48 protein-coding genes and 1 tRNA gene (1 of these 49 running past the window's edge) are annotated in these 57,671 nt (G+C 72.3%); 36 read left to right on the forward strand and 13 right to left on the reverse strand.

Translation table 11 applies throughout. From position 1 onward, the window contains the following. The first annotated feature begins 68 nt into the window (after positions 1-68). Positions 69-644 carry a dCTP deaminase gene (dcd, locus tag ACFV9T_RS24570; protein WP_385443925.1) on the forward strand — a complete coding sequence of 192 codons (576 nt, stop codon included), beginning with the start codon at positions 69-71 and terminating at the stop codon, positions 642-644. A gap of 6 nt (positions 645-650) precedes the next feature. Continuing rightward, entirely contained in the window at positions 651-1,148 is a 498-nt protein-coding gene (locus ACFV9T_RS24575; RefSeq protein ID WP_385443927.1) for a phosphoribosyltransferase, read from the forward strand. Between the two features lie 32 nt (positions 1,149-1,180). Here the strand turns inward: ACFV9T_RS24575 and ACFV9T_RS24580 are convergent, their stop codons facing one another. Both ACFV9T_RS24580 and ACFV9T_RS24585 read right to left on the reverse strand, forming a co-directional pair. Continuing rightward, complete coding sequence (locus tag ACFV9T_RS24580; protein ID WP_385443929.1) at positions 1,181-2,170, reverse strand: Yip1 family protein; 990 nt, start codon at positions 2,168-2,170, stop codon at positions 1,181-1,183. 127 nt (positions 2,171-2,297) lie between these two features. Next, positions 2,298-3,839, reverse strand: a complete 1,542-nt coding sequence (locus tag ACFV9T_RS24585; RefSeq protein WP_385443931.1) for an FG-GAP repeat domain-containing protein — start codon at positions 3,837-3,839, stop codon at positions 2,298-2,300. Between the two features lie 585 nt (positions 3,840-4,424). On the opposite strand from ACFV9T_RS24585, the gene ACFV9T_RS24590 reads away from it, so the two are divergent. Beyond that, positions 4,425-7,322 carry a SpoIIE family protein phosphatase gene (locus ACFV9T_RS24590; RefSeq protein ID WP_385443933.1) on the forward strand — a complete coding sequence of 966 codons (2,898 nt, stop codon included), beginning with the start codon at positions 4,425-4,427 and terminating at the stop codon, positions 7,320-7,322. Between the two features lie 71 nt (positions 7,323-7,393). On the opposite strand, the gene ACFV9T_RS24595 is transcribed toward ACFV9T_RS24590, so the two are convergent. After that, a complete protein-coding gene (locus tag ACFV9T_RS24595) occupies positions 7,394-9,658 on the reverse strand; it encodes a heterodisulfide reductase-related iron-sulfur binding cluster (protein ID WP_385443935.1) in 2,265 nt (754 codons plus the stop codon). Positions 9,659-9,931: 273 nt separating this feature from the next. Between ACFV9T_RS24595 and dnaK the strand changes: the two genes are divergently transcribed. From dnaK to ACFV9T_RS24620, 5 genes are all read left to right on the forward strand, one after another. After that, positions 9,932-11,800, forward strand: a complete 1,869-nt coding sequence (dnaK, locus tag ACFV9T_RS24600; protein WP_385443936.1) for a molecular chaperone DnaK — start codon at positions 9,932-9,934, stop codon at positions 11,798-11,800. Continuing rightward, positions 11,797-12,456, forward strand: coding sequence for a nucleotide exchange factor GrpE (gene grpE / locus ACFV9T_RS24605; protein ID WP_385443938.1), 660 nt, complete (start codon positions 11,797-11,799; stop codon positions 12,454-12,456). Before dnaK ends, grpE begins: the two co-directional genes overlap by 4 nt. A 45-nt stretch (positions 12,457-12,501) precedes the next feature. Further along, positions 12,502-13,689, forward strand: a complete 1,188-nt coding sequence (gene dnaJ / locus ACFV9T_RS24610) for a molecular chaperone DnaJ (protein ID WP_385443940.1) — start codon at positions 12,502-12,504, stop codon at positions 13,687-13,689. A gap of 4 nt (positions 13,690-13,693) precedes the next feature. Continuing rightward, positions 13,694-14,179 carry a heat shock protein transcriptional repressor HspR gene (locus ACFV9T_RS24615; protein WP_385443942.1) on the forward strand — a complete coding sequence of 162 codons (486 nt, stop codon included), beginning with the start codon at positions 13,694-13,696 and terminating at the stop codon, positions 14,177-14,179. A gap of 112 nt (positions 14,180-14,291) precedes the next feature. Further along, entirely contained in the window at positions 14,292-14,663 is a 372-nt protein-coding gene (locus tag ACFV9T_RS24620; RefSeq protein ID WP_385443944.1) for a cupin domain-containing protein, read from the forward strand. A gap of 40 nt (positions 14,664-14,703) precedes the next feature. On the opposite strand, the gene ACFV9T_RS24625 is transcribed toward ACFV9T_RS24620, so the two are convergent. Continuing rightward, positions 14,704-15,114: a pyridoxamine 5'-phosphate oxidase family protein gene (locus tag ACFV9T_RS24625; protein WP_385443946.1), complete on the reverse strand. Its 411-nt coding sequence runs from the start codon at positions 15,112-15,114 to the stop codon at positions 14,704-14,706. A gap of 141 nt (positions 15,115-15,255) precedes the next feature. Between ACFV9T_RS24625 and clpB the strand changes: the two genes are divergently transcribed. The 19 genes from clpB to ACFV9T_RS24720 all read left to right on the forward strand — a co-directional run bounded on the left by clpB (position 15,256) and on the right by ACFV9T_RS24720 (position 37,238). Next, the gene (gene clpB / locus ACFV9T_RS24630) at positions 15,256-17,850 is read left to right on the forward strand and encodes an ATP-dependent chaperone ClpB (protein WP_385443948.1); all 2,595 of its coding nucleotides are present in this window, start codon (positions 15,256-15,258) and stop codon (positions 17,848-17,850) included. A gap of 114 nt (positions 17,851-17,964) precedes the next feature. Next, entirely contained in the window at positions 17,965-18,501 is a 537-nt protein-coding gene (locus tag ACFV9T_RS24635; RefSeq protein ID WP_385443950.1) for a YbjN domain-containing protein, read from the forward strand. A gap of 164 nt (positions 18,502-18,665) precedes the next feature. Next, complete coding sequence (locus ACFV9T_RS24640) at positions 18,666-20,597, forward strand: FtsX-like permease family protein (RefSeq protein WP_385443951.1); 1,932 nt, start codon at positions 18,666-18,668, stop codon at positions 20,595-20,597. Between the two features lie 96 nt (positions 20,598-20,693). Next, entirely contained in the window at positions 20,694-21,854 is a 1,161-nt protein-coding gene (locus tag ACFV9T_RS24645) for a pyridoxal phosphate-dependent aminotransferase (protein ID WP_385443953.1), read from the forward strand. 145 nt (positions 21,855-21,999) lie between these two features. Continuing rightward, complete coding sequence (locus ACFV9T_RS24650; protein WP_385443955.1) at positions 22,000-22,287, forward strand: hypothetical protein; 288 nt, start codon at positions 22,000-22,002, stop codon at positions 22,285-22,287. Positions 22,288-22,576: 289 nt separating this feature from the next. After that, on the forward strand, positions 22,577-23,131 hold the full coding sequence (locus ACFV9T_RS24655) for a DUF2617 family protein (RefSeq protein ID WP_385443956.1): 555 nt from the start codon (positions 22,577-22,579) through the stop codon (positions 23,129-23,131). 122 nt (positions 23,132-23,253) lie between these two features. After that, the gene (locus tag ACFV9T_RS24660) at positions 23,254-24,834 is read left to right on the forward strand and encodes a polyamine aminopropyltransferase (protein WP_385444063.1); all 1,581 of its coding nucleotides are present in this window, start codon (positions 23,254-23,256) and stop codon (positions 24,832-24,834) included. 68 nt (positions 24,835-24,902) lie between these two features. Then, positions 24,903-25,745: an SRPBCC domain-containing protein gene (locus ACFV9T_RS24665; RefSeq protein ID WP_385443958.1), complete on the forward strand. Its 843-nt coding sequence runs from the start codon at positions 24,903-24,905 to the stop codon at positions 25,743-25,745. 74 nt (positions 25,746-25,819) lie between these two features. Continuing rightward, a complete protein-coding gene (locus ACFV9T_RS24670) occupies positions 25,820-26,632 on the forward strand; it encodes an aldose 1-epimerase (RefSeq protein WP_385443960.1) in 813 nt (270 codons plus the stop codon). 33 nt (positions 26,633-26,665) lie between these two features. Then, on the forward strand, positions 26,666-27,205 hold the full coding sequence (pyrE, locus tag ACFV9T_RS24675) for an orotate phosphoribosyltransferase (RefSeq protein ID WP_385443962.1): 540 nt from the start codon (positions 26,666-26,668) through the stop codon (positions 27,203-27,205). A 166-nt stretch (positions 27,206-27,371) separates the two neighbouring features. Beyond that, positions 27,372-28,412: a class II fructose-bisphosphate aldolase gene (gene fbaA / locus ACFV9T_RS24680; RefSeq protein WP_385444064.1), complete on the forward strand. Its 1,041-nt coding sequence runs from the start codon at positions 27,372-27,374 to the stop codon at positions 28,410-28,412. Between the two features lie 108 nt (positions 28,413-28,520). Continuing rightward, the gene (locus tag ACFV9T_RS24685) at positions 28,521-30,068 is read left to right on the forward strand and encodes an MFS transporter (protein ID WP_385443964.1); all 1,548 of its coding nucleotides are present in this window, start codon (positions 28,521-28,523) and stop codon (positions 30,066-30,068) included. Positions 30,069-30,190: 122 nt separating this feature from the next. Then, entirely contained in the window at positions 30,191-30,604 is a 414-nt protein-coding gene (locus ACFV9T_RS24690) for a DUF3151 domain-containing protein (protein WP_385443965.1), read from the forward strand. A 214-nt stretch (positions 30,605-30,818) separates the two neighbouring features. Then, positions 30,819-31,700 (forward strand): tryptophan 2,3-dioxygenase family protein, encoded by an 882-nt coding sequence (locus tag ACFV9T_RS24695; protein ID WP_385443966.1) that lies wholly within the window; start codon positions 30,819-30,821, stop codon positions 31,698-31,700. Continuing rightward, positions 31,693-32,925: a kynureninase gene (kynU, locus tag ACFV9T_RS24700; RefSeq protein ID WP_385443967.1), complete on the forward strand. Its 1,233-nt coding sequence runs from the start codon at positions 31,693-31,695 to the stop codon at positions 32,923-32,925. The genes ACFV9T_RS24695 and kynU overlap by 8 nt, the downstream gene beginning before the upstream one ends. 3 nt (positions 32,926-32,928) lie before the next feature. Then, positions 32,929-33,807: an alpha/beta hydrolase gene (locus ACFV9T_RS24705; RefSeq protein ID WP_385443969.1), complete on the forward strand. Its 879-nt coding sequence runs from the start codon at positions 32,929-32,931 to the stop codon at positions 33,805-33,807. Positions 33,808-33,881: 74 nt separating this feature from the next. Then, complete coding sequence (locus ACFV9T_RS24710) at positions 33,882-35,267, forward strand: sensor histidine kinase (RefSeq protein WP_385443970.1); 1,386 nt, start codon at positions 33,882-33,884, stop codon at positions 35,265-35,267. Then, positions 35,264-35,944 carry a response regulator gene (locus ACFV9T_RS24715; protein WP_385443971.1) on the forward strand — a complete coding sequence of 227 codons (681 nt, stop codon included), beginning with the start codon at positions 35,264-35,266 and terminating at the stop codon, positions 35,942-35,944. Before ACFV9T_RS24710 ends, ACFV9T_RS24715 begins: the two co-directional genes overlap by 4 nt. Before the next feature lie 76 nt (positions 35,945-36,020). Continuing rightward, a complete protein-coding gene (locus ACFV9T_RS24720) occupies positions 36,021-37,238 on the forward strand; it encodes a cytochrome P450 (protein WP_385443972.1) in 1,218 nt (405 codons plus the stop codon). 89 nt (positions 37,239-37,327) lie between these two features. Here ACFV9T_RS24720 and ACFV9T_RS24725 read toward each other — a convergent pair whose 3' ends face one another. Both ACFV9T_RS24725 and ACFV9T_RS24730 read right to left on the reverse strand, forming a co-directional pair. Next, positions 37,328-38,977, reverse strand: coding sequence for an ABC transporter permease (locus ACFV9T_RS24725; RefSeq protein WP_385443974.1), 1,650 nt, complete (start codon positions 38,975-38,977; stop codon positions 37,328-37,330). Next, complete coding sequence (locus ACFV9T_RS24730) at positions 38,974-39,930, reverse strand: ATP-binding cassette domain-containing protein (RefSeq protein WP_385443976.1); 957 nt, start codon at positions 39,928-39,930, stop codon at positions 38,974-38,976. The genes ACFV9T_RS24725 and ACFV9T_RS24730 overlap by 4 nt, the downstream gene beginning before the upstream one ends. 101 nt (positions 39,931-40,031) lie before the next feature. On the opposite strand from ACFV9T_RS24730, the gene ACFV9T_RS24735 reads away from it, so the two are divergent. After that, positions 40,032-40,550, forward strand: a complete 519-nt coding sequence (locus ACFV9T_RS24735; protein WP_385444066.1) for a GbsR/MarR family transcriptional regulator — start codon at positions 40,032-40,034, stop codon at positions 40,548-40,550. Positions 40,551-40,579: 29 nt separating this feature from the next. On the opposite strand, the gene ACFV9T_RS24740 is transcribed toward ACFV9T_RS24735, so the two are convergent. After that, positions 40,580-41,620: a hypothetical protein gene (locus ACFV9T_RS24740; RefSeq protein ID WP_385444068.1), complete on the reverse strand. Its 1,041-nt coding sequence runs from the start codon at positions 41,618-41,620 to the stop codon at positions 40,580-40,582. Positions 41,621-41,834: 214 nt separating this feature from the next. On the opposite strand from ACFV9T_RS24740, the gene ACFV9T_RS24745 reads away from it, so the two are divergent. Further along, the gene (locus ACFV9T_RS24745) at positions 41,835-43,118 is read left to right on the forward strand and encodes an adenylosuccinate synthase (RefSeq protein ID WP_385443978.1); all 1,284 of its coding nucleotides are present in this window, start codon (positions 41,835-41,837) and stop codon (positions 43,116-43,118) included. Between the two features lie 83 nt (positions 43,119-43,201). On the opposite strand, the gene ACFV9T_RS24750 is transcribed toward ACFV9T_RS24745, so the two are convergent. After that, positions 43,202-45,037, reverse strand: a complete 1,836-nt coding sequence (locus tag ACFV9T_RS24750) for a DUF4328 domain-containing protein (RefSeq protein WP_385443979.1) — start codon at positions 45,035-45,037, stop codon at positions 43,202-43,204. A 310-nt stretch (positions 45,038-45,347) separates the two neighbouring features. On the opposite strand from ACFV9T_RS24750, the gene ACFV9T_RS24755 reads away from it, so the two are divergent. The 3 genes from ACFV9T_RS24755 to ACFV9T_RS24765 all read left to right on the forward strand — a co-directional run bounded on the left by ACFV9T_RS24755 (position 45,348) and on the right by ACFV9T_RS24765 (position 48,371). Next, on the forward strand, positions 45,348-46,718 hold the full coding sequence (locus tag ACFV9T_RS24755; protein WP_385443981.1) for an aspartate aminotransferase family protein: 1,371 nt from the start codon (positions 45,348-45,350) through the stop codon (positions 46,716-46,718). 177 nt (positions 46,719-46,895) lie between these two features. Further along, positions 46,896-47,582 (forward strand): GntR family transcriptional regulator, encoded by a 687-nt coding sequence (locus tag ACFV9T_RS24760; protein ID WP_385443983.1) that lies wholly within the window; start codon positions 46,896-46,898, stop codon positions 47,580-47,582. Positions 47,583-47,720: 138 nt separating this feature from the next. Next, positions 47,721-48,371 carry a hypothetical protein gene (locus ACFV9T_RS24765; protein WP_385443985.1) on the forward strand — a complete coding sequence of 217 codons (651 nt, stop codon included), beginning with the start codon at positions 47,721-47,723 and terminating at the stop codon, positions 48,369-48,371. A gap of 33 nt (positions 48,372-48,404) precedes the next feature. Here the strand turns inward: ACFV9T_RS24765 and ACFV9T_RS24770 are convergent, their stop codons facing one another. Continuing rightward, positions 48,405-49,154, reverse strand: a complete 750-nt coding sequence (locus ACFV9T_RS24770) for an SLATT domain-containing protein (protein ID WP_385443987.1) — start codon at positions 49,152-49,154, stop codon at positions 48,405-48,407. 232 nt (positions 49,155-49,386) lie between these two features. On the opposite strand from ACFV9T_RS24770, the gene purD reads away from it, so the two are divergent. The 4 genes from purD to ACFV9T_RS24790 all read left to right on the forward strand — a co-directional run bounded on the left by purD (position 49,387) and on the right by ACFV9T_RS24790 (position 55,490). Further along, a complete protein-coding gene (purD, locus tag ACFV9T_RS24775) occupies positions 49,387-50,676 on the forward strand; it encodes a phosphoribosylamine--glycine ligase (RefSeq protein ID WP_385444070.1) in 1,290 nt (429 codons plus the stop codon). Positions 50,677-50,901: 225 nt separating this feature from the next. Then, complete coding sequence (locus tag ACFV9T_RS24780) at positions 50,902-52,752, forward strand: hypothetical protein (RefSeq protein ID WP_385443989.1); 1,851 nt, start codon at positions 50,902-50,904, stop codon at positions 52,750-52,752. Between the two features lie 282 nt (positions 52,753-53,034). Then, positions 53,035-54,498, forward strand: a complete 1,464-nt coding sequence (locus tag ACFV9T_RS24785; RefSeq protein WP_385443991.1) for a N,N-dimethylformamidase beta subunit family domain-containing protein — start codon at positions 53,035-53,037, stop codon at positions 54,496-54,498. Between the two features lie 71 nt (positions 54,499-54,569). Then, a complete protein-coding gene (locus tag ACFV9T_RS24790) occupies positions 54,570-55,490 on the forward strand; it encodes a phosphoribosylaminoimidazolesuccinocarboxamide synthase (RefSeq protein ID WP_385443993.1) in 921 nt (306 codons plus the stop codon). A 55-nt stretch (positions 55,491-55,545) separates the two neighbouring features. On the opposite strand, the gene ACFV9T_RS24795 is transcribed toward ACFV9T_RS24790, so the two are convergent. From ACFV9T_RS24795 to ACFV9T_RS24810, 4 genes are all read right to left on the reverse strand, one after another. Then, positions 55,546-55,621: transfer RNA gene (locus ACFV9T_RS24795), tRNA-Gly, on the reverse strand. A gap of 90 nt (positions 55,622-55,711) precedes the next feature. Next, entirely contained in the window at positions 55,712-56,332 is a 621-nt protein-coding gene (locus ACFV9T_RS24800; RefSeq protein WP_385443995.1) for a response regulator transcription factor, read from the reverse strand. Next, positions 56,329-57,558 (reverse strand): sensor histidine kinase, encoded by a 1,230-nt coding sequence (locus ACFV9T_RS24805; protein WP_385443997.1) that lies wholly within the window; start codon positions 57,556-57,558, stop codon positions 56,329-56,331. The genes ACFV9T_RS24800 and ACFV9T_RS24805 overlap by 4 nt, the downstream gene beginning before the upstream one ends. A 61-nt stretch (positions 57,559-57,619) precedes the next feature. Then, positions 57,620-57,671 carry the end of an ABC transporter permease gene (locus ACFV9T_RS24810; protein ID WP_385443998.1) on the reverse strand. Its footprint extends 767 nt past the window's final position, so 52 of the gene's 819 nt are visible here — the last part of the coding sequence; the start codon falls outside the window, past its right edge; its stop codon occupies positions 57,620-57,622.

The following is a 57,671-nucleotide window of genomic DNA, read 5'->3' on the forward strand; positions in this document are numbered from 1 at the left end:
TCGGGGGGGGGGGGGGGGGGGCGGGGGGGGGGGGGCCCCCCCCCCCCGCCACTGCGTATCCTCGTTCCGTGCTTCTCTCAGACAAGGACATCCGGACGGAGATCGACGCCGGACGGGTGCGAATCGATCCGTATGACCCGGCGATGGTGCAGCCGTCGAGCATCGACGTCAGGTTGGACCGGTATTTCCGGGTCTTCGAGAACCATCGCTATCCGCATATCGATCCGGCGGTGGAGCAGCCGGATCTGACGCGGCTGGTGGAGCCGGAGGGGGATGAGGCGTTCATCCTGCACCCGGGGGAGTTCGTGCTCGCCTCCACGTACGAGGTCGTCACGCTTCCGGTGGACCTTGCCTCGCGGCTCGAGGGGAAGTCGAGCCTCGGGCGACTGGGGCTGCTGACGCACTCGACGGCCGGTTTCATCGACCCCGGGTTCTCGGGGCACGTGACCCTTGAGCTGTCGAACGTGGCGACGCTGCCGATAAAGCTGTGGCCGGGGATGAAGATCGGGCAGCTGTGCATGTTCCGGCTGACCTCGCCCGCCGAGCATCCGTACGGCTCGGCGCGGTACGGCTCCCGTTACCAGGGGCAGCGCGGGCCGACGCCGTCGCGGTCGTTCCAGAACTTCCACCAGACGAAGGTGTGACCGGCCGTGGCTGAGGAGCGCGAGAACCTTACGTACGAGCGGTTCGGCACGGCCGTCCGCGAGCTGGCGCAGACCATCGCGGACGACGGGTACGAGCCGGACATCGTGCTGTCCATAGCCCGTGGCGGGGTCTTCGTCGCGGGCGGGCTGGCGTACGCGCTGGACTGCAAGAACATCCACCTGGTGAACGTGGAGTTCTACACGGGCGTGGGGACCACCCTCGACATGCCCGTGATGCTCGCGCCCGTGCCCAACGCGATCGACTTCTCCGACAAGAAGGTGCTGATCGCCGACGACGTCGCGGACACCGGCAAGACGCTGAAGCTGGTCCGCGACTTCTGCCTCGGGAGCGTCGCCGAGGTGCGCAGCGCGGTGATCTACGAGAAGTCGCAGTCGCTGGTGAAGTGCGAGTACGTGTGGAAGCGCACCGAGCAGTGGATCAACTTCCCCTGGAGCGTCGAGCCGCCCGTCGTGCGGCGCGACGGGCAGGTTCTTGACGCGTAGACGGTAGAGGGGCCCGGAGGCGGGCCCCTCGCCTACAGGGTTCCCAGCTTGACCAGCGACAGCAGCGCGATCAGCTGGATCGCCGACGCGCCCAGCGCCTTCTGCCACGGCAGGTCGTGCGACTTGCTCACCATGGACGTGAAGAGCGCGCCCGCCGCCAGCCAGGTCGCCCAGCCCAGCACCTGGACCAGGGGGCTGTCGCCGCCCAGGAAGACCGCGAACAGCAGCCGCGGCGCGTCCGTGATCGACATGATCAGCATCGAGAGGCCGATCGTCGGTCCCCAGGTGCCGTCGCCGCCCAGCTGGCGGGCGAGGGTGTGGGTGACCGCGCCGAGCACCAGGGCGCTGATCACGACCGCGACGCCCGCGCTGAGGATCCACGGGATGCTGTTGCCCAGCGGGGCCTTGAGGACGTCCGCACGGGCGTCGTCGAAGCCGAAGACCGCCAGCAGGCCGTAGACGAACGTCACGATGAGGGCCGGGATCCACACCGTGTAGTCGCGCATCTGCCAGAAGGTGGCCGCCGGGCGCAGCACGATGCCGCTCAGCAGCTGCTTCCAGTGCAGCCGGGGACCGGCGGGCGGGGCGGTGGAGGACCCGGCGCGGTAGGTGCTGCCGTCGTCGTACGAACCGGGGCCGGGGCCGTACGGGTCGTACGCGTCGGGCGCCTCGCCCACGCTGAACGCCTGCGTATGACCGGCGTTGTTGTCCGCGAAGGCGCCGGGGCCACCCGGGCCGGGGCCGCCGGGGCCCGGTCCACCGGGGGGCGGGCCGCCCGGTCCCGGTCTGTACGCGCCGCCCTGGCCGCCCTGGCCCGGTGCGCCGCCTCCCGGCCCGTAGTACGGGTCCTGGCTGCCGAAGTACTCCGGCTCTCCCTGTGAGGCGGGCTGCTGCCACTGCGGCTGCGTGCGGCCGTACGGGTCCTGCGACCCGTGCGGCTGCTGCTGCGGTCGCTGCTGCTGCTGCCCTTGTTGCGCGGAGTGGGAGTCCCGTCCGCGTCCGATCCTGAATCCAGCCACCATTCGAACGTACCCGGTCGTGGGGGGTGGGGTGCCGGAGCGGAGGGACAGGCCCGGCATTGCTGCCGAGCTGTGACATCCCTTAGGGGGACCCTGGGGGGTTTACCCCCCACCAGGGCCTGCCGGAGTGCTAACGGGCCCCCGTGAAGGGCCTGCTGGAGAAGGTGATCTTGTCGGAGGAGCCGTTCGTGATCCACCAGCGCTCGGGCCCCTCGCCGTAGAGGGAGAAGGCGATGCCGGGGCCCCAGGCGAGCACGACCTCGTCCTTGCCGTCGTGATCGAAGTCCGCCGCGCCGTAGAGCCGGGCGGCGCGCTCGTCGGGGCGTACGGCCTTGCCGTCCACCCGGGCCGGGGCGGTGCGGGTGAGGGTGTGGCGAACCACGGCGGCAGGGCCGGTACGGCCGGTACGGCCGGTACGGCCGGGGCGCGGGGCCAGCAGCCGGGCGCCGCCGGAGCCGAGCGGGACGGCCAGCTCGTCGGAGCCGTCGCCGTCCGTGTCGGCGGCGACCATCGTCCCCGACATGCCCGGTACCGGGAGGGAGGGGGAGGAGCGGACGAAGCGGCCCGTGGCGGCGCCGTAGTAGACGCTCACCGTGCGGCCGATGTCCGGCTTCTCCGTCGCGTCGCCGCCTTCGTCGGCGCGGGTGCCGCTGGCGCCGACGGCGACGTCCCGGCGGCGGTCGCCGTTGAAGTCGCCGAAGGTGATCGAGTTGCCCTTGCGCAGCGTCCGCCCGGTGTGCCGCAGCCCCCGTGGGCCCGCGGTCAGGAGGGTGGAGCCGGACTGGGTGGCGGCGCTGATGCCGTGCACGACCAGGTCGGTGGGGCGGTCGCCGCGGATCCGGTCGGCGACGAGGTCGCCGATCTCGGCGTGGCCGCCGCGGAACGGGCTGCGGTACGGCACGGTCCTGGCGGGCTGGCCCGCGCGGCTGAACGGCCCGTACAGGACGAGGAACGAGCGACGGTCCGCGCGGACCACGGCCAGGTCGTGGTGGCCGTCGCCGTTGAAGTCGCCGACGGTCGGCCGCTGCGGATCGACGGAGTCGGCGGGGCCGGTGAGCTGGACGCGGGCGGCTGCGCGGGCGTGCGGCGGGCCGCCCGCGCTGCCCCACGCGATGTACGGAGCGGTCCGCACCGTGGCGTGGGTGCGCTTGGCCTCGGCGGCGCTCAGCCGCTCGCCGCCGGTGGTGGTGACGTCGGCGTAGCCGTCGCCGTCGAGGTCGGCGGTGGCCACCTCGGTCGCGCCCGCGACGGCGACATCGCCGTCGGGCAGGCCCAGGTCGGCCCGCCGGAGGACGGTGCGGGTGGTGGGGTGGAGGCCGTCGTCCGAGCCGTGGACGAAGGCGATCCGGCTGGGCAGGCCGCGCTTGCGGGGCGGGACCGGAAGCTGGAGGTCCGGGTAGCGGTCGCCGTTGACGTCGTCGGGCAGCTCGCTGCCCTTGCCGCGCGGGACGGGGGCGGTCGCGGGCTGGGCCCCTCCGGATGTCGCGGCCGACGACGGACGCCGGTCCTGTGGTGGCCCGTCGCCGGAATCACCCACTCCGCATCCGGTGAGCAGCGCGAGCACACCGGCCCACACCGCGCAGGTGGCGAGGGCGGTGCGGCCTGTGCGGCCTGTGCGGCCGGTGTGGCCGGTGTGGCCGGAGTGTCGCGTGGGGGGAGGCGCGGGCGTCATCGGTCACCCCTAACCCATGCGGCGGGGTCACGGCAACCTGGACGGCCACCTGAACGGCACCTGGACGGCAACTGGACGGCAACCTCCAGGCAACCCGGGAGCCCTCCTGGAGGCAACCGGGCGGTAACCCGGAGGGCGATCCGCGCGGCGCTCGCGGCGCGGTCGAGGGGCGCTCGCGGCGCGCACGGGTGGTGCGTAAAGGAGGTTCCGGGAGTGATCAGTCCGCTTGACTGTAAAGATGACCTTTGGAGCACAAGGGCCGTCCAGGACATTTACCTACCCCCGGGTGGGGCATGATCCTGTAGGGATCCACAACCTTGTTGTGAGAAGGGATACTTCACGGCCAGGATCGGTACATGTTCGAAGCGGGCGAGCGGGGGCAGCCATGTGCGATTCGCACGAAGCGTCAGTGACGGGTGAGGCACCGAGACCCATGGAGGGTGCGAGCGGGGTGTAGGCGCGATGTCGGACGGGAGTGGCCGGCCGGCAGCGGCGGATGCCGCTCGCCCGCCACAGTACGAGGGTGCTAAAAATAACGACATGGCCGGACTTTTCGGTCGATCACGGGTCCCCTTGGCCCGGACCATGACCGACTGGCGGAATCAGCGCGGCCATCAAGGCCCCCGCCGTCAACGGAGTGCCCGCGAGCGGAACGGGCACGACGCCGCGGTGCACGAAACCGAGGTGCCCCAGGCACGTCAGTCGCGGCAGGCGCGTGAGCGCTACGAGGGGCAGGGCCTCCGGGGCCGTCGGCGCGACCGGAAGCGCCGCCGCCCGGGCCGTGGTGTGCGTACGGTCGCGGGCCAGGTCTTCGTCCTGCAGGTGGGCGTCGTGCTGCTGCTCGTCGTCGCCGCCGTGGTGGCGCTCGTCCTGCAGTCCCGGTACGACAGCGAGCGCGAGGCCCGTAACCGCTCGATGGCCGTCGCCGAGAGCTTCGCGAACGCCCCGGGCATGGCCGCCGCGATGCGCGGCGCCGATCCGACCGCCGCGCTGCAGCCGCTCGCCGAGCGGGCCCGCAAGGGCTCCGGCGTCGACTTCGTCGTGGCCATGTCCACCCACGGGATCCGCTACACCCACCCCAATCCGAACCGGATCGGGAAGCACTTCATGGGCAGCATCGAGGGCGCGGTGAAGGGCCGTACGGTCACGGAGACCTTCACCGGCACGCTCGGCCTCTCCGTGCGCTCCGTGGTGCCCGTCCTCGACCAGCGCGGGAAGGTCGTGGGCCTGGTCTCGGCCGGGATCACGATCAAGAAGGTGAGCGGCGCGGCCAATCACCAGCTGCCGCTCCTGTTCGGCGCCGCCGCGGCCGCGCTCGCCCTGGCCACGGTGGGCACGGCGCTGGTCTACGGGCGGCTGCGGCGCCAGACCCACGGTCTGGACCCGGCCGAGATGACGCGGATGTACGAGCACCACGACGCGGTGCTGCACGCCGTCCGCGAGGGGGTGCTGATCGTCAGCGGCGACGGCCGCCTGGTGCTCGCCAACGACGAGGCGCGCCGCCTCTTCGACCTGCCGCACGACGCCGAGGGCCGTCTCGTCGCCGAGCTGGGCTTCGATCCGGGCACGGCCGAGCTGCTGGTCTCGGGGCGCCCGGCCACCGACGAGGTGCATACGGCGGGCGAGCGGCTGCTGTCCGTCAGCCACCGCCCCACCGACCGCAACGGCGGCCCGCCCGGCAGCGTCGCGACCCTGCGCGACACCACCGAGCTGCGCGCGCTGTCCGGCAAGGTCGACCTGGCCCGCAACCGCCTGAAGCTGCTGTACGACGCGGGCGTGTCCATCGGCACCACGCTGGACGTGGTGCGCACCGCGCAGGAGCTGGCGGAGTACGCGGTGGCCCGGTTCGCCGACTACGTCTCCGTCGACCTCGCGGACTCCGTCCTGCGCGGCGAGGAGCCGCAGGACGGCGCCGCCGGTACGACGGGCGGCGGCGGCAGCGCGGACGGCCGCCCCACGCCCCTGCGGCGTACGGCGCTCAGCGGCATCCGCGACGACGTGCCGCTCTACCCGCTCGGCCAGCTGATCCGGTTCACCCCGAACGCGCCCCAGGCCCAGGGCTTCCGCACCGGCGTCGTCACGGTCGTACCCGTGCTGAGCGACCACGGGGGCTGGCAGGAGCAGGACCCCGACCAGGCCCGGAAGATCGTCGACTGCGGCATCCACTCGATGATCACGGTCCCGCTGCGGGCCCGGGGCGTGGTGCTGGGCGTGGCCAGTTTCATGCGCGCGGAGAAGCCCGAACCGTTCGAGGAGGACGACGTCTCGCTCGCCGAGGAGCTGGTCACCCGGGCCGCCGTCAGCATCGACAACGCCCGGCGCTACACCCGCGAGCACACCATGGCCGTCACCCTCCAGCGCAGCCTGCTGCCGAGGGTGCTGCCCGAGCAGAACGCCCTCGACGTCGCGTACCGCTATCTGCCCGCCGAGTCGGGCGTCGGCGGCGACTGGTTCGACGTCATCCCGCTGCCGGGCGCGCGGGTCGCGCTGGTGGTGGGCGACGTCGTCGGCCATGGGCTGCACGCGGCGGCCACGATGGGGCGGCTGCGCACCGCCGTGCACAACTTCTCCACCCTCGACCTGCCCCCGGACGAGATCCTGTCCCATCTGGACGACCTGATCGCCCGCATCGACCAGGACGAGAGCCACAGTGCCCTGGCGGACGGCGACGGCGGCGGTGAGGTGATCATCGGGGCCACCTGTCTGTACGCGATCTACGACCCGGTCACGCGGCGCTGCACCATGGCCCGGGCCGGACATCCGCCGCCCGCGGTGGTGAGCCCGGACGGCTCGGTGGAGTTCCTGAACGATCTGCCCGTGGGCCCGCCGCTGGGCCTGGGCGGGCTGCCGTTCGAGACGGCCGAGCTGGAGCTGCCCGAGGGCAGCCATCTGGTGCTCTACACGGACGGGCTGATCGAGAAGCGCGACCGGGACATCGAGACGGGCATGGAGATGCTGGGCGACGCCCTGTCCCACCCCGGACGCTCCCCGGAGCAGACCTGTTCCGCGGTGCTGGACGCGCTGCTGCCCGAGCGCCCCAGCGATGACATCGCGCTGATCGTCGCCCGTACGAGGATCCTGGAGCCGGGGCGGATCGCCGACTGGGAGGTGCCGTCCGAACCGGCCCAGGTCGCTGAGATGCGGGCGGCGGTGGCCGGGAAGCTCGCGGAGTGGGAGCTGGGGGACGTGGCGTTCACGACCGAGCTGATCCTCAGCGAGCTGATCACCAACGCGATCCGCTACGCCACCGGCCCGATCCGGGTGCGGCTGCTGTGCGACCGCAGCCTGATCTGCGAGGTGTCCGACACGAGCAGCACCTCGCCGCATCTGCGGTACGCGGCGACGACGGACGAGGGCGGCCGCGGGCTGTTCCTGGTCTCGCAGTTCGCCGACCGGTGGGGGACGCGGTACACGGCGGAGGGCAAGGTCATCTGGACGGAGCAGACGCTGCCGCCGTCCAAGAACGGCAAGCCGAGGGGGTAAGGCCGTACGTACGGCACGAGGCCCGCCTGCTCATCGCGCAGGCGGGCCTCGGTGCGTCGTAGCTCAGCGGGTCACTTCACCGGCGCGGGCTCCGGGGCCTTCGCCGACTCGCCGTCACCCTCCGGCTCGGCGGGCGTCTTCACCGAGTCGAGCAGCAGCTGCGCCACGTCCACGACCTGGAGCGACTCGCTCACCTTGCCGTCGTTCTTCTTGCCGTTGACCGAGTCCGTCAGCATGACCAGGCAGAACGGGCAGGCGGTGGAGACGATGTCCGGGTTGAGCGACAGGGCCTCGTCGACGCGCTCGTTGTTGATGCGCTTGCCGATCCGCTCCTCCATCCACATCCGGGCGCCGCCCGCGCCACAGCAGAAGCCGCGCTCCTTGTGGCGGTGCATCTCCTCGTTCCGCAGGCCCGGCACCTTGGCGATGATCTCGCGCGGCGGGGTGTAGACCTTGTTGTGGCGGCCCAGGTAGCAGGGGTCGTGATAGGTGATCAGACCCTCGACCGGGGTGACCGGGATCAGCTTGCCCTCGTCGATGAGGTGCTGGAGCAGCTGGGTGTGGTGGATGACCTCGAAGTGGCCGCCCAGCTGCGGGTATTCGTTCGCGATGGTGTTGAAGCAGTGGGGGCAGGTCGCGACGATCTTCTTCTTCGCCTGCTCGACCACGACGCCCTCGTCAGCGTCCTCGCCGAAGGCCATGTTCAGCATCTCGACGTTCTGCTGGCCGAGCTGCTGGAACAGGAACTCGTTGCCGAGGCGGCGGGCCGAGTCACCGGTGCACGCCTCGTCGCCGCCCATGATCGCGAACTTGACGCCCGCGATGTGCAGCAGCTCCGCGAAGGCCTTGGTGGTCTTCTTGGCGCGGTCCTCCAGGGCGCCCGCGCAGCCGACCCAGTACAGGTAGTCGACCTCGGACAGGTCCTCGATGTCCTTGCCGACGACCGGGATCTCGAAGTCGACTTCCTTCGTCCAGGCCAGCCGCTGCTTCTTGGCCAGCCCCCAGGGGTTGCCCTTCTTCTCCAGGTTCTTGAGCATCGTCCCGGCCTCGCTCGGGAAGGACGACTCGATCATGACCTGGTAGCGGCGCATGTCGACGATGTGGTCGATGTGCTCGATGTCGACCGGGCACTGCTCGACGCAGGCGCCGCAGGTGGTGCAGGACCACAGGACGTCCGGGTCGATGACGCCATTCTCTTCCAGCGTGCCGATCAGCGGGCGCTCGGCCTCCGCGAGGGCGCTCGCGGGCACGTCCTTGAGCTGCTCCGCGGTGGCCTTCTCCTCGCCCTCGGCGTCCTTGCCGCCGCCCGCGAGCAGGTACGGGGCCTTGGCGTGCGCGTGGTCGCGCAGCGACATGATCAGCAGCTTGGGGGAGAGCGGCTTGCCGGTGTTCCAGGCGGGGCACTGCGACTGGCAGCGGCCGCATTCGGTGCAGGTGGAGAAGTCGAGGATGCCCTTCCAGGAGAAGTGCTCGATCTGCGAGACGCCGAACTGGGCGTCCTCGTCCGGGTCCTCGAAGTCGATCGGCTCGCCGTCGCTCACCATCGGCGGCAGCGCGCCGAGCGCCACATCGCCGTCGGCCTCACGCTTGAACCAGATGTTCGGGAAGGCCAGGAAGCGGTGCCAGGCCACGCCCATGTCGGTCTTGAGAGAGACCGTGATCATCCAGATGAAGGACGTCGCGATCTTGATCATGGCGACGAGGTAGGTGAGGTTCTGGATGGTGGTGAGGCTCAGCCCCTTGAAGGCGGCGATCAGCGGGTACGAGGCGAAGAAGCCGATCTCGTAGTGGTCGACGCCGTGCTGGACGCCCTCCAGGGCCCGCAGCGTCATGATCGACAGGCCGACGATGAGGATGACGGCCTCGACGAAGTAGGCCTGGCCGATGTTGGAGCCGCTGAAGCGGGACTTGCGGCCCGCGTCGTCGGGCCGGTTCAGCTGCCGGATGACGATCAGGGTGAGGATGCCGAGCGTCGTCATCAGGCCGATGGCCTCGGTGAAGATCTCCCACGGCAGCCAGTCGCCGATCACCGGCAGCAGCCAGTCGGACTGGAAGAGCTGGCCGACGGCGTTGACGATCGTCAGCAGCAGGGAGAAGAAGCCCACGGCCACGAACCAGTGCGCCACCCCGACGATGCCCCAGCGGTTCATCCGGGTGTGCCCGAGGAACTCCTTGACCACCGTGACCGTACGCCCGGTGGGGTCATCCGTCCGGGTGCCCGCGGGGACGGGCTGGCCGAGCGTCACGAAGCGGTAGATCTGCAGGATGGCACGGCCGAACAGGGCGACGCCGACCGCGATGAGGACCAGCGACACGATGATCGCGGCGAGTTGCATAAGGGCTCCTCGAACCTGCGAGAGCGGGAATTACTAAGCAGTAACTTATTTTGTCTTACCGAGATTACCCGGCCGGGCGCACGGCCATGTAGTCGACCGGCCGGTGATCTGCGTCGCTCGCCCGGCCCGCCCCGCTGACCTCCTCAAATGCTCTCTTGATCATAAGACTCATATAAAAGTTGAGCCGTGACGACTCATGTCTGTTGACAGCGAAAAGCGGATCATGCACGCTTGAGCCTGTTCCACTCAATGCTGTAGCTGGAGGATCCCGAAATGGCACGTGCGGTCGGCATCGACCTGGGTACGACGAACTCCGTCGTCAGTGTTCTCGAAGGCGGTGAGCCCACCGTCATCACCAACGCCGAGGGCGCCAGGACCACGCCTTCCGTCGTCGCCTTCGCGAAGAACGGCGAGGTACTGGTCGGCGAGGTGGCCAAGCGCCAGGCGGTGACCAACGTGGACCGGACCATCCGGTCGGTCAAGCGCCACATGGGCACCGACTGGAAGGTCAACCTCGACAACAAGGACTTCAACCCGCAGCAGATGAGCGCCTTCATCCTGCAGAAGCTGAAGCGGGATGCCGAGGCGTACCTGGGCGAGAAGGTCGCGGACGCGGTCATCACTGTCCCGGCGTACTTCAACGACGCCGAGCGCCAGGCGACCAAGGAAGCCGGTGAGATCGCGGGCCTCAACGTCCTGCGTATCGTCAACGAGCCTACCGCCGCCGCGCTCGCCTACGGGCTGGAGAAGGACGACCAGACCATCCTGGTCTTCGACCTCGGCGGCGGCACCTTCGACGTCTCGCTGCTGGAGATCGGCGACGGCGTGGTGGAGGTCAAGGCCACCAACGGTGACAACCACCTCGGTGGTGACGACTGGGACCAGCGCGTCGTCGACTACCTGGTGAAGCAGTTCAACAACGCCAACGGCGTGGACCTGTCCAAGGACAAGATGGCTCTCCAGCGCCTCCGCGAGGCCGCTGAGAAGGCGAAGATCGAGCTGTCCAGCTCGACCGAGACCACCATCAACCTGCCCTACATCACGGCCTCCGCCGAGGGCCCGCTGCACCTGGACGAGAAGCTCAGCCGCTCGCAGTTCCAGCAGCTGACCTCGGACCTGCTGGAGCGCTGCAAGACCCCGTTCCAGAACGTCATCAAGGACGCGGGCATCTCGCTGTCCGAGATCGACCACGTGGTCCTGGTCGGCGGCTCGACCCGGATGCCCGCCGTCGCCGAGCTGGTCAAGGAGCTGACCGGCGGCAAGGACGCCAACAAGGGCGTCAACCCGGACGAGGTCGTCGCCATCGGCGCGTCCCTCCAGGCCGGTGTCCTCAAGGGTGAGGTCAAGGACGTCCTCCTGCTGGACGTCACCCCGCTGTCCCTCGGTATCGAGACCAAGGGCGGCATCATGACCAAGCTGATCGAGCGCAACACGACCATTCCGACCAAGCGCTCGGAGATCTTCACGACGGCCGAGGACAACCAGCCGTCCGTGCAGATCCAGGTCTACCAGGGCGAGCGCGAGATCGCCGCGTACAACAAGAAGCTCGGGATGTTCGAGCTGACCGGCCTGCCGCCGGCCCCGCGCGGGGTGCCGCAGATCGAGGTCACCTTCGACATCGACGCGAACGGCATCATGCACGTCGCGGCGAAGGACCTGGGTACGGGCAAGGAGCAGAAGATGACCGTCACCGGCGGCTCCGCGCTGCCGAAGGACGACATCGACCGCATGATGCGCGAGGCCGATCAGTACGCGGAGGAGGACCACAAGCGCCGCGAGGCCGCCGAGACCCGCAACCAGGCCGAGCAGCTGGTCTACCAGACCGAGAAGTTCCTCAAGGACAACGAGGACAAGGTCCCGGGCGAGGTCAAGACCGAGGTCGAGGAATCGCTCACCGACCTCAAGGAGAAGCTCGAGGGCGAGGACACCGCCGAGATCCGCACCGCGACCGAGAAGGTCGCCGCGGTCAGCCAGAAGCTGGGCCAGGCGATGTACGCCAACACCGACGCCGCCGCCGGTGAGGCCGGTGCCGCCGGTGCGGACGGTGCCGAGGGCGCTCAGGCCAAGGCCGATGACGACGTGGTGGACGCCGAGATCGTCGACGACGAGAAGGCCGACAAGGGCCAGGGTGGTGCCGCGTGACGGAGGAGACCCCGGGCTTCGAGGAGCAGCCCGACGTCCCCTCCGAAGCCGCGCAGACCCCCGACGACGCGGCGAAGGGCGCCGGGTCCGCCGACAAGGCGGGCCCGGGGGCCCCGGCCGGGGACATCGAACAGGTAGCCATTCAGGCGCAGCTGGACCAGGTGCGTACCGCCCTCAACGAGCGGACCGCCGACCTCCAGCGCATCCAGGCCGAGTACCAGAACTACCGGCGCCGGGTCGAGCGGGACCGGGTGCAGGTCAAGGAGGTCGCGGTCGCGAACCTCCTGACCGAGCTGCTTCCGGTGCTCGACGACATCGGCCGGGCGCGGGAGCACGGCGAACTCGTCGGCGGCTTCAAGTCCGTCGCCGAATCGCTGGAGACGGTGGCGGCGAAGCTGGGACTGCAGCAGTTCGGCAAGGAGGGCGAGCCCTTCGACCCGCTGGTTCACGAGGCGCTCATGCACTCGTACGCGCCGGACGTCACCGAGACGACGTGCGTGCAGATTCTCCAGCCGGGGTATCGAATCGGCGAACGAACGATTCGCCCGGCGCGGGTCGCGGTCGCCGAGCCCCAGCCGGGTGCCTCGCCCAAGGGCCCGGGCGAAGGCGACGGCACGGCGCCGGACGAGGAGAGCGGTGGCCCGGAAGAGGGCTGACGCGACGGTGACGGCAGGAATACCAGGAGAGGAGGGACGTCGGGGATGAGCACCAAGGACTTCGTCGAGAAGGACTATTACAAGGTTCTCGGCGTCCCCAAGGACGCGACCGAGGCGGAGATCAAGAAGGCGTACCGGAAGCTCGCCCGCGAGTACCACCCGGACGCCAACAAGGGCGACGCCAAGGCCGAGGAGCGCTTCAAGGAGATCTCCGAGGCGAACGACATCCTCGGCGACCCCAAGCGGCGCAAGGAGTACGACGAGGCCCGCTCCCTGTTCGGCAACGGGGGCTTCCGCCCCGGGCCGGGCGGGGCGGGCTCCACCGGAAGCTTCAACTTCGACCTGGGCGACCTCTTCGGGGGCGCCCAGGGCGGCCCCGGTGGCGCGGGCGGTGCGGGCGGCTTCGGCGGCGGGCTCGGCGACGTGTTCGGCGGTCTCTTCAACCGCGGCGGGCCCACCCGGACCCAGCCGCGGCGCGGCCAGGATGTCGAGTCCGAGGTGACGCTCAGCTTCACCGAGGCCGTCGAAGGGGCCACCGTCCCGCTGCGGATGTCCAGCCAGGCCCCGTGCAAGTCGTGCTCCGGCACCGGCGACAAGAACGGCACCCCGCGGGTCTGCCCGACCTGCGTCGGCACCGGGCAGGTCAGCCGGGGCGGCGGGGGTGGCTTCTCGCTCACCGACCCGTGCGTGGAGTGCCGGGGCCGAGGCCTGATCGCGCAGGACCCGTGCGAGACCTGCAAGGGCAGCGGACGGGCCCGTTCCGCCCGCACCATGCAGGTCCGTATCCCCGCGGGCGTCAGCGACGGCCAGCGGATCCGGCTGCGTGGCAAGGGCGCCCCGGGCGAGACCGGCGGTCCGGCCGGTGACCTCTACGTCATCGTCCATGTGGACCCGCATCCGGTCTTCGGCCGGCGCGGCGACAACCTGACCGTCACCGTCCCCGTCACCCTTCCGGAGGCGGCGCTCGGCGGCGAGATCAGGGTCCCGACGCTGGGCGGCCCGCCGGTCACCCTGAAGCTGCCGGCCGGAACGCCGGGCGGCCGGACGATGCGCGCCCGTGGCAAGGGCGCGGTGCGCAAGGACGGCACCCGCGGCGACCTGCTGGTCACCGTCGAGGTGACGGTGCCGAAGGACCTCAGCGACGACGCTCGTGAGGCGCTGGAGTCCTACCGGGAGGCGACCGCGGGCGATGACCCGCGGGCGGAGCTGTTCCAGGCCGCGAAGGGAGCATGACCCGATGGAGACGCACGGCCGAGGGGGCCTCGGAGGCAGGGGACCCGGCCGGTCACGTAATCCGTACGAGCTGACCGACGAATCGCCGGTGTACGTCATCTCGGTCGCCGCTCAGCTCTCCGGCCTGCATCCGCAGACCCTGCGTCAGTACGACCGCCTCGGGCTGGTCTCCCCGGACCGCACCGCCGGCCGCGGCCGGCGGTATTCCGCGCGCGACATCGAGCAGCTGCGCCAGGTGCAGCAGCTGTCCCAGGACGAGGGGATCAACCTCGCCGGGATCAAGCGCATCATCGAGCTGGAGAACCAGGTCGCCGCGCTGCAGTCGCGCGTGGCCGAGCTGCAGTCGGCCGTCGAGGGCGCGGCCGCCGCGATGCAGCAGCGCGAGGCCCAGGTCCACGCCTCGTACCGCCGTGACCTGGTCCCCTACCAGGACGTCCACCAGGGCAGTGCCCTGGTCGTCTGGCGTCCCAAGCCCAAGCGCAGGGACTAGCGTCTCTCCTCGGCAGCGACAGGCCCGGTGACCCATGCGGTCGCCGGGCCTCGCTCATGTGGCCGGGGCCCGCCGCGGGCGCACCATGGAGGTGTGGGAGGAGGTACCGCACATGTTGGAGATCAAGACGCTGGACAAGCCGGATGAGCGGCGGGACTTCCCCGGAGGTCATCTGGAAACCCTGCATCTGACCGGGCTCGACTTCGCCGTGGGCACCTTCGAGCCCGGCTGGCGCTGGCGGGAGTCGGTCCGGCCGCTGGCCGGGACGCAGAGCTGCCAGGTGCGCCATGCCGGGGTCGTGGTGCAGGGCCGTATGCGGCTGCGGATGGACGACGGCGCCGAGGGCGAGGTGGGCCCCGGCGATGTGTTCGTGGTGCCGCCCGGCCATGACGCGTGGGTGGTCGGCGACGAACCGGTGGTGGTGTACGACACCGGCGGCGAGATGGCCGAGGCGTACGCGCGGATCGAGGGGTCCGACACCTGATCGCGGGGTTCCGGCGTACCGACCGCGTGCCGGGGGCTGCTCAGCCGCGTCCCATCGCACGGGTGAGGGTGATCTCGATCAGGACGCGGTGCGGGTTGGGGCGGGGCGTGCGCTCGTAGCGTTCGGCGTAGCGGCGTTCCGCGTCGGCGATCAGCTCGGGTTCGGTGCGTACCCGGGCGATCCCCTCCAGCGTGGCCCACCGCTTGCCCGCCATCTGGCAGACGGCGACCCGCGCGCCGTCCGCCGACTCGCTCGCCGCCCGGACATGGGCGGCCTTGCGGCTGTGACCGCTGGCGATGACGCGGGCGAGCCCGGCGTCGGGGTCGTAGGTGACGCCGACCGGGACGACGTGCGGGGTGCCGTCGGGGCGGAGGGTGGTGAGGGTGCAGATATGGCGTTCGCGCCAGAAGGCGAGGTACGCGGGGTCCGGGTTGCGTGGATCGAGGGCCATGGACGGGAACCTATGGCCAGAACGCTGGCGGAGACACAGTTGAGTGGAATAGACTCAACTTTACGCATGTTGTGCACGGCAGGATTGGTTGTGCAGGCAGGATTGTGGTCCGCCGCAGCGCGATGAGGAGGAGCCAGGTACGTGGACGCCGAGCTGACCAACAAGAGCCGGGCGGCGCTGAGCGCGGCCAATGACCGTGCGGTGTCCGCCGGGCACGCCGATCTGACCCCGGCCCATCTGCTGCTCGCCCTTCTGCAGGGCCAGGACAACGAGAACGTGATGGATCTGCTGGCCGCCGTCGACACCGACGCGGCCGCCGTACGGAACGGGGCCGAGCGGCTGCTCGCCGCCCTGCCCAGCGTGCAGGGCTCCACCGTGGCCCCGCCACAGGCCAGCCGTGACCTGCAGGCGGTCCTCGTGGACGCCGCGCAGCGCGCGAAGGACCTGGGCGACGACTACATCTCCACCGAGCACCTTCTGATCGGCGTCGCCGCCAAGGGCGGCCAGGCCGGGGAGCTGCTCGACCAGCAGGGGGCGAGCGTCAAGCCGCTGCTCGCCGCGTTCGAGAAGGCCAGGGGTGGACAGCGGGTGACGACTCCCGATCCGGAGGGCACGTACAAGGCGCTGGAGAAGTTCGGCACGGACTTCACCGCCGCCGCGCGCGAGGGCAAGCTCGACCCGGTCATCGGCCGGGACCAGGAGATCCGGCGCGTGGTGCAGGTGCTCTCGCGGCGTACGAAGAACAACCCGGTGCTGATCGGCGACCCGGGCGTCGGCAAGACCGCCGTGGTGGAGGGGCTGGCCCAGCGCATCGTCAAGGGCGATGTGCCGGAGAGCCTGCGCGACAAGCGGCTGGTGGCGCTCGACCTCGGCGCGATGGTCGCGGGCGCGAAGTACCGGGGCGAGTTCGAGGAGCGGCTGAAGACCGTCCTCGCCGAGATCAAGTCCAGCGACGGCCAGATCATCACCTTCATCGACGAGCTGCACACCGTGGTCGGCGCGGGCGCGGGCGGCGACTCGTCCATGGACGCGGGCAACATGCTCAAGCCCATGCTCGCCCGCGGTGAGCTGCGCATGGTCGGCGCGACCACGCTGGACGAGTACCGCGAGCGGATCGAGAAGGACGCCGCGCTGGAGCGCCGCTTCCAGCAGGTGCTGGTCGCCGAGCCGACCGTCGAGGACACCGTGGCGATCCTGCGCGGCCTCAAGGGCCGGTACGAGGCCCACCACAAGGTGCAGATCGCGGACGGCGCGCTGGTGGCCGCCGCGACCCTCTCCGACCGGTACATCACCTCCCGCTTCCTCCCCGACAAGGCCATCGACCTGGTCGACGAGGCCGCCTCCCGGCTCCGTATGGAGATCGACTCCTCACCCGTAGAGATCGATGAGCTGCAGCGCTCCGTCGACCGGATGAAGATGGAGGAGATGGCGCTCGCCAAGGAGACCGACGAGGCCAGCAAGCTGCGGCTGGAGAAGCTGCGCCGCGACCTCGCCGACAAGGAGGAGGAGCTGCGCGGCCTGACCGCCCGCTGGGAGAAGGAGAAGCAGGGCCTCAACCGGGTCGGTGAGCTGAAGGAGAAGCTGGACGAGCTGCGCGGCCAGGCCGAGCGCGCCCAGCGCGACGGCGACTTCGGCACCGCCTCCAAGCTGCTGTACGGGGAGATCCCGGCCCTGGAGCGGGAGCTGGCCGAGGCCTCGGAGGCCGAGGCGGAGGTGCAGCAGGAGGACCGCGGCACCATGGTCAAGGAGGAGGTCGGCCCGGACGACGTGGCCGATGTGGTCGCCTCCTGGACCGGCATCCCGGCCGGGCGGCTGCTGGAGGGCGAGACCCAGAAGCTGCTGCGCATGGAGGATGAGCTGGGCCGTCGGCTGATCGGCCAGACCGAGGCCGTACGGGCCGTCTCGGACGCCGTGCGCAGGACCCGGGCCGGGATCGCCGACCCGGACCGGCCCACCGGATCGTTTCTCTTCCTCGGCCCCACCGGCGTCGGCAAGACCGAGCTGGCCAAGGCGCTCGCCGACTTCCTCTTCGACGACGAGCGGGCCATGGTCCGCATCGACATGAGCGAGTACGGCGAGAAGCACAGCGTCGCCCGGCTGGTCGGCGCCCCGCCCGGCTACGTCGGCTACGAGGAGGGCGGCCAGCTCACCGAGGCGGTGCGCCGCCGCCCGTACAGCGTGGTGCTGCTGGACGAGGTGGAGAAGGCCCACCCCGAGGTCTTCGACATCCTGCTCCAGGTGCTGGACGACGGGCGGCTCACCGACGGCCAGGGCCGGACGGTGGACTTCCGCAACACCATCCTGGTCCTCACCTCCAACCTGGGCAGCCAGTACCTGATGGACCCGCTGCTCAGCGAGGAGGAGAAGAAGCAGAGCGTGCTGGAGACGGTCCGCACCTCCTTCAAGCCGGAGTTCCTGAACCGCCTGGACGACCTGGTGGTCTTCTCCGCGCTCAGCCAGGACGAACTGTCCCGCATCGCCGAGCTGCAGATCGCCGCGCTCGCCCGGCGCCTCGCCGAACGGCGGCTGACCCTGGAGGTCAGCCCGGAGGCGCTGGCCTGGCTCGCCGAGGAGGGCAACGACCCGGCGTACGGGGCGCGCCCGCTGCGCCGTCTGGTGCAGACCGCGATCGGTGACCGGCTGGCCAGGGAGATCCTCTCCGGCGAGGTCCGGGACGGCGACACGGTCCGGGTCGAGAGGGCCGGAGACGGCCTCCTGGTGGGCCCGGCGCGGTGATCACACCGCCGCTGTCCTGATCGCTGTCTTGATCGCGCAAAGGTCCGGTCAGGGTTGCACGGCGGGGGCGGGTGTGAGGGAGGATGGCGGTATCCATACGAAGGGAAATCCACGGTGAGCATCGACCCGTCCTCGATTCCGAATTTCGGGGGCCAGCCCGAGCCCGAACCGGCGGGTCCGAGCGGCCCCGTGCTGCCCGACCAGGACCTGGTCAAGCAGCTTCTGGAGCAGATGGAGCTGAAGTACGTCGTCGACGAGGAGGGAGACCTCGCGGCGCCGTGGGAGCAGTTCCGCACCTACTTCATGTTCCGCGGTGAGGAGGAGCAGCAGGTCTTCTCCGTCCGGACGTTCTACGACCGGCCGCACGGCATCGAAGTGAAGCCGCAGCTGCTCGAGGTGATCGACGACTGGAACCGCCGCACCCTGTGGCCCAAGGTCTACAGCCACACCAACGACGACGGCACGGTCCGGTTGATCGGTGAGGCGCAGATGCTGATCGGCACCGGCGTCAGCCTGGAGCACTTCGTATCCAGCACGGTCAGCTGGGTGCGGGCGTCGATCGAGTTCGACCGCTGGCTGGTCGAACAGCTCGGCCTGGAGACCGACGCCGAGTCCGGCGACGACGAGAAGCCGGGCGACGACGAGGCCTGAGCAGGCCGGTCGGCCAGCGCACGCACTGCAGCACAGGCACAGCAGCACACAGGCACAGCAGCACGAGAACCCGGCCAGCGCGCCGCCCGTCAGGACGACGGCGCGCTACCGGGTTCTTGTCCTGTAGGTGAACGAGCACGCCGACGGACCGGGGGCCCGAGAAGATGCTGTTACGGCTGGCCTGGTGGACCGTGCGCAACCGGAAGGTCGCGTTCGCCGGATCCTTCGTGGCGATGGCGAGCGCCCAGACCCTGGTGACGGCGCTCGCGGTGCTGCTCGACGCGGGCGCGCGGGCGGGAGCGGAGCAGGGCGGGGAAGAGGCGCTGTCCTTCACCGTGCCGTTCGCCTTCATCTGCCTGTTCGTCTGCGCTTTCGCGGTGGCCGGGACCTTCTCCCTCTCCGTTCAGCAGCGCACCCGGGAGATCGCCCTGCTGCGCGCCGTCGCCGCGACCCCCGGTCAGGTGCGGCGGCTGATCGCGTACGAGGCCCTCGTGGTCACCGCCGTGGCGGCGGTGCCCGGGTGCGGTCTGGGCGTCCTGCTGGCCGCCGCGCTGCGGGCCTGGCTGGTCGGCCAGGGCTGGGTGCCGGACGCCTTCCCCCTGGACTTCGGCGTCTGGAGCCCGCTCGGCGCCGTGGCGATCTGCTGCGTGACCGCCCAGCTCGCGGTCCGGAGCAGCGGCAGAAGAGCCTCCCGGGTGCGCGCCGTCCAGGCCCTGGGGGAGGCGGCCGTACCGCCCCGGCGGGTGGGCGTCGTACGGACCGCCCTGGGCCTCGCGGCGCTGGGCGGCGGCTTCTGGGGGCTGTCGGCCATCGAGGAAGCCAGCGGGTCGTCCGACGCGGCCAACACCGCGGCGGGCATCGTCATGGTGTTCATGGTCGCGGTGGGGCTGCTCGCCCCGTGGATCGGGAAGCTGGCCGCCGGTGTCTTCGGCCTCGGGTGCCTGGTGCTGCTGCCGGTGAACGGGGCGCTGGTGCGGGCGAATCTGAGCGCGGGGCACCGCAGGCTGGGCGCGGCCGCCACCCCGCTCGCGATCACCGTCGCCTTCGCGGCCGTGGTGTTGTTCGTACCGCAGATGAAGTGGCACGAACAGGAGCGGCAGGACCGGGAGCGGCTGGTCGCCGACTATCTGGTGCGGGCCACGGGGCAGGAGGACCTGCCCGACTCGGCCGCCAGGACGGTCGGCGGCCTGCCGGGCGTCGCCGAGGCCATCGGTGTCCAGGGCACCCACGCGATGGTGCTCGGCAGCGACGATCCGGACGGCGAGGGACCCCGGGGCATCGTCCAGGCGGTCACGGACGGCTCCCTGGGCCAGGTGCTCGACCTGGCGCCCGCCCACGGCGGCCTCGACCGGCTCGGGCCGCACGACATCGCGCTGAGCCGGTCCCTGGCCCGCGCCGCCCGTGCCGAGGTGGGCGACACGGTGTGGCTGTCCCTGGACGACGACCGCGTCGAACGGTCCCGGGTGGCCGCGATCTACACCCGCGACCAGGGCTTCGGGGACCTGGTCGTGCCGCAGCGCATGGCCGCCGCCCACCTGCTGCCCGGGGACCCGTCCATCCTGGACACGGTGTACGTACGGGCCCTGCCGGGCCGGGAGGGGGACGTGGCGGACCGGCTGGCCGCTCTGACCGGGGACCGGCCGTCCTGGGAGGTCCTGGACCGCTCCGCGCACCGGGCCGAGGCCCGTCGTCAGCGGGATGCGTCGATGACCGCCACCTATCTGCTGCTGGCCATCGTGACCGTGTTCACGTCGATCTCGGTCGTCAACACCCTGGTGATGACGACCATGGAGCGGGTGGGCGAGTTCGCGCTGCTGCGGCTCGTCGGCGCCACCCGCGGGCAGGTCGCCCACATGATGCGGGCCGAGAACGCCGTGACCGTGCTCGCGGCGCTGCTGGTCGGCTCGACGGTGGCCGGGCTGGTCCTGACCGCGTTCAGCAGGGCCCTGACCGGCTCGCCCCACCCTTCCCTGCCAGGGGCCACCCTCGCCCTCATCGTGGGCGGTGCGGGCGTGCTCGCGTCTCTGACCGGAGTGCTGACGACGCGCATCGCCCTGCGGCCGCGGGCCGCCGCCGCGCTGCGAGGCGACGGCTAGCCGTACCTCCTGCGGCCGCGCCTCCGCTCATCGCCCGCCCTCGGCGAGGATGGACGGTGGACGATGGCTGAAACCGGCAGAGGGAATGGTGGAGACATGGGCGGCAGGCCGCTGCTGAACCGACGGCTCGACGGGCACGGCACGACGATCTTCGCGGAGATGTCCGCGCTCGCCGCGCGCACCGGCGCGATCAACCTGGGCCAGGGCTTCCCCGACACCGACGGGCCCGAGGAGGTCCGCGAGGCGGCCGTACGGGCCCTCCGGGACGGGCGCGGCAATCAGTACCCGCCCGGCCCGGGCGTCCCCGAGCTGCGGACCGCCATCGCCGAGCACCAGCGGCGGTTCTACGGCCTGTCCTACGACCCCGACACCGAGGTGCTGGTGACCGCGGGCGCCACCGAGGCCATCGCGGCGTCGATGCTGGCGCTGCTGGAACCGGGCGACGAGGTCATCGCCTTCGAGCCGTTCTACGACTCCTACGCGGCGTGCATCGCCATGGCGGGCGCCACCCGCGTCCCCCTCACCCTCCGGGCCCCCGATTTCCGCCCCGACCTCGACGCCCTGCGCGCCGCGATCACGCCCCGCACCCGGCTGCTGCTGCTCAACAGCCCGCACAACCCGACCGGCATGGTGCTCACCCGCGACGAGCTGACCGCCATCGCGGCCCTCGCGGTCGAGCACGACCTTCTCGTGGTCACCGACGAGGTCTACGAGCACCTGGTGTTCGACGGCGAGCACATCCCCCTCGCCTCGCTGCCCGGGATGCGCGAGCGGACCGTCTCCATCTCGTCGAGCGGGAAGACTTTCTCGTTCACCGGTTGGAAGGTGGGCTGGGTGACGGCCTCGGCGCCGCTGGTGACGGCCGTCCGTACCGCGAAGCAGTACCTGACCTTCGTCAGCGCGGGCCCGTTCCAGTACGCGGTGGCGGAGGCGCTGAGCCTCCCGGACGGCTACTTCACCGGTTTCCGGGAGGGGCTGCGGGCCAAGCGCGACATCCTCGCCGACGGGCTCACCGAGGCGGGCTTCGAGGTCTTCCGTCCGCAGGGCACCTACTTCATCACCACCGATGTCGCGGCCCTCGGCGAGAAGGACGGCATCGCCCTCTGCCGGAGCCTTCCGGAGCGCTGCGGCGTGGTCGCGGTGCCCAACGCGGTCTTCTACGACGACCCGGACGCCGGGCGGAGCCAGGTCCGATTCGCCTTCTGCAAGCGGGAGGACGTCCTCCGCGAGGCCGTGGCGCGCCTGCGGCGGCTGTGAGCCACGGGCGTGTCCCCATCGAACCTCTGGACTTGCTCAACTCGGCTTTTGACGGGGACCAAGCCGGGCAGGAGCTGGTCAGGCACGACAGAGCGGTACCTCGCTACGGGGGCTCGCTACGGGGGATGGAAGGAGTGAGGACCCCATGGGATTTGTCATCGTGTTCGTCGTCGTGGTCTTCGCGGTCATGGCGGTGGCGGCACTGAGCGCCGGGAAGGCCAGGAAGCGCCGGGGGGCTTACGGGGCGGGTTCGTCCGGGGGCGCCGGTGGCGGCTGGTGGCTCGGCAGTGGTGGTTCGAGCGGCGGTGGCTGCGGTGGCGGCCACCACCACGGCGGCAGCAGCTGCGGCGGCAGCAGCAGTAGCTGCGGCGGCGGAGGGGGCTGTGGCGGTGGCGGCGGTGGCGGTGGTGGCGGCTGCGGGGGAGGTTCCTGAGCCGTCCCTCGGGGGAACCGCCCCGTGTGAATGCGCCCGGCGCGCCAACGTGCGCCGGGCGCAGCTGTGTTGAACACTTGAGCTGGGGACCGCCCTAGGGGGTGGAAACCCGGCGAAGGTGGGTAAAAACGATGTGGCGTCGACCATTTCATGATTCCGTATACCACCGCCCTACGGACCCCACGTGGGCACGAGCCGGCGTATCCGCAGCCCCCCTGGACCACTGCGGGGCGGACCACCGCGGGGCGAGCCGGCCCACCTTTCCCCTGCGTGCTTGCGGAGCCGACCCATGCTCACGACCCTCAAGACTGCCTACACCGACACCCGCGCCGATGACCTGGCCTGGGCCCTGGGGCGGGAACCGCTTCCGGCCCTGGCCGTGCTCGACCTCCGACTTCACGGTTTCGCAGTGCAGTTGAGGCTTCTCGGGGCCTCGCACCAGGTCCTCCTCGAAGCGGAGGACGGGCGCTGTTCTGAGACCGTCGCCTGCATGTCCGGCAGCAGCACCCCGCTTCCGCTGGGCGTTTCCACCCTCGTCGACGGCCGCGAGTACGAATTCGCGGCGCGCGTCGAGGAGTTGTCCAAGGGGTCGTTCGCCGGGCGGGCCCAGGAGTTACTGGCGCTGGTCGCCGACCATCCGCACGGCCTGGCGGGGACGTTCCCCGGCAGCCCGCACGCGTTCACCGCGCTGCTCGCGCAGTGGCACGAGGGCACGGTGGGGTGGCGTACCTGGCACGCGTATCCGCAGGAAGGGCGGCTCGTCACCACCCGTACCTGCCTGGGCGTGACGTCCATACCGATGCGGCTCCGGCCGCCCGGCGACCACCCGGTGTCCTCCCGCTGATCCCCCGCTGATCCGGTGTGCGGATGATGCGGTGTACGGATGAGCGGCAGTCAGTACACCCTTGTGGGTGACCAGGCGTGGGTGATTTGTAACGTAGCGTTCCGTTCGTGACCGAATCCCCGATGCCCGCGCCGGAGTCCGAGAATCCGGTGCGGCTGCCCGTGCGGGCCGGGTTCGGCCGCTTCCTCATCCTCGTGACCGTCTTCGTCTGTGCCGCCTGCGGGCTGGTCTACGAACTCGAACTCGTCGCCCTCGCCTCCTACTTGGTGGGCGATTCGGTGACCCAGGCTTCCGTCGTCCTGTCGGTGATGGTCTTCGCGATGGGCGTCGGCTCGCTGCTCGCCAAGCGGCTGCGCCCCCGCGCCGCGGCCGGTTTCGGCGCCGTCGAGGCGGTGCTCGCGCTCCTCGGCGGCTGCTCGGCGATGGCCCTGTACGCGTGCTTCGCGTGGTGGGGGCAGTCGCGCTCGGCGCTGGTCGGCTTCTCGTTCGCGATCGGCGTGCTCATCGGCGCCGAGGTGCCGCTGCTGATGACGCTCATCCAGCGGGTGCGGCGGCAGGACCCGGGCGGCGCGGTCGCCGATCTGTTCGCCGCCGACTATGTGGGCGCGCTGGTCGGCGGGCTCGCGTTCCCGTTTCTGCTGCTGCCCGCGTTCGGCCAGCTGACCGGCGCGCTGGTGACGGGCGCGGTCAACGCGGTCGCGGGCGGGGCGCTGGTGCTGTGGCTGTTCCGCCGCGATCTGAGCGCACGGTCCCGGTGGGCGCTGATCGTCGGCAACGCCCTGGTGCTCGGCCTGCTGGCGGCGGGCGCCATCCTCACCCCCTCGTTCGAACGGGCCGCCCGGCAGGCCGTGTACGGGCCGGAGGTGCGCGTCGCGGTGCGCACCGGGGTCCAGGAGGTGGTGCTGACCGGCGGCCGCACCCACGGGCGCTCGCTGTCGCTGTTCCTCGACGGGCGGCTGCAGGTCAGCGGCCACGACGAGATGCGCTACCACGAGGCGCTGATCCACCCCGCGATGGCGGCCGGACCGCACCGCCGGGTCCTGGTGCTCGGCGGCGGCGACGGGCTCGCGGCCCGCGAGGTCCTGCGGTACGGCGGGGTCCGGTCGGTGACCGTCGTCGAGCGCGACCCGGAGGTGGTGCGGCTGGCCCGCCGCGACCCCGGGCTCTCCGCGCTCAACGCGGACGCCTACCGCGATCCACGGGTGCGGGTGGTCACCGCGGACGCCTTCGACTGGCTGCGCCGGAGCGCCGCGTACGACGTCGTGGTGAGCGATCTGCCCGACCCCGGCCTCACGCCGAGCACCAAGCTGTACTCGCAGGAGTTCTACGGCCTCGCGGAACGGGCGCTGGCCCCCGGCGGGCGGCTCGCCGTCCACGCGGGCCCCTTCAGCCCGCGGCCCCGCGCGTACTGGACGGTGGACGCGACGATGCGCTCGGTGGGGCTGCGGACGGTGCCGTACGTGGTGGCGGCGCGCCCGGCGGGCGGCGAGCGGGCGGGGTACGGGTCGGCGGGGGACGGGCCGCGCGACTGGGGATTCCTGCTCGCCGCCCGCACCCCGCCCCCGCTGGCCCTCGCCCCCCACGGCCCCCGCCCGCGCTCGCTCACCCCGGCCGGTCTGGACGCGGCGCGGGGCGCGGCCGGACGGAGCCGGGAGCCCGGTCTGCCGCCGTCGACCCTGATGCACCCCCGCTACGGGGACTGAGTACGTCGAGGGCGAAAGTTGCGTGGGATGGGGTCTCAGCCAACGCGCGATGGGTAGTGTCTTGAGCTATGGAGCATGAGGTGTTCGTTCCGTTTCCCGTCGACACCGTCCGGCAGGCGCTCTCGGATCCCGACCGCATCGCCCGTTGCGTTCCCGGGCTCCAGCAGGACGCCGATGAGGACGCGGGTCCGCTCGCCGGGCGGCTGCGGCTGCGCATCGGCGGATCCACCATCACCTACCGTGGCGTGCTGCGCGTCACGGAGCGCGGCGATGGCGTGGAGGCCGAGGGCGAGGGCACGGAGGTGCGGGGCGGCGGCTCGGTGAAGCTGGCGCTGACCCTGACGCCCCGGGCCGTGGACGGCGGCGGTACGGGGCTGCGCTGCTCGGGGACCGTGCGCAGCGAGGGTCGGCTCGCCGAGTTCGACGCGCACGCGACCGAGACGGTGGCCCGCCGCATGCTGGACCGCTTCGGTGCGTCGCTGGCGTCCGGTCTCGAGGCGTCCCCGATCGCCCCGGCCGCCGATCACGACCCCCTCGCCGAGGCGGAGCTGCCGCTGCGCACCGACGCCACCGATCAGCCCGAGGAGGCCGAGGACATCGACGTGGACGACATCGGCGACCTCGACGACGTCGACTCGGTGGGCGATGTCAGCGAGCTGGCCGAGCTGGGCGGGCTGGGCGGGCTGGACGACGACGAGCCCCCGGCGGAGGCCGCGCACGCCCGCCGCACCATGATCGGCCGCTCGACCGAGGAGGTCGACCACGCCCCGCCGCGCGGCCGCTACGCCCCCGTACCGGCGCCCGAGGCCGGGTCCACCGGCGCCGCGCTGCGCTGGGCGGCGCCCGCCGCGGCCGTGGTGCTCGCGTCGGCCGTCGTCGTCGGACGGCGTGTGCTGCGCCGCCGTAGGTGATCGCTGGTCAGTGCTGATCGCTGGTCAGTGGTGATCGCTCGCCGCCGCCGAGCGGCTGCGCATAGGGTCGGGGCGTGACCGAAGAGACTACGGAGACCAAGGGCGTCCGGCTGACCGCCGGGGACGCCGAGCTGACCGTTTCGCCCGAGAACGGCTGCCGTATCGGCTCGCTGCGCATCGGTGGCACGGAGCTGCTGCGGCAGGGCCCGCGGTACGGGTCCTTCCCGATGGTGCCCTGGTGCGGCCGGGTCGAGCTGGGCCGGTTCCGCGACGGCGGCCGGAGCCACCAGCTGCCCGTCAACTCCCCGCCGCACGCGATCCACGGCACCGGCCGGGACCTCGCCTGGCGCACGGTCGGCACCGGGCCGGACAGCGCGACCTTCACCTACGACCTCGCCGACCCGTGGCCGTACGAGGGCCGGGTCACCCAGCGCTTCGACCTGACCGCGGACGCGCTGACCGTCACCATGAGCGTGGAGACGGAAGGCGACTCCTTCCCGGCGCAGGCCGGATGGCACCCGTGGTTCCTGCGCGACCTGGGCGAGGGCGGCGCGGACGTCGAGCTGTCGTTCAGCGCGGAGTGGCAGGAGGAGCGCGGCGAGAACCACCTCCCCACCGGCCAGCGCATCCAGCCCCGCCCCGGCCCGTGGGACGACTGCTTCGGCATGCCGGACGGCGTGGATGTCACGCTGACCTGGCCGGAGCGGCTCGAACTCAAGGTCACCAGCCGCAGCGAATGGGTCGTGGTCTACGACGAGCAGCAGGAGGCGGTGTGCGTCGAGCCGCAGTCCGGGCCGCCGAACGGTCTGAACACCCTTCCCCGCCTGGTCACGCCCATCGACCCGCTGGAGATCTCCATGACGTGGAGCTGGCGCGAGCTGGCGTAACGCGGTGGAAGAGCACCGCCTAAGCTCGTGTGCATGAGCGAAGCGCGTGACGCCCTGCTGCAGCAGATCAAGGACAAGGCCGTGGTCCACGGCAAGGTGACCCTCTCCTCCGGCAAGGAGGCCGACTACTACATCGACCTGCGCCGGATCACCCTGGACGCCGAGGCCGCGCCCCTGGTCGGGCAGGTCATGCTCGACGCCACGGCCGACCTGGACTACGACGCGGTGGGCGGCCTGACCCTGGGCGCCGACCCGGTGGCCACGTCCATGCTGCACGCGGCCGCCGCGCGGGGCCGGAGGCTCGACGCCTTCGTCGTCCGCAAGGCGCAGAAGACTCACGGTCTGCAGCGGCGGATCGAGGGCCCGGACATCGCGGGCCGCCGCGTGCTGGTGGTCGAGGACACCTCCACCACCGGCGGCTCGCCGCTGACCGCCGTCGAGGCGGCGCGCGAGGCGGGCGCCGAGGTCGTCGCGGTCGCCACGATCGTCGAGCGCGGGGCCGCCCCCGCGATCGCGGACGCCGGGCTGGCTTACGTACCGGCGTACTCGCTCACCGACCTCGGCCTGAGCTGATCCGGGGCCTGAGCTGATCTGGTTTCACGTGAAACCACCCACCCCCGTCCGTGTGGTCCCCGCGAGCGCCGGGTGGAGCAATCGACGGAGTCTGGGAGGATGGCCGCGACGATGACGTCGCCGCAGGACTCCCCCTAGGTCAGGGCCAAGAACCTCACCCGCGCACATCACAAGGAGCGGACAGATGCCCATCGCATCCCCTGAGATCTACAACGAGATGCTCGACCGGGCGAAGGCAGGCAAGTTCGCCTACCCGGCGATCAACGTGACCTCGACGCAGACGCTGCACGCCGCGCTGCGGGGCTTCGCCGAGGCGGAAAGCGACGGCATCGTCCAGATCTCCACCGGTGGTGCCGAGTTCCTGGGTGGCCAGTACAGCAAGGACATGGTCTCCGGCTCGGTCGCGCTCGCCGAGTTCGCGCACATCGTCGCCAAGAAGTACCCGGTGAACATCGCGCTGCACACCGACCACTGTCCGAAGGACAAGCTGGACGGCTATGTGCGTCCGCTGCTCGCGGTCTCGCAGGAGCGCGTCGCGGCCGGGCAGAACCCGCTGTTCCAGTCCCACATGTGGGACGGCTCCGCCGAGACGCTGGACGACAACCTGCGCATCGCGCAGGAGCTGCTGGCCGAGGCGGTCAAGGCCAAGATCATCCTTGAGGTCGAGATCACCCCGACCGGCGGCGAGGAGGACGGCGTCTCGCACGAGATCAACGACGAGCTGTACACCACCGTCTCCGACGCCGAGCGGACCGCCGAGGCGCTGGGCCTGGGCGAGAAGGGCCGCTACCTGCTGGCCGCCTCCTTCGGCAACGTCCACGGCGTCTACAAGCCGGGCAACGTCGTGCTGCGCCCGGAGCTGCTGCGCCAGCTGCAGGACGGCCTCGCCGCGAAGTCCGGCAAGACCGACCCGTTCGACTTCGTCTTCCACGGCGGCTCCGGCTCCTCGGAGCAGGAGATCCTCACGGCGCTGGAGAACGGCGTGGTGAAGATGAACCTCGACACCGACACCCAGTACGCCTTCACCCGGCCGATCGCGGACCACATGTTCCGCAACTACGACGGTGTGCTGAAGGTCGACGGCGAGGTCGGCAGCAAGAAGGTCTACGACCCGCGCAGCTGGGGCAAGTCGGCCGAGAAGGGCATGGCCGAGCGCGTCACGCAGGCCTGCGCCAACCTGCGGTCCACCGGCACCAAGCTGAAGTAACCGGCGCCGTTTCCGGGCCCGGGTCCCCGCCGTCGCGGCGAGGACCCGGGCCCGTGTGCGTTCGCCCCCGGGCTGGCCGCACGCGGGCGTCGCGGGGATGATCCAGGTATGGGCGACAACCCGCCTCCCACCGCCGTGCGGATCTCCACCGCCGCCGGGCGGTGGGTCGTGCTCACCACCGTGCTGGGCTCCGCGATGGCGCTGCTCGACAGCACCGTCGTCAACGTCGCCCTGCCCCGCATCGGCCTCGACCTCGGCGCCGATCTCGCCGTCCTCCAGTGGACCGTCAACGCCTACCTGCTCACCCTCGCCGGGCTCATCCTCCTCGGCGGGGCGCTCGGGGACCGCTTCGGGCGGCGGCGGGTGTTCATCGTCGGCGTCGTGTGGTTCGCGCTCGCGTCCCTGCTGTGCGGGCTGGCGCCGAACGCCGGGATGCTCATCGCCGCCCGCGCCCTCCAGGGCATCGGCGGGGCGCTGCTCACCCCCGGCTCGCTGGCGCTGATCCAGCCGGTCATCCACCCCGACGACCGGGCCCGGGCGGTCGGGCTGTGGTCCGGGTTCGGCGGGGTGGGGGCGGCGATCGGGCCGTTCCTCGGGGGCTGGCTGGTGGACGGTCCGGGCTGGCGCTGGGTGTTCTTCCTCAACGTGCCGCTGGCGGCCGTATGCGTCCCGGTCGCGCTGCGGCACGTACCGGAGTCCCGGGATCCGCGGGCGCACGGCCGGTTCGACGTGCTGGGCGCGGTGCTCGGCGCGCTCGCGCTCGGCCTGGTGACGTACGCGCTGATCGCCGCGCCGCAGCGGGGCGCGTCGCTCTCCGTGGTGCTGCCCGCCGTGGCCGGGCTGCTGGCGGGGGTGGCGTTCGTGTACGCGGAGCGGGTGCGCCCCGAGCCGATGCTGCCGCTCACCCTCTTCTCGTCGCGCCAGTTCACCGCCGTGAACGCGGTGACGCTGTGCGTGTACGCGGCCTTCGGCGGCTTCTTCTTCCTGGTCGTGCTGAACCTCCAGGTGGTCGTCGGCTACTCCGCGCTGGTCGCCGGAACCGCGCTGCTGCCCACGACCTTGCTGATGCTGCTGCTGTCGGCCCGCTCCGGCGAGCTGGGCAAGCGCATCGGCCCGCGCATCCCGCTGACCGTCGGGCCGCTGCTGTGCGCCGCCGGAATGCTGCTGATGACCCGGGCCGGGGTGGGCGCCGTCTACTGGCGGGACGTGCTGCCCGCGCTGGTGGTGATGGGGCTGGGCATGGTGGTGCTCGTCGCCCCGCTCACCGCGACCGTGCTGGCCTCGGTGGACGTCGGACGGGCGGGCCTGGCCAGCGGCATCAACAACGCGGCGGCGCGGGCGGCGGGCCTGGTGGCGGTCGCGGCGCTGCCGCTGCTGGCGGGCATGGGCGCGGAGGCGTACCGGTCGGCGGACCGGTTCTCGGAGGCCTTCCGGCGGGCGATGCCGATCTGCGCGGCGGTGCTGGTGCTGGGCGCGCTCATCGCCTGGCGGGCGGTACGGGCGGACGCGCTGGAGCGGGCCGGGGAGCCTGAGGAGGCGGCGGAGGGAGCGCGGGCGGCGGGGGAGCGCCCCTGCCGTCCCGAGTGCGCGTACCACTGCGGGGTGGGCGCCCCGCCGCTGGACCCGGGCGAGCGGCCGCGCAAGCCCCCGGCTTGATCACGCGCCTCAGCCCCTGGCTTGATCATGCGCCTCGGTCCCCGGCTTGATCATGCGCCTCGCGGCAGTGGACCTTGGTGTGGGGCGGCGGGCGGGGCGGGCGGTCCGGCAGACTGGAACCCATGGCCATTCACGAGAATCTGCTCGGGGGACCGCCCCCGACCCATCTGCCCGACGACCCCGAGCCGCGGGAACTGCTCGCGTCCGGTGCGGCTCCCACCGAGGTCGCCGCGAAGTACCCGGCCTCCTCGCTCGCCTGGGCCCAGCTCGCCGACGAGGCGTTCGAGAACGGCCGGGTGGTCGAGTCGTACGCGTACGCCCGCACCGGCTACCACCGTGGCCTCGACGCGCTGCGGCGCAGTGGCTGGAAGGGCCACGGCCCTGTCCCCTTCGAGCACGAACCCAACCGGGGTTTCCTGCGCGCCCTGCACGCGCTCGCCCGCGCCGCGCAGTCCATCGGTGAGCAGGAGGAGTACGAGCGCTGCGCGTCGTTCCTGCGTGAGAGCTCGCCGACCGCGGCGGACACGCTTTCCTGACCCCTTCCGGGGTGTGGGCCTGCCGGGGCGTTCGTGTCCCGGCAGGCCCGTCGTGCGCCGTTGCGCGGGTGCGGAGCGCACTTGCGAGCGGCGCGCGCGGCACGCATGATGCGGGCAGGGACCACAGAAGTGGCCCCTGAGGGGACCGGGGCTCCGAGACCGAAGGGATGGGGCGGACCGCTACCCGGTGGCGAGCAGTACCTCAGGAGATGCGATGTCGCAGCAGCCTGCCCCGAAATCCGCCCCCGCGCCCGACGAGGCCGTCCTGTCCGACGGCGAACCGGAACCGGAAGCGCCCCATCTGGACTTCCAGGGCACGACCCCGTACGAGGACTACGTCCGGGCGTCCGTCCTCACCCACCTCCAGCACCCGCTCTCCGACGACCCCGGCGAGATGGTCTTCCTGGTCACCACCCAGGTCATGGAGCTGTGGTTCACCGTCATCGTCCACGAGTGGCACACCGCCGCGCAGGCGCTGCGCGAAGACGACCTGCCCACCGCGCTGGCGGCGCTGGGGCGCTCCACGTACGAGCTGGAGTCGCTGAACGCGTCCTGGAAGCCGCTCGCGCACCTCACGCCCGGCCAGTTCAACGCGTACCGCTCCGCGCTCGGCGACGGTTCCGGCTTCCAGTCCGCGATGTACCGGCGGCTGGAGTTCCTGCTCGGCGAGAAGTCGGCGTCCATGCTGGTCCCGCACCGGGGCGCGCCGCGCGAGCACGCGGAGCTGGAGAAGGCGCTGACCGAGCCCAGCCTCTACGACGAGGTGCTGCGCTTCCTGGACCGCCGTGGCCACGCCATACCCGCCGCCGTGCTGGACCGCGACCCCACCCGCCGGTACGAGCCGGATCCCGGGGTGGAGCGGGTGTGGCAGGAGATCTACTCCGGCCGGTGCGAGGACGAGCTGATCCAGCTCGGCGAGGGGCTGACCGAGGTCGCCGAGCTGGTGTGGCGCTGGCGCAACGACCATCTGGTGGCCACCCGGCGGGCGATGGGCGCCAAGACCGGAACGGGCGGCTCCGCCGGGGTCGCCTGGCTGGAGAAGCGCGCCGCGAAGAACGTGTTCCCCGAGCTGTGGACGGCGCGCAGCTATGTCTGAGACGACGCTCCCCAAGGAGCTGACCGCCGAGGCCGACGCGCTCGACGCGGCCGATGAACTCCGCGCCAAGCGCGACGCCTTCGCCCTCGACGACACCGTCTACCTCGACGGCAATTCGCTCGGCGCGCTGCCCCACGCCGTCCCCGCCCGGCTGGCCGACGTCGTGGCCCGCGAATGGGGGCAGCTGCGCATCCGCTCCTGGGAGGAGAGCGGCTGGTGGACCGCCCCCGAGCGGATCGGCGACCGCGTGGGGCGGATCGTCGGCGCAGCTCCCGGGCAGGTGGTGGTCGGTGACTCGACCAGCGTGAACGTCTTCAAGGCGGTCGTCGCGGCGGTACGCATCGCCCAGGAGCGCGGGGCCCACCGCGACCAGATCGTGGTGGACGAGTCCACCTTCCCCACCGACGGCTACATCGCCGAATCCGCCGCCCGCATGACCGGCTGCACCGTGCGGGCCGTGGCGGCGGGCGACGTACCGACCTCGGTCGGGCCGCGCACCGCCGTCGCGCTCGTCAACCACGTCGACTACCGGACCGGCCGCCTCCAGGACCTGCCCGGCACGACGGCCGCCATCCACGCGGCCGGGGCCCTCGCCGTCTGGGACCTCTGCCACAGCGCGGGCGCGCTGCCGGTGGGGCTCGACGCGCACGGGGTCGACCTCGCCGTCGGCTGTACGTACAAGTACCTCAACGGGGGCCCGGGCGCGCCCGCCTATCTGTACGTGGCGCGGGAGCACCAGCCGCGCTTCGACTCCCCGCTCCCCGGCTGGAACTCCCACGCCGACCCCTTCGGCATGACCCCCGCCTACACCCCCGCCGAGGGCGCGGTACGCGGCCGCGTCGGCACCCCGGACATCCTCTCCATGCTCGCGCTGGAGGCCGCGCTGGAGGTGTGGGACGACGTCCCGGTCGAGGCCGTACGGGCCAAGAGCCTGGCCCTGACGGACTTCTTCCTGCGGTGCGTCGAGGCTTACGTCCCGGCCGGGCGCGTCCAGTCCGTCACCCCGGCCGCCCACGCGGAACGCGGCAGCCAGATCGCGCTGCGCTGCGCGGAGGCGGGCCCGGCGATGGCCGAGCTGATCCGGCGCGGCGTCGTCGGCGACTTCCGCCGCCCCGACGTGCTGCGCTTCGGCTTCACCCCGCTCTACACCGGCTTCGCCGAGGTGGAGCGGGCGGCGCGGGTGCTGGCGGAGGTCCTGGAGGACGTACGGGGCGAGGTGGGCTGACCGATGAGCCGTGACGCGGCCGCCGAGGAGGCGTCCCTCTTCGGCCACGCCCCGGTGGCGCCCGACGCGACGGCCGCGTACGGCGAACACCCTGACCAGGTGGTGGACTTCCACCTGCCCCGCGACCCGGCGGGCCCCGCCCCGCTGGTCATCCTCTTCCACGGCGGCGCCTGGCGCGCCCCCTACGACCGCCAGCACGTCGCCCCGCTCGCCGCCTGCCTCGCGGAACGCGGCTTCGCGGTGGCGCTGGCGGAATACCGCCGAGGCCCCGCACCGGGCGGCGTCGGCGGGTCGGCCGCTTCCGGCCTGGCGGGCCGTTGGCCGGAGACCTTCGACGACATCGCCGCCGTGGTGGACCGGGTGCCGGGGCTGGTGCGGGAGTTGGGGCTCGGCGGGGTCGACGCCGGGCGCGTCGTGCTCGCCGGGCACTCGGCGGGCGGGCACGCCGCGCTGTGGGCGGCGGCCCGGCACCGGCTGCCGCCGGGCAGCCGGTGGCGGCTGCCCACGGCTCCTCCGGTGTGCGGCGTGGTCGCGCTCGCACCGATCGCGGATCTCGCCGCCGCCCGCGCGCTGCGGGTGTGCTCGGACGCCGTCGACCAGCTGCTCGGCGACCGGATCGCCGCCCGGCTGCCGCTCGCCGATCCCGCCGCGCTGCTGCCCACCGGCGTGCCCACCGTCCTGGTGCAGGGCGGCACGGACGTCGACGTTCCGCCGCAGGTCGCGGACTCCTTCGCGGCGGCCGGGGCGGTCGCCGGGCAGCCGCCGCGGGTGGTGCGCATCGCCGCCGTCGGGCACTTTCCGCTGATCGACCCGGCCACGGCCGCCGCCCGCACGGTCGCCGACGAGATCGCGCGGCTCACCGCGCGGTCGTCACCCTCGTAGTACCTGAGAGGGACGTCGGACAATCACTATCTGTGGGGACGACGCGGGCCCGCCCGCTCCCTACGGTATGAGGCGTGACCCAGACGATTCCGCGGACCGAACTCCGCATCGCCCGCAGTGCGTTGTCCGGCCTGCGGCAGGACTTGATCGACGACGCGTTCGCCATCCGCCCGCTGCCGCCGCTGAGTTCCGGGCATCCGGTGATGCGCAGGATCCCGGAGCGGGCCCGGCGATACGTGGGCTGGCTGCCGCACGCCGCGCTCACGGTCTGCGCGTTCTACGTCATGTGCCAGTCGGTCTTCCTGGTGCCTGACGAGATGAGCAGCCTGGTCCTGGCCCTGCTGAGCGGGGTGCCGCTGCTTCTGACGCTGTTCCGGCCGGCCGGCGCCTGGTGGCTGTCGTTCGGGGCGAGCGCCGCGACGGGGCTGGGGCTGCTGGGGCTGGATCAGACCGTGGGCTGGCCGTGGCCCATACCGCTGGCCATCTCCCACGTCCTGGTGATGGTGGTGGTCGCGGCCCGGTCGCGTCCCCGGGTGGCCACCGAGATATGGCTGCTCACGGCCCTTCTCGCGGTTGTCGCCGAGTACGTCGACACCGACAGCCGGTACACCTCGGACTCCCTCCAGATGCTGGCCGACAGCCAGATCACCTCGGACAGCGTTCAGATGCTGTTCGTCTCCGGGCTGGCGCTCTGCGCCGTCGTCACCATGCGCAGTCTTGGCGAGAGCAAGCGGCGGATCGCGGTGCAGGAGTCGGTGACCGTCGAGGAGCGTTCCCGCCGCACCACGCTGGAGGAGCGCGCGACCATCGCGCGGGAGCTGCACGACGTCGTCGCGCACCACATGTCCGTCATAGCGATCCAGGCGGAGGCGGCCCCGTACCGGGTGGAGAACCCGCCCGAGGAGCTGACCAGGAGCTTCGCGACCATCCGGGAGAACGCGGTGATCGCCCTCACCGAGCTGCGCCGGGTCCTCGGGGTGGTGCGGGCCGATGACATCGGCACGGACACCGACCCCGAGGCGCCCCAGCCCACGCTGGCCGCGCTCGACGGCCTCTTCGCGGGGGTACGGGCGGCGGGCCTGACGGTCGACCACGTCACGACCGGCGCGGTGCGCCCGCTGCCGCAGGGCGTGGAGCTGTCCGCGTACCGCATCGTGCAGGAGGCACTGAGCAACGCGCTGCGCCACGCCCCGGGTTCCACGGCGCGCGTCGAGGTGTCGTATGTGCTGGGCGGTCTCGGGATGCGCATCGTCAACGGGGCGCCCACCAAGGCGGTGCCGCCCTCGCCGGGCATGGGCCACGGGCTGCTCGGCATGCGGGAGCGCGTCACGATGCTGGGCGGGGAGATACGGGCCGGGGCGAGGGAGGAGGACGGCGGCTACGAGATCACCGTCTTCATCCCGGTCCCGGAGGCGCCGGACCCGGACCCAGAGGAGACGGCGGCGGAGCCAAAGATATGAAGGCCATCCGCGTGCTGATCGTCGACGACCAGATGATGGTCCGCGAGGGATTCTCCGTGCTGCTGGGCGCCCAGCCGGACATCGAGGTCGTCGGTGAGGCGGTCGACGGCCGCGAGGCGATAGCCCAGGTCGCGGCGCTGCGCCCGGACGTGGTCCTGATGGACATCCGGATGCCCGAGCTGAACGGGCTGGAGGCGACACGGGAGATCGTCGCGGCGGACGCCGACGCCAAGGTCCTGGTGCTGACCACCTTCGACCTCGACGAGTACGTCTACCAGGCGCTCCGCGCCGGGGCGAGCGGCTTCCTGCTCAAGGACGCCTCGGCCCGTCAGCTCGGCGAGGCGGTGCGGGTGGTGGCGGCGGGGGAGGCGCTGCTGGCGCCCACCGTCACCAAGCGGCTCATCGCGACGTTCTCGCAGCTCGGCGAGTCCGCCCTGCCGGGCGCGGCGCGGCCGGGCCCGCACGAGCGGCTGGACGAGCTGACCGAGCGGGAGAACGAGGTGCTGGTGCTGGTCGCGAAGGGCCGGTCCAACGCGGAGATAGCGGAGCATCTGGTGGTGGCCGAGTCGACGGTGAAGACCCATGTGAGCCGGATCCTGGTCAAGCTCGGCCTGCGCGACCGCACCCAGGCCGCGGTCTTCGCGTACGAGGCACGGCTCGTGACCCCGGGAGGCTGACCCAAGGGACCACCGACCCGCCGACAACGGCCGAAGCCCTCTGGAGGACGGGCCGGTCCGGCGATACGGTCCGGTCATGACCAGCCCAGCCCCTGCCTTCGACCCGTGGCAGCCGTCGTTCGTCGCCGACCCCTACCCGGCCTACGCGAGCCTGCGCGAGCGCGGCAGGGCCCACTGGTTCGCGCCGTCCCGACAGTGGCTGATCCCGCACTTCGAGGACGTACGCGCCCTGCTGACCGACCGTCGGCTGGGCCGTACGTATCTCCACCGCTTCAGCCACGAGGAGTTCGGCCGCACCGCGCCGCCGCCCGAGCACGAGCCGTTCCACACCCTCAACGGCAACGGCATGCTGGACTTGGAGGCGCCGGACCACACCCGGCTGCGGCGGCTCGTCTCCAAGGCGTTCACCCCGCGCACGGTCCAGGCGCTGGTGCCGACGATCCGGCGGCTGGCGGACGGGCTGGTGGACTCGTTCGTCGCCTCCGGCGGCGGCGATCTCATCGCGGCGGTCGCCGAACCGCTGCCGGTCGAGGTCATCGCCGAGATGCTGGGCATCCCGCCCGCCGACCGGCCGGCGCTGCGCCCCTGGTCGGCGGATATCTGTGGGATGTTCGAGCTGAACCCGGGAGAGGAGACGGCGCGCCGCGCGGTCCGGGCCTCGGAGGAGTTCTCGGACTATCTGCGCGGGCTGATCGCCGCCCGCCGCGAGCACCCGGGCGAGGACCTGATCAGCGCGCTGATCGCCGCGCACGACGAGGGGGACCGGCTCTCCGAGCAGGAGATGGTGTCCACCTGTGTGCTGCTGCTGAACGCGGGCCACGAGGCCACCGTCAACACCACCGGCAATGGCTGGTGGACGCTCTTCCGCCACCCCGACCAGCTGGCCCGGCTGCGGTCCGCCCCGGACGCGCTGCTGTCCACAGCTGTGGACGAGCTGCTGCGCTACGACACCCCGCTCCAGCTGTTCGAGCGCTGGGTCCTGGAGGACATCCGGGTCGGCGACACCCTCATCCCGCGCGGCAGCGAGGTCGCCCTGCTCTTCGGCTCGGCCAACCGCGACCCGGCCCGCTTCGAGCGCCCCGACACCCTCGACCTCGCCCGCGCCGACAACCCCCACCTCAGCTTCGGCGCCGGGATCCACTACTGCCTGGGCGCCCCGCTGGCCCGTATCGAACTCGCCTCGTCCTTCGGCGCGCTGCTGCGCGCCGCGCCCGCACTGCGGCTCGTCAGGGAGCCGGAGTGGCAGCCGGGATATGTGATCCGCGGGCTGACGGAGCTGCTGGTGGAGGTCTGAGGTCTGAGGACCCCCGGCACACGACTCGGCGCCGGACCCGCCACAGGGGGTGGGCGGGTCCGGCGCCGAGGCACGGAGGCTGACGGAGGTCAGCCGATGTCGCGGCGGCGCAGGGCCACCAGCCCTCCGGCGGTCAGCACGGCCGAGGCCAGCACCATCCACACGAACGGCGCCGCGGTGACGTCGTCACCGGGCAGCTTCGGCAGATGGCTGAACGGCGAGGTGTTCATGATGGACTGCGACACCTTCAGCGCCGGGCCCATCCAGCCGAGCGCGACCACCCAGCCGACCAGGCCCCAGGCGGCGGCCGAGTACTTCGGGAGCGCCCCGATGAGCAGCACCGTCAGGCTGGTGACCAGCCACACCGCGGGCGTCTGGGAGAGCGCGGCGCCCAGGACGCGAGGCAGCGAGCCGCCCACATCGCCCGACGCCAGCCCGTAGCCGAGGCCCAGCGCGAGACCGCCGATGGCGAGCACGGCGACCGGGCCGAGGTAGGAGATGACCAGGTGGCTGGCGGCCCAGCGCACTCGGCTGACCGCGTTGGACAGCAGCGGTTCGGCCCGCTGGTCGGTCTCCTCGCCGCGCAGCCGCAGCACGGAGCTGGCGGCGTAGACGGTGAGGATGGTGCCGAGGACGCCGACCATGGAGGCCAGGAAGGCGTCGTTGAGCCCCTGGGCGCCGCCCATCCGCTCGATGATCTCGCGGGTCTGGTCGCTGTCGCCGAGGAAGTCGTCGGCGCCGTCCGAGATGGCGCCGAAGATGGCCCCCGCGAAGACGAACCCGGCGGCCCAGCCGACCAGGGCACCGCGCTGGAGGCGCCAGCCCAGGCCGAAGACGCCCTTCAGGAACGGCCCGGCGGCGGGCGGACCGGGGCGGGTCGCGTAGAAGCTGGCGCCGACGTCGCGACGCCCGGCCAGCGAGTACGCGACGGAGATCGACGCGGCGGCCAGCACCGCGATCAGCAGCAGCGGCCACCAGCGCTCGGCCGCGAACGGCCGGGCGTACTCGGCCCAGCCCAGCGGCGAGAGCCAGACCAGCACATGGCCCGAGCCCTTGGAACCGTCCTCGGCGGCGTCACCCGCCATGCGCAGCACGAACGCCACGCCGACCGCGGCCGAGGAGAGCCCCCGGGCGAGCCGCGCGCTCTCGGTGAGCTGGGCGGCGACGGCGGCCAGACCGCCGAAGGCCATCCCGGACAGGCCCACGGCCAGCCCCAGCGCGACCGCCCCGCTGCCGCCCTGCGCCGCGAGACCGCCCGCGACGAGCAGGGTGACGGCGCCGTTGGCGATGGCCACGGTGAGCAGGGCCGAGGTGAGGCCCGCGCGGCGGCCGACCACACAGGAGGACAGCGCCTCCTGGCGGCCGGTCTCCTCCTCCTCGCGGGTGTGCCGGATGACGATGAGCAGGCTCATGATCGCGGCGAACACGGTGAGGAACGCGCCCACCCGCCAGACGGTGAGCGCGCCGAGCGAGTCGCCGAAGGCGGTGCCGAACAGCGCGCGGGTCGCCCCGTTGCCGTTCATGTCCTGGACGAGCTGGGTGCGCTGGGCGGGCGTCTCGTAGGCGCTGTCGAGGCGGCCCACGGTGCTGGAGGCGGTCAGCCCCAGGCACAGCACCCACACCGGCATCATGATCCGGTCACGGCGCAGCGCGAGCCGCAGCAGGGTGCCGGTGCCGGTCAGGTCGCGGGACGAGCCGCGGGCCCGGCCGGTGACCCGGGCGTCGGCTACGGCGGTCATCGCGCGATCGCCTCTTCGGTGTCGGTGCCGGTCCCGGCCCCGGTGCCCGACTCGGCGCCGGTGCGGGTGACGTCGTCCTGGTAGTGGCGGAGGAACAGCTCTTCCAGGGTGGGCGGGGTGGAGGTGAGACTGCGCACGCCCGCCTCGGTGAGCCGCCGCAGCACGGCGTCCAGCTTGTCGCTGTCCACCTGGAGCTTGACGTGGCGGTCCTGGACGTCGAGGCCGTGGACGCCGGGCAGCCCGGTCAGCCCGGTGGGCGCGGCGGCCAGCTCGGCGGTCACCGACGTACGGGTCAGATGGCGCAGCTCGGCGAGGGTGCCGGACTCGACCCGCCTGCCCTTGCGGATGATGCTGACCCGCCCGCACAGCGCCTCGACCTCGCTGAGGATGTGGCTGGAGAGCAGCACGGTGCGGCCGCGGTCGCGCTCCTCGGCCACGCACTCGCGGAAGATCTCCTCCATCAGCGGGTCGAGCCCGGAGGTCGGCTCGTCGAGGATCAGCAGCTCGACCTCGGAGGCGAAGGCGGCGACCAGCGCGACCTTCTGCCGGTTGCCCTTGGAGTAGGTGTGGCCCTTCTTGGTCGGGTCCAGCTCGAACCGCTCCAGCAGCTGGGCCCGCCGGGTCTGGTCAAGACCACCGCGGAGCCGCCCGTACAGGTCGATGACCTCGCCACCGCTCAGGCTGCGCCACAGGGTGACGTCTCCGGGGACGTACGCGATGTGCTGATGGAGGTCGACCGCATCGTGCCAGGGGTCCTTGCCGAGGAGCTGGACCGCACCGGAGTCGGCGCGCAGCAGACCGAGCAGGACGCGGATGCTGGTGGATTTCCCGGCGCCGTTGGGCCCGAGGAAGCCATGGACCTCACCCGCCTCGACTTCGAGGTCGAGGCCGTCCAACGCGTGGGTCCGGCCGAAGGACTTGTGCAGGCCGGACGCGGAGATTGCCGTCTTCATGGTTGCGAAGCTACGCTACTTTCACAAATTTGTGAAGTTAAGGAATCGTATAAACTTATGATGATGTGACGAAGAGAGGAGATGATGAGCCGGTGAGGGAGATGATCGAAGACATCGAAGAAGGACACGACGTACGTGATGACGAGGCGGTGTCCCGGTTCGTCGAGCGGTTCGCCGCCGACCTCGTCGAGGCCGGGATGCAGCGGATGGGCGCCCGCGTCTTCGCCGCTCTGATCGTCTCCGACTCAGGCGCGCTCACCTCCGCCGAACTCGCCGAGCAGCTCCAGATCAGCCCGGCCGCGGTCTCCGGCGCGATCCGCTACCTCGCCCAGGTCGACCTGGTCGCGCGGGAGCGCGAACCGGGCTCCCGGCGCGAGCGCTACCGGCTCTACAACGAGGTCTGGTACGAGACGATGACCCGCCGCGACCAGGTGCTCACCCGCTGGGAGTCCACCATGCGGGACGGTGCGAAGGTCCTCGGCCCCGGGACCCCGGCCGGGCAGCGGGCCTCCGAGACCGCCGAGTTCTTCGAGTTCATGCAGGTCGAGCTGCGCACGATGCTGGAGCGCTGGCGCGCCCGCCAGGAGGCGACCCGCGCCGACGGGGCCGAGGAACCGTAAGCGGTACGACGCGTAAGCCGTACGAGCCGTCACCGGCGGTGCGGCAGGGTAAGGCTCCACGCCCCGGCCAGCACCGTCCAGGTCCGGCTGCGCACCGGGCCGCGCACCAGCGCGTCCGAGTGGTAGCGGAAGTCCTGGCCGGAGACGGTGACGGCCCGGGCCCGCGCCGTGACCGGCCCCCCGGCACCGTCGCCCGCGTGCGGATGGACCACCACATCGGCCAGCCCGCCGCCCGGCGCGGCCGTCGACACCGAGACGCCCTCGACCCGCCGGTCCAGATCGGTCAGCAGCACCCCGTCCGCCTCGACCCGCAGCCGCTGCGGCGGCGGGCGCTCCCGGCGCCCCCGGCCACCCCCGCCCAGCCCCATGACCGGCAGCGACAGCAGGGTCAGCGCCGTCCGCGCGGTGCGCGCCGCCGGGGTCCACCAGGGGTGGTGGCCGCCGGTGGCGCAGCCGCCCGCGCCCCGCGCCCCCGCCTCGCCGCCCGGCCCGGCCGCGCCGCCGGGCCCGGCCGCGCCGGTGGGGTCCACGGCGTACGGATCGCAGCCGCAGTCGCAGCCGTCCGCCGCCCCGCCCGGCGCGCCGCCGCCCGCGACACCGTTCGCGGCGACCGGCCCCGTACGCGCGGGCCCCGCAGGTGGCGCCGTACCGGCCGCGCCGTCCCCGCCGGGGATGCGCAAGGCCCCGAGGACCACCCCGCCGCTCTCGTCGACCAGCAGGTCACGCGGGCGGGCGGACCCGTCGAGCACCGTGCGCGCCGCCGCGACCGCGTCCGTCGGCACGCCGAGCGCGTGGGCGAGGGCGACCGTGGCCGCCCCGCCGACGGGCACGACCGACAGCGCCGCGTCCGCCAGCTCGCGCTGCCGGTGCAGCAGCTCCACGACCCGCAGCAGGGCCCGGTCGTCGCCCACCACCACCGGCCGCCGTCCGCCGCGCCGGGCGAGTGCCCGCTCGACTTCCTCGGGGCCGTCCGGCAGGCAGATTTTCGTTTGCGCGCCCGCACACAGCACATCTTTCGCGATGCGCACCGACTCCCCGTCCGTTCGCCGGGCGGTGGGGTCGATGACCATGAGCAGGCGGCGCCCCCGGACGGTGTCCGGCGGAGAGTGCCAGGGGTCTGGAGCCGACACCTCGGTCCTTCCTCAGGTAATCTCTCGGTGCAAGAGCCCCTGTCGCTGTTGCGCCAGGGGCTTCGTCTATCCGGGGCACCGGTTCGACGGCTCTTGTGGTGACGCACGCCACCACGCACGTTGGACATGCCCCGCCCGGAAGGGGTGTACGCCTGTGCCCGCACTTGTGCTGCTCGGTGCTCAGTGGGGTGACGAGGGCAAGGGAAAGGCCACCGACCTGCTCGGTGGCTCGGTCGACTATGTGGTCCGCTACCAGGGCGGCAACAACGCGGGTCACACGGTGGTGGTCGGCGACCAGAAGTACGCCCTGCACCTGCTCCCGTCCGGCATCCTCTCGCCCGGATGCACCCCCGTCATCGGTAACGGCGTCGTCGTCGACCCCGCGGTCCTGCTCTCCGAGCTGAGCGGGCTGAACGAGCGCGGCGTCGACACGTCCAAGCTGCTGATCAGCGGTAACGCGCATCTGATCACGCCGTATCACACGACGATCGACAAGGTGACGGAACGCTTCCTCGGGAAGCGCAAGATCGGCACCACCGGCCGTGGCATCGGCCCGTCCTACGCCGACAAGATCAACCGCGTCGGCATCCGGGTCCAGGACATCTTCGACGAGTCGATCCTGCGGCAGAAGGTCGAGGCCGCTCTCGACTTCAAGAACCAGGTGCTCGCCAAGCTCTACAACCGCCGCGCCATCGCCGTGGAGCAGGTGGTCGAGGAGCTGCTGGGGTACGCGGACCAGCTCGGCGGCTACGTCGCCGACACCACCCTGATCCTCAACAACGCCATCGACCAGGGCCAGGTCGTGCTCTTCGAGGGCGGCCAGGGCACCCTGCTCGATGTCGACCACGGCACGTACCCCTTCGTCACGTCCTCCAACCCGACCGCGGGCGGCGCCTGCACCGGGACCGGCGTCGGGCCGACGAAGGTCAACCGCGTGATCGGGATCCTGAAGGCCTACACCACGCGCGTCGGCGCGGGCCCCTTCCCGACCGAGCTGCTCGACGAGGACGGCGAGAAGCTGCGCACCATCGGCGGCGAGCGCGGTGTGACCACCGGCCGCGACCGGCGCTGCGGCTGGTTCGACGCGGTGATCGCGCGCTACGCGACCCGGGTCAACGGGCTCACCGACTTCTTCCTCACCAAGCTCGACGTGCTCACCGGCTGGGAGCGGATCCCGGTGTGCGTGGCGTACGAGATCGACGGCAAGCGGGTCGAGGAACTGCCGTACAGCCAGACCGACTTCCACCACGCCAAGCCGATCTACGAGACGCTGCCGGGCTGGTCGGAGGACATCACCCAGGCCAAGACCTTCGACGACCTGCCGAAGAACGCGCAGAAGTACGTGCAGGCGCTGGAGGACATGTCCGGCGCGCCGATCTCGGCGATCGGCGTCGGCCCGGGCCGGGACGAGACGATCCAGATCAACTCGTTCCTCTGAGGCCCCCGGGCCCCGGCCCACTACGTACGGCCCGCACGAACGGCGTCATCGCGCCGCGTGCGGGCCGTCGTACGTAAGGCACCTCAGCCGACGGGCGGGCCGAAGACCCCCGCGGGCACGGGCGGTTGCTGCTGCTGCCGCTGCGCCGCCCGGCGCCGCTCCTGCATCCCGGTCAGCTTCACCACCACGGTGATCGCCAGCACCGCGGCCAGCAGCGAGATGCCGTCGTCCGCGATGTGACCGGCGACCCCGATCCGCTTGTCCACGCTCCTGGTGTTGTCGACGGTCACTTCCAGGATCCCGGCGGACGGGGCGGAGAAGCACATCAGCACGAACCCCATCCACCACCAGTGCAGCGCCGCGCGGGGCACCCGGCCGGGGCCCGGGCGGGCGCTGGCGGTCCAGATGTCGTTCGCGATCTGCTTGGGGATCCACAGCAGGGCGATCGGGATGAACCACGCCCCGATGGCGTAGCCGCTGCCGAAGCGCAACCGGCCGGGGGACAGGGCCGTGGCGTTGACGTACGTACGCCGGAACCACACCAGCCACAGCACGACCAGCGCCACCACGCACATGCCCAGCGCGCCGTCCAGCGAGGCGACCGCCTCCGCCCTGCGCTCGACCGCGGCGTTGGACCCCTCGTCCTCGGCCAGGTCGCGCAGCGCGCCGAACTGCGACATCCGCAGATACAGATCGCTGATCGTCAGCAGCATCCACACGACGAACACGGCCACCAGGGTGTTCCCCAGCGCGCGCACCGAGCGCACCTTCTGGCCCCCGGCCGTGGGGCCGCTCGGGGTCTGGTAGCCGCCCGCCTGCGGCCACGGGCTGCCCGGCTGCTGCTGTGCGCCGTTCATCGGGTACCCGTACGCCGCCGGGGCGCTGGGCGCGCCGTACGCGGACGGGGGGTTCGGAGTGGAGGGTCCGGCCGCTCCCGCCGCCGCGCCCGCGCTCGGTGTGGCGTACGCGCTCTGCGGCGTGGCGGGCGCCGGGGCCGTCGCCTGCTGATGCGGGTTCTCGGCCTCCAGCAGCTGCAGCGCGTCCCGCCCGAGCCGGGCCAGCAGCCCGCCCGGCAGCCACGGCTCGGCGGCGTCGGGCGCGGCCGCCTCGGTGTACGTGATCAGGTCCGGCACCGAAGGCCGCTGCGCCGGGTCCTTGCTCAGACAGGCGGTGACCAGGCCGAGCAGTCCCTCGGGCAGCCCCTCAAGATCGGGCTCCTCCTGGGCTATTCGGTACATCAGCGCGTGTATGCCGCTGTCCACCCGGCCGAACGGCTGCCGCCCGGTGGCCGCGAACGCGAGCACCGATCCCAGGCAGAACACATCGCTCGCCGTGGTCACCGTCTCGCCGCGCACCTGCTCCGGCGACATGAACCCCGGCGAGCCGACGACCGCGCCCGTCGCCGTCAGATTGCTGTTGCCGCTCACCGCGTCCAGGGCGCGGGCGATGCCGAAGTCGATGACCCGCGGGCCGTCGATCGTGATCAGAATGTTGGACGGCTTGAGATCGCGGTGGATCAGCCCCGCGCCGTGGATGTCGCGCAGCGCCAGCGACAGACCGTGCGCCAGGACCCGCACCGACTGCTCGGGCAGCGCCCCGAAGTCGTCGGCCACCACCTCGTGCAGCGACGGTCCCCCGATGTACCCCGTGGCCACCCAGGGCACCTCGGCCTCGGTGTCGGCGTCGAGCACGGGCGCGGTCCACTGGCCGCCCACCCGTCTCGCCGCCTCCACTTCACGCTTGAAGCGGCCCCGGAAATCCGGTTGCCGGGCGAGTTCGGCCTGCACCAGCTTCACGGCGACGGTCCGGCCCCGGGCCGAACGGGCGAGGTACACCTTGCCCATTCCGCCCTCGCCAAGCCTGCCGAGCAGCTGGTACTCGCCGATCCACCGCGGGTCCTGGGCCCCGAGGTTCTCCATCGCGGTGTGGCTCCTGTCCCTGTGCCGATGGTCCCCGTACGCCGATCGGCCGATCAGTTCAGACGGGTGAAGGTCTGGGTCATCGTCTCATCGCTCTAGCTGTCCGGATCTTCATACACCACCCGGAACTTGTCCTTTCCAGGACGCGGAGAAAGTGCGTGAGGTTCCCGGCGCGCACAGATCCTCCGCCGGCCCGACACCCTGCCGGGTCAGCGGGCCGAAGCTGTACACCTTGGCGGTGTGCGGCCGGTCCGGGCGCTCCGTACGCTGGGGGGCGCCCCAGACCCGCGAGCGATCCGAGGTAGCGAACGTGTCCGTGCAGCCCACGCACCCCACCCCCGATCCCGCCGCCGGCGCCGCCGTCAAGGCCGCCGACCGCGCGCATGTCTTCCACTCCTGGTCCGCGCAGGGGCTGATCGACCCGCTCGCGATCGCGGGCGCCGACGGCTCGTACTTCTGGGACTACGAGGGCAACCGCTACCTCGACTTCAGCTGTCAGCTGGTGAACACCAACATCGGCCACCAGCACCCCAAGGTCGTCGCCGCCATCCAGGAGCAGGCGGCGAAGATGTGCACGATCGCGCCCGGCTTCGCCGTGGACGTACGGTCCGAGGCGGCGCGGCTGGTCGCCGAGCGCACCCCCGGCGACCTGGACAAGATCTTCTTCACCAACGGCGGCGCCGAGGCGGTCGAGAACGCGATCCGCATGGCCCGGCTGCACACCGGCCGCCCCAAGGCGCTCTCCGCCTACCGCTCGTACCACGGCGCCACCGCCGCCGCGATCAACCTGACCGGTGACCCGCGCCGCTGGCCCTCCGACACCGCCTCGGCCGGGGTGGTCCACTTCTGGGCGCCGTTCCTCTACCGCTCGCCGTTCCACGCCGAGAACGAGGCGCAGGAGTGCGAGCGCGCGCTGCGCCACCTCGAGGACACCATCGCCTACGAGGGCCCGGCGACCATCGCCGCGATCATCCTGGAGACCATCCCCGGCACCGCCGGGATCATGGTGCCGCCGCCCGGCTATCTGGCCGGGGTCCGGGAGATCTGCGACCGGTACGGGATCGTCTTCATCCTGGACGAGGTCATGGCGGGCTTCGGCCGCACCGGCCACTGGTTCGCGGCCGACCACTTCGGCGTCACCCCGGACCTCCTGACCTTCGCCAAGGGCGTCAACTCCGGCTATGTGCCGCTCGGCGGCGTCGCCATCTCGGCCGAGATCGCCGCCACCTTCGACCAGCGGCCCTACCCCGGCGGCCTCACCTACTCCGGGCATCCGCTCGCCTGCGCCTCCGCCGTCGCCACCATCAACGCGATGGCGGAGGAGGGCATCGTGGAGAACGCGGCCACGATCGGGAAGGACGTGATCGGCCCGGCCCTGAAGGAGATCGCAGAGCGCCACCCGTCGGTCGGCGAGGTGCGCGGTCTGGGCGTCTTCTGGGCGCTCGATCTGGTCAAGAACAAGGAGACGCGCGAACCGCTCGTCCCGTACAACGCGAGCGGTGCCGCCAACCAGCCGATGGCCGACTTCGCGGCCGCCTGCAAGCGCGGCGGGCTGTGGCCGTTCGTGAACATGAACCGAACGCATGTGGTGCCGCCGTGCACGGTCACCGAGTCCGAGGCCAAGGAGGGTCTGGCCATCCTGGACGAGGCGCTGAACGCGGCGGACGCCCACACCGCGTAGCCGCGTCCTCACCGGGGCGTCACGTCCCCTTCACACCCCATAGCCACATATAGGCGTCCGGTGTAGACCACCACCTGACTCTGCGTACTTTGCGCAACGGCCCTCGCATATCGTGATGCGAGGGCCGTCCGCTTCCGGATGACATGACACGACGGCCGCGGAAGGAGACGGTCCTCGATGCCCGTGCCCGGCACCAGCCCGGTCAAGCGGAACACCCTCCGGCAGCAGATCGCCGACGCGCTGTGTGACGAGGTGCTCGCGGGCAGACTGCCGGCGGGACGGCAGTTCACCGTCAAGGAGATGGCCGACCACTACGGCGTCTCCGCCACCCCGGTCCGCGAGGCCCTGCTCGACCTGTGCTCACAGGGGCTGCTGGACGTCGAGGAACACCGTGGCTTCAAGGTCCACGAGTTCACCATCAAGGACTTCCGGCACATGGTCGACGCCCGCAACATGGTCGTCGAAGGGCTGTTCCGGCATGCCGTCGAGCAGACGCTGAGCACCATGAACCCGCAGTCCCTGGGCTCGGTGCGGCGCCGCGCCGAGGCCGCCGAGCGGGCCGCCCGCTGCGGCGACCTCGACATCCTCATCGGCTACGACCTGCGCTTCTGGCGCGAGATATGCGGGCTGGTCGGGAACCCCTACATCACCGACTTCCTCCAGCGGCTGCGCATGCAGACCTGGGTCTTCACCGTGCCCTATCTGCGCCGGGTCCCCGATCTGCGCGGCGAGCTGTGGGCGGGCCACTGCGAGCTGACCGCGGCCGTCACCCGCGGTGACCCCACGGGGTCCGAGCGGCTGATAGCGGCGTACAACGCGCACTTCCGTGCGCTCATCGAGCGGTTGGTCACCGACGCCCCCTGAGCGCCACCCTGAGCACCCATCCGAGCGCCCACCCGAGGGTGACAGCTGCCGTCTGCGCTCTTCGCGCCGCGTATCCGGGGCACTACGCTGAACCGACCAGCGACCATACGGATACGACGGATACGAGAGTGAGATCGCGTGGCCTGTGACCTCTGGCTGGTCCCCCTCGTCGATGTGCTGTGCCACAGCCCCGACAATCCCTTCGCCGACGAGATCGCAACCTACGACAAGGCACTCGGTGAAGCCGGTCTGCCGCCGGTGCCCGTCCTCGGCTACATGCCCGGCCTCTCCGGGGACGTCGCCCCGGTAGCCGGATTCGACTACGACGCACTCCACTTCCTCCGCCGCGCCTACCTCCTGCAGCTGTGCGGACTCGCGGTCACCCCGGTCGACGAACTCGGCGGGGACTACGAGCAGTTGCTGGAGATGTTCGAGCCCACGGCCCAGCAGTCGCACCTGGTGTGGCACTACGACCACGCGGGTGCCTACGTCCCGGTCGACTTCCCGAGCCCGCTGTCCAACGACGAACTCATGGAGGGCGGCGGCCCGCTGGGGTCCAGCCATGGGCTGCTGCGCGAACTGGAGGCGGTCGCCCCGGCGCTCGGCATCGACCCGGCCAACCCCCCGGCCGCCCCCACGCCCCCCGCCCGGCCGACCAGCCTGGAGGAACCGGCCACGCCCGGACCGTACGAGGACAGCCCGTTCGCGCGCGAACGCCATGTCTGGCTGGGGCTGCACGCGGCCGCGACCCGCAGCCTGGGCCAGGGCTCGATGATCCTCTTCAGCTGAAGCCCGGCCCCTGACCCCGTGGCGCCCCGCGTCTCAGCGGGGCGGCTCGGGAGGACGCTGCCGCGGCATGTTGGGGCGGGTGCTGCCCGGCGGCAGCGGAAAGCGGTGCGCGGGGCTCCCGCTGTCCGGGCGGGAGCCCTGGGCCACCAGTGACTGGGTGAACAGCGAATGGGTGAACATCGGCGCCGAACCCGAGCCGAAATCCACCATCCAGCCCGCGGTCTCCATCCGCACCAGCTCGGACACGTCCTCGCAGAACCGCCGCAGCACCGCGAGGCACCGCTCCACGGCCTCGGACGCGGTGCCCTCGGTCGGGCCCAGCACCTCCCGGACGCTCTCCGACGCCCAGTCGAACTGCAGCGACTCCAGCCGCCGCTGCACGGCCTGTGCCGTGGCCACGTCCCGCATCCAGCCGGACGTCAGCCCGAAGTACCGGTCGCAGCCCACGCACGCGACGGCCAGCAGCAGCGCCAGGGCGCCCCATCCGGCCCCGCCGCCCAGCACCCCGTTCAGCTCCAGCAGGGCCAGTACGACCCCCGCCACCGCGCCCGCCGCGGCCCCCGCCCGCAGCACCCGGGCGGCCCGCCGCTTCCACAGCCGGTCGGCCAGATACCAGTCGCCCACCCGCAGCGCGCCCTCCTCGACCCACTGGTACAGCTCGTCGAGGCGCTCGGCGGGCTCCCCCCAGTCGCCGTGCGGGAACGTCCGGCCGAGCAGGTCCTGCTGCGGCCTCGCCCCCTCCTGCCGAGGGAGTTCCTCGGGCTGCATCTCCGGCTGACTCACCCGTGCACTCCCTCTGCGGCGGTGTATCTCCTGGCACGCCGCTGAGGCGCGACGACCATTCCTACCGCCGAACGGCTGGCCACGCGGCCACGATCACGGGTATTCCGCCCATAAGTGGTGGACATCGGATATAGGGCCCCATCCCCACTCACCCGAAAGAGTGCCCGCCCGCCCGTCCCGCGTCCTGACCCGGCCGGGCCGCCCGGACGGGGGAGGCCGTAGGGTGCCTACCGTGAAGGTCCTCGTCATCGGCGGCGGCGCCCGCGAACACGCCCTGTGCCGCTCCCTCTCCCTCGATCCCGACGTCACCGCTCTGCACTGCGCGCCCGGCAACGCCGGGATCGCGGAGGTCGCCGAGCTGCACGCCGTCGACGCCCTCGACGGCGCCGCCGTCGCCGCTCTGGCCGCCACGCTGGAAGCGGACCTGGTCGTCGTCGGCCCGGAGGCGCCGCTCGTCGCGGGCGTCGCCGACGCCGTGCGCGCCCGGGGTATCCCGGCCTTCGGACCGTCCGCCGAGGCCGCCCAGCTGGAGGGGTCGAAGGCGTTCGCGAAGGACGTCATGGCGGCGGCGAACGTGCCCACCGCCCGCGCGTACGTCTGCACCACACCCGCCGAGGTCGACGAGGCCCTGGACGCCTTCGGCCCGCCGTACGTGGTCAAGGACGATGGCCTCGCCGCGGGCAAGGGCGTCGTGGTGACCAGCGACCTGGCGGCGGCCCGCGAGCACGCGCTCGCCTGCGGACGCGTGGTGATCGAGGAGTTCCTCGACGGCCCCGAGGTGTCGCTGTTCGCGGTGACCGACGGCGAGACCGTCGTACCGCTCCAGCCCGCCCAGGACTTCAAGCGCGCGTATGACGGCGACGAGGGCCCGAACACCGGCGGCATGGGCGCCTACTCCCCGCTGCCCTGGGCCGACCACGCCCTGGTGGACGAGGTCGTGGCCACGGTCTGCCAGCCCACCGTCGACGAGCTGCGCCGCCGCGGCACGCCCTTCTCCGGGCTGCTGTACGCGGGGCTCGCGATCACCTCGCGCGGGGTGCGGGTCATCGAGTTCAACGCGCGCTTCGGCGACCCGGAGACCCAGGTCGTCCTGGCCCGGCTGAAGACCCCGCTCGCAGGTCTGCTCAAGGCCGCCGCGACCGGTGCGCTGGCCGCCGAGCCGCCGCTGCGCTGGAGCGACGGCGCCGCGGTGACCGTCGTGATCGCCTCACACAACTACCCCGGCACCCCGCGCACCGGCGACCCGATCACCGGCCTGGACGAGGTCGCCGCCGAGGACGCGCCCACGGCGTACGTGCTGCACGCGGGCACCAAGCGGGACGGCGCGTCCGGCGACGTGCTGAGCGCGGGCGGACGGGTGCTGTCCGTCACCGCCTCCGGCTCCGACCTGGCCAAGGCCCGGGAGCGGGTGTACCAGGCGGTGTCCCGGATCGGGCTCGACGGCTCCCACCACCGGACCGACATCGCCGCCAAGGCGGCCACCGAGGGTGCGGGCGGCGCGGAAGGCGCAGTCGGAGCCTGAGCCCGGGCCCCGGCCGGAGTTCCCGGTTCTCCCCAAGGCCATTCCATCGGGTGAGGGCTTCCGCATCCTGCTGACGCACGCCCCGCCTCCAACTACTGTGCCGCTCAGGCGAGGTGCGGCAACTGGCCCATCGGCATTGCGGAGCGGGCGGCCGGTGCCACAGTGGGTGGATAGACAACGCCGCCGTCGTCCGCTGTTCAACCACAGGCCGGACAGTTGGGGGTGATGAGAACCGTGGCAGGTCCGGAAGCAGGTGCACTGGCGGCACGCGCCCGTGCCCTCGCCGTACTGCGTATCCGGGGCGCCGCGCTCGCGGTCGCCCTCCTTCCGGCCGCGGTGGCGGTCGTGCTGCTGGCGGGCAGCGCCACCGGGCGCATCGGCGGCGGATCGCACGACGAGGGCTGGTCGGCGCTGCGCTGGGCGGTGATCGGCGGTGCCCTGCTGGTCCTGCTGCTGGCGGCGGGGGTGGCCGCGGTGGTCGTCCGGGCGAAACCGGCCCTGACCCCCACGGTGCCCATCGCCGAGGAGACGGCCCCGGATCTGTACCGGCTGGTCCGCGACCTCGCGGAGCGGCTGGAGGTGCCCGCGCCGTCCGCGATAGCGCTCACCCCGGACTGCGACAGCTGGCTGGAGGACCGCGCCCATCCGGCGCACGGCCGTGACGGCGAGGACCGGCCCCCGTCCGGGGAGTCCCGCGCGGTGCACACCGTGGGCCCGCCGGCTCCCACGGACGACCGCGTCGCCGGACGGTCCCGGGTGGACCGGCGGGAGCGCCATGCCCCCCGGCCCCCGGTCCTGGTGATCGGATCGCCGTTCCTGTGGTGGATGCGGGTCGCCGAGCTGCGCGCGCTGCTCGCGCCCGTGGTGGCGGGCACCGGCCCCTCCGTCCACCCCGACATAGCCGCCGCCCGGCGCTTCGTGCGCGGGCTGGACGCCGCCGTGGCGGTCGCCGCCTCCCGCGACGACGACCCGGCGAGCGGCGGCACCCCCGGCGGCCCGCTGGGCCGGGCCGTCCGCCGCCCCGCCCTCGCCTTCGTCGGCTGGACCGCCCGGCTGCTGCTGCGCGGCTGCCGGGACCACGCCGCCCAGATGGAGCGCGCGGTCGCCGCGGCCGCCTCCGAGCGGGCCCAGGCGGTCGACTACGGGCTGCGGATCGTCGCCCAGGAGCAGGTGGGCCTCGCCTACGCGGGCTGGGACCGGCTGCTGACCCGGGTCGCGCTGCCCGCCTGGCGGATGGGCCGCTGGCCGTCCCGGCTGGACGCGGGCGTGGTGGCGGCGCTGACCGAGCTGTCCCGCCGGGACCGGCTCGCCGAGGGCTTCGCCTCCCGGCTCAGCGAGCGGCCCGCCTGTGATCTGCTGGAGGAGCCCGGGCTGATCGACGAGGCCACGTCGCTGCTGGCCGCGCGGCTCTTCCACGGCGGCCCCCCGGAACCGGGCCCGGACTGGTCCCCGGTCGACTGGGCGCAGTATCCGGAGGAGGTCGTGGACCGCAAATGGCGCCAGGAGGCCGCCCGCCTCCACCGGGTCCTCGACGAGCGCACCGACCCGTCAGGACCGCCGCCGACCCCCGCGAGCACCCCCACGCCGCCGACCCTGGCCCGGGTCATGGACCGGCTCACCGCCCCCGACCCCGCCCCTGATCCCGATCTCGGCCCCGGCACCGAAGGCCTCGGCGACGACCTGGCCGCCCGGCTCACCGTGGAGCTGGCCCGCGAGGAGGCCGCCGCCCACCGGGCCACCGCACAGGCCCGCCAGGCCCGTACGGCGGAGGGCGCGGGCGGCGACCCCTGGATCGACGGGTTCGCGCCGCTGCTCCCGCTCCAGCCGCCCCGTACCGGCCGTGAGCTGCTCGCCGACCATGTGACCGCGATGGTCTGCTGCGCCGCCGTGGACACCGCGGGCGCGGCCCCCGGCCTGGACTGGCTCGACGGCCCGGTGCTCCTGGTGGGCGGCCGCCGCCGCGCCGATCTGTCCCATCCGGTGCTGACCCTCGTGGAGGACGGCGACGCGGCCCCGCTGCGCAGCTGGCTCGCCGAGGTGGGCGTCCGCCCCGAGAAGCCGGTCCGGCTCGTCTGAACTCGTCCCGACTCATCCGAACTCCTTCCGAACCACAACGGATTCGTCGGTTCCAGTAGGTCCCGTCCCGAAAAATTCACGACGATCGGTGACGGAGTGGGTGCGTAATGTGATGTGCTGGGACCGGTCGCTGCCACCCGGCCCAGCGGACCCGGCCCACCGGCCCGGTCCACCGAACCGGACCCGCGGAACCGGACCCACAAGGTCCGGCCCGGCGGGACGGGAACGCACGGCAGCGAGGCGGGGAGACGCCGCCGGGGCACGCAGGGGAGGGGAACGAGGATGGGGACGGACCAGATCCGGCGCTGGGAGTCCGGTGCGCTGGCCCACGGGGTGACGGATCCTTTCGGCCAGGGCCCGCTGCCCTGGCTGCGCACCAGCGAGAACTACGTCGACGACACGGGCCGGGTGGTCCCCTGGTACGTGGACCAGGCCCACACCCCCGGGGCCACGGTCAGGATCCCCGGCCCGCGCACCGCCGACGATGTGCGCCGCCAGATCAAGGGCTTCGCCTCGACCTCCGCCGCCGCCCCCGGCGAGGCCATCGACTTCCGCATCACGGTCGACCCGCCGCAGCAGTTCGGCGTGGACATCTACCGCATCGGCCACTACGGCGGCCACGGCGCGTCGAAAATCACCACCAGCCCGCGGCTGTCCGGCATCGTGCAGCCGCCGCCGCTCACCGCCGACCGCACCGTCTCCTGCCACCACTGGTGGCTGTCCTGGCGGCTGCAGATCCCCTCGTACTGGAAGCTCGGCGCGTATGTGGCCGTGCTCACCACCGTGGACGGCTACCGCAGCCACATCCCGTTCACGGTCCGCGACCGCCGCCCCGCCGACCTGCTCCTGGTCCTGCCCGACTTCACCTGGCAGGCGTACAACCTCTACCCGGAGGACGGCCGCACCGGCGCCAGCCTCTACCACGCCTGGGACGAGCGGGGGCGGCTGCTCGGCGAGTCCGAGGCGGCCGTCACGGTCTCCTTCGACCGGCCGTACGCGGGCGCGGGGCTCCCGCTCCACGTGGGCCACGCGTACGACTTCATCCGCTGGGCCGAGCGCTACGGCTACGACCTGGCCTACGCCGAGACCCGCGATCTGCACGCCGGAAGCGTCGACCCCTCCCGCTACCGGGGCCTGGTCTTCCCCGGCCACGACGAGTACTGGTCGGCCGGGATGCGGCGCACCGCCGAGCGGGCCCGGGACGGCGGCACCTCGCTGGTCTTCCTCTCCGCGAACACCATGTACTGGCAGGTCGAGCTGGCCCCCTCGCCCTCCGGCCCGGACCGCCTGCTGACCTGCCGCAAGCGCCGAGGCCCCGGCCGCCCCGCGCTGTGGCGCGAGGCGGCGCCCGAGCAGCAGCTGATGGGCATCCAGTACGGGGGCCGGGTGCCCGAACCGAGACCGCTGATCGTGCGCAACGGCGGCCACTGGCTGTGGGAGGCCACCGGCGCGGCCGAGGGCGACGAGCTGCCCGGGCTGGTCGCGGGCGAGGCCGACCGCTACTTCCCGCGCACCCCGCTCCCCGACCACCTGCGCCGCATCCTGCTCGCCCACTCCCCGTACGAGGACGGCGAGGGCACCACCCGCCACCAGGACACCTCCCTCTACCGCGCCCCGAGTGGCGCGCTGGTCTTCGCCTCCGGCACCTTTGCCTGGTCTCCGGCGCTGGACCGGCCGGGGCACCGGGATGAGCGGGTGCAGCGGGCCACGGCGAATCTGCTGGACCGCATCTGCAAGCGGGCGTGAGGGGCAGCGCGGCGCGATCGAGGACGTGGGGCAGAATCGTGGTGGCTTGGACAGAACCACCAGGAGGCAGCGTGTCCGGATTCGTCGAAAAGCCCGAACCGGTGGAGGTTCCGGGGCTTGAGCACCTGCACACCGGCAAGGTGCGCGACCTCTACCGGACCGAGCGGGGCGAACTCGTCATGGTCGCCAGCGACCGGATGTCCGCCTACGACTGGGTGCTGCCCACCGAGATCCCCGACAAGGGCCGGGTCCTCACCCAGCTCTCGCTGTGGTGGTTCGACCTGCTCGCCGACCTGGTCCCGCACCACGTCCTGTCCACCGAGCTGCCCCCCGGCGCCCCCGCCGACTGGCAGGGCCGCACCCTGGTCTGCCGCTCGCTGCGGATGCTCCCGGTCGAGGCCGTGGCCCGCGGCTACCTCACCGGCTCGGGCCTCGCCGAGTACGAGCGCGACCGCACGGTCTGCGGTCTCGCCCTGCCCGAGGGGCTGACCGACGGCTCCGAGCTGCCCACCCCGATCTTCACCCCGGCGACCAAGGCCGAGGTCGGCGAGCACGACGAGAACGTGTCGTACGAGGAGGTCGCCCGCAGGATCGGCGCCGAACCCGCCGCCAACCTGCGCCAGATCACCCTCGCCGTGTACGCCCGGGCCCGCGACATCGCCCGCGAGCGCGGCATCATCCTCGCCGACACCAAGTTCGAGTTCGGCTACGCGGAGGCGACCGCCGACACGGAGGGCGCCGAGCTGGTCCTGGCCGACGAGGTGCTGACCCCCGACTCGTCCCGCTTCTGGCCCGCCGACACCTGGCAGCCGGGCCGCGCCCAGCCGTCGTTCGACAAGCAGTACGTCCGCGACTGGCTGACCTCCCCGGCCTCCGGCTGGGACCGCCACAGCGAGCAGCCCCCGCCGCCGCTCCCGCAGGAGGTCGTGGAGCGGACGCGGTCGAAGTACATCGAGGCGTACGAGCGGCTGACCGGCATCAGCTGGTCGTAGACACGGCTCGGGGACACGACGAAGGCCCCGGTCGATGTGACCGGGGCTTTCGATCTGGAGCGGACGACGAGGCTCGAACTCGCGACCTCAACCTTGGCAAGGTTGCGCTCTACCAACTGAGCTACGTCCGCACGCGCCGCCGGTTTCCCGTTCGGTGCGCCTCTACTATAACCAAACCTCCGGCCGCCGCCACCACCACCCGGAACAAACCCGGACACCCCCTAGAGCCACCCCCGCTCGCGCGCCGCGCGGGCCGCCGCGTGGCGGTTCTCGGCGTGCAGCTTCGCCGCCGCCGCGGACAGATAGTTCCGTACCGTCCCCGGGGACAGCGCCGCCCGCCGGGCGATCTCCGCGATCGACGCCCCGTCGGCCGCCAGATCCAGCAGCTCCGTCTCGCGCGCGGTGAGCGGGGAGTCGCCCGCGCTGATCGCGTCCGCGGCCAGGTCGGGGTCCACGTACCGGCTGCCGCCGTGCACCGAACGGATGATCTCGGCCAGCTGCTGCGCCGAGGCCGTCTTCGGTACGAACCCCCGCGCCCCGGCCTCCAGCGCCCGCTTGAGGTGGCCCGGTTTGCCATGGCTGGTCACGATCATGGTCCGGCAGTCCGGCAGCTCGGACCGCAGCTCCGCCGCGACCCCGACCCCGTCCCGGCCCGGCATCTGGAGGTCCAGCACCGCCACATCGGGCCGGTGCGCCCGCGCCATCGCCAGCGCCTCCGGGCCGGACGCGGCCTCGGCGACCACCTGCAGATCGTCCTCCAGGGACAGCAGCGCGGCGAGCGCGCCGCGGATCAGATGCTCGTCGTCGGCGAGCAGCACCCGGATCACCCCGGCGTCGTTCATGCGGTGCCCTCCAGCGGGAGTTCGGCCCGCAGCCGGTACGTCCCGGCGCCGTCGCCGGGGCCGGATTCCAGCGTGCCGCCGAGCGCGGCGAGCCTCTCCCGCAGCCCCTTCAGCCCGCTGCCCCCGCCGGTCCCGGCACCGGCTTCCGCGGCCCCGTTCCCCGCCCCGGTACCGGCCCCCGTACCGGTCCGGGAACCCGTGGGCACCCCGTCGTTCTCCATCTCCAGCACCGCCGTCCCCGCCCGCACCCGGACCCGGACCGCGCACCGCGCGGCGTCCGCGTGCCGCAGCACATTCGTCGTCCCCTCACGGACCACCCACCCCAGCGCGGACCGCACCGCCTCGGGCAGCGGCGCCTCGCCGCCGTCCTCGGCCGGGCAGTCGACGCGGCAGTCGACCCGGGCCGCCCGCAGCACCGAGCGCGCCCCGGCCAGCTCCACCTGGAGATCCGCCTCCCGGTAGCCGCGTACCACGCCCCGGACCTCCATCTGGGTCTCGTGCGCGATCCGCTGCACCTCCACCATCTGGGTCACCGCCTCGGGCCGCTCGCGGCGGGCCAGCTGCACCGCCAGCTCGCTCTTGAGGGCGATCACCGCCAGGTTCCGGCCCATCACATCGTGCAGGTCACGGCCGAACCGCAGCCGTTCCTCCGCGACCGCCAGCCGCGCCTGCACCTTCCGGCTGGCGTCCACCTCGTACATCACGTGCAGGATCCACCCCGAGCAGCGGACCGTGAACAGACTCAGGCCACTGGTGATGGCGAGCCCGAAGACGGACCCCACCGCTGCGGCGGCCCCCGGCAGGACCGCGGCCTCCGCCACGGCCACCGCCGCCGCGACCCCCGCGTGCAGGGCGACGAAGGTACGGACCGGCATCAGCAGCGCGCATCCCAGGGCGAACGGCCCCACGCTGAGCACGGCGAACCGGATGGCCGACGCCGAGTTGTACGGCTCGCCGGTCGCCTGGAGCGCGAGCCCGGCAGCCAGTCCCACCGCGGCCAGGAGGGCGGAGAGCGCGGGCAGTCGCGGGCCCACCGGGCGGCCGTGCAGATAGTGGTCGAGCCCCTGCCGGAACAGCGCCATGGTGACCAGGTTCTGCGCCACGGACAGCCCCAGCAGCGACCACATCAGCGGGGGCGGCGCGTCCCGCAGCCTCAGCACGTCGGTCGCCCCCAGCTGGAAGAACCACGGGACCGCGTACAGCGTCCACCGGGTGAACAGCTCCACCCGCGTCAGCCGGGTACCCCTGCGCCATCGCCCTATCACGAACCCCGAATCCCCTCGCTCGTCAGCGCCGCGGTTCCCAGGGGAACCGCTTCCGCACGGCCCACCCTGCCAGT

The organism is Streptomyces sp. NPDC059850 (genome assembly GCF_042731515.1).
GTDB lineage: Bacteria > Actinomycetota > Actinomycetes > Streptomycetales > Streptomycetaceae > Streptomyces.

Bases quoted from the DNA above. Each gene is read 5' to 3' on its own strand.
- ACFV9T_RS24715 (WP_385443971.1), top strand. From the start codon at position 35,264: ATGAAGGCCATCCGCGTGCTGATCGTCGACGACCAGATGATGGTCCGC.
- ACFV9T_RS24655 (WP_385443956.1), top strand. From the start codon at position 22,577: ATGCTCACGACCCTCAAGACTGCCTACACCGACACCCGCGCCGATGAC.
- kynU (WP_385443967.1), top strand. From the start codon at position 31,693: ATGTCTGAGACGACGCTCCCCAAGGAGCTGACCGCCGAGGCCGACGCG.
- ACFV9T_RS24735 (WP_385444066.1), top strand. From the start codon at position 40,032: ATGATCGAAGACATCGAAGAAGGACACGACGTACGTGATGACGAGGCG.
- ACFV9T_RS24730 (WP_385443976.1), bottom strand. From the start codon at position 39,930: ATGAAGACGGCAATCTCCGCGTCCGGCCTGCACAAGTCCTTCGGCCGG.
- ACFV9T_RS24620 (WP_385443944.1), top strand. From the start codon at position 14,292: ATGTTGGAGATCAAGACGCTGGACAAGCCGGATGAGCGGCGGGACTTC.
- ACFV9T_RS24705 (WP_385443969.1), top strand. From the start codon at position 32,929: ATGAGCCGTGACGCGGCCGCCGAGGAGGCGTCCCTCTTCGGCCACGCC.
- ACFV9T_RS24720 (WP_385443972.1), top strand. From the start codon at position 36,021: ATGACCAGCCCAGCCCCTGCCTTCGACCCGTGGCAGCCGTCGTTCGTC.
- ACFV9T_RS24785 (WP_385443991.1), top strand. From the start codon at position 53,035: ATGGGGACGGACCAGATCCGGCGCTGGGAGTCCGGTGCGCTGGCCCAC.
- ACFV9T_RS24580 (WP_385443929.1), bottom strand. From the start codon at position 2,170: ATGGTGGCTGGATTCAGGATCGGACGCGGACGGGACTCCCACTCCGCG.
- ACFV9T_RS24590 (WP_385443933.1), top strand. From the start codon at position 4,425: ATGACCGACTGGCGGAATCAGCGCGGCCATCAAGGCCCCCGCCGTCAA.
- ACFV9T_RS24595 (WP_385443935.1), bottom strand. From the start codon at position 9,658: ATGCAACTCGCCGCGATCATCGTGTCGCTGGTCCTCATCGCGGTCGGC.
- ACFV9T_RS24640 (WP_385443951.1), top strand. From the start codon at position 18,666: ATGCTGTTACGGCTGGCCTGGTGGACCGTGCGCAACCGGAAGGTCGCG.
- dnaJ (WP_385443940.1), top strand. From the start codon at position 12,502: ATGAGCACCAAGGACTTCGTCGAGAAGGACTATTACAAGGTTCTCGGC.
- ACFV9T_RS24625 (WP_385443946.1), bottom strand. From the start codon at position 15,114: ATGGCCCTCGATCCACGCAACCCGGACCCCGCGTACCTCGCCTTCTGG.
- ACFV9T_RS24780 (WP_385443989.1), top strand. From the start codon at position 50,902: ATGAGAACCGTGGCAGGTCCGGAAGCAGGTGCACTGGCGGCACGCGCC.
- ACFV9T_RS24740 (WP_385444068.1), bottom strand. From the start codon at position 41,620: ATGGTCATCGACCCCACCGCCCGGCGAACGGACGGGGAGTCGGTGCGC.
- ACFV9T_RS24660 (WP_385444063.1), top strand. From the start codon at position 23,254: ATGCCCGCGCCGGAGTCCGAGAATCCGGTGCGGCTGCCCGTGCGGGCC.
- ACFV9T_RS24645 (WP_385443953.1), top strand. From the start codon at position 20,694: ATGGGCGGCAGGCCGCTGCTGAACCGACGGCTCGACGGGCACGGCACG.
- ACFV9T_RS24690 (WP_385443965.1), top strand. From the start codon at position 30,191: ATGGCCATTCACGAGAATCTGCTCGGGGGACCGCCCCCGACCCATCTG.
- ACFV9T_RS24615 (WP_385443942.1), top strand. From the start codon at position 13,694: ATGGAGACGCACGGCCGAGGGGGCCTCGGAGGCAGGGGACCCGGCCGG.
- ACFV9T_RS24725 (WP_385443974.1), bottom strand. From the start codon at position 38,977: ATGACCGCCGTAGCCGACGCCCGGGTCACCGGCCGGGCCCGCGGCTCG.
- ACFV9T_RS24760 (WP_385443983.1), top strand. From the start codon at position 46,896: ATGCCCGTGCCCGGCACCAGCCCGGTCAAGCGGAACACCCTCCGGCAG.
- ACFV9T_RS24800 (WP_385443995.1), bottom strand. From the start codon at position 56,332: ATGAACGACGCCGGGGTGATCCGGGTGCTGCTCGCCGACGACGAGCAT.
- ACFV9T_RS24650 (WP_385443955.1), top strand. From the start codon at position 22,000: ATGGGATTTGTCATCGTGTTCGTCGTCGTGGTCTTCGCGGTCATGGCG.
- ACFV9T_RS24685 (WP_385443964.1), top strand. From the start codon at position 28,521: ATGGGCGACAACCCGCCTCCCACCGCCGTGCGGATCTCCACCGCCGCC.
- pyrE (WP_385443962.1), top strand. From the start codon at position 26,666: ATGAGCGAAGCGCGTGACGCCCTGCTGCAGCAGATCAAGGACAAGGCC.
- ACFV9T_RS24695 (WP_385443966.1), top strand. From the start codon at position 30,819: ATGTCGCAGCAGCCTGCCCCGAAATCCGCCCCCGCGCCCGACGAGGCC.
- ACFV9T_RS24585 (WP_385443931.1), bottom strand. From the start codon at position 3,839: ATGACGCCCGCGCCTCCCCCCACGCGACACTCCGGCCACACCGGCCAC.
- ACFV9T_RS24665 (WP_385443958.1), top strand. From the start codon at position 24,903: ATGGAGCATGAGGTGTTCGTTCCGTTTCCCGTCGACACCGTCCGGCAG.
- dnaK (WP_385443936.1), top strand. From the start codon at position 9,932: ATGGCACGTGCGGTCGGCATCGACCTGGGTACGACGAACTCCGTCGTC.
- ACFV9T_RS24750 (WP_385443979.1), bottom strand. From the start codon at position 45,037: ATGGAGAACCTCGGGGCCCAGGACCCGCGGTGGATCGGCGAGTACCAG.